Origin of the sequence: Mesorhizobium kowhaii, from assembly GCF_003253745.1 — a bacterium.
GTDB lineage: Bacteria > Pseudomonadota > Alphaproteobacteria > Rhizobiales > Rhizobiaceae > Mesorhizobium > Mesorhizobium kowhaii.
Window position 1 is genome coordinate 1 of record NZ_MZXV01000048.1, and the last position, 56,414, is coordinate 56,414.

53 protein-coding genes (1 of these 53 running past the window's edge) are annotated in these 56,414 nt (G+C 62.3%); 19 read left to right on the forward strand and 34 right to left on the reverse strand.

The window, feature by feature from the left end; translation table 11 throughout:
- Positions 1–486 precede the first annotated feature (486 nt).
- Entirely contained in the window at positions 487–1,824 is a 1,338-nt protein-coding gene (locus tag B5V02_RS21220) for a four-carbon acid sugar kinase family protein (RefSeq protein ID WP_111546064.1), read from the reverse strand.
- A 4-nt stretch (positions 1,825–1,828) separates the two neighbouring features.
- A complete protein-coding gene (gene oiaX, locus B5V02_RS21225; protein ID WP_111546065.1) occupies positions 1,829–3,079 on the reverse strand; it encodes a 3-oxo-isoapionate-4-phosphate decarboxylase OiaX in 1,251 nt (416 codons plus the stop codon).
- Between the two features lie 185 nt (positions 3,080–3,264).
- On the opposite strand from oiaX, the gene B5V02_RS21230 reads away from it, so the two are divergent.
- Complete coding sequence (locus tag B5V02_RS21230) at positions 3,265–3,978, forward strand: transcriptional regulator NanR (protein WP_111546066.1); 714 nt, start codon at positions 3,265–3,267, stop codon at positions 3,976–3,978.
- 2 nt (positions 3,979–3,980) lie between these two features.
- On the opposite strand, the gene apnL is transcribed toward B5V02_RS21230, so the two are convergent.
- From apnL to B5V02_RS21290, 11 genes are all read right to left on the reverse strand, one after another.
- Complete coding sequence (gene apnL, locus B5V02_RS21235) at positions 3,981–5,819, reverse strand: D-apionate lactonase (RefSeq protein WP_111546067.1); 1,839 nt, start codon at positions 5,817–5,819, stop codon at positions 3,981–3,983.
- The gene (locus B5V02_RS21240; protein WP_111546068.1) at positions 5,816–6,850 is read right to left on the reverse strand and encodes a Gfo/Idh/MocA family protein; all 1,035 of its coding nucleotides are present in this window, start codon (positions 6,848–6,850) and stop codon (positions 5,816–5,818) included. The genes apnL and B5V02_RS21240 overlap by 4 nt, the downstream gene beginning before the upstream one ends.
- A gap of 2 nt (positions 6,851–6,852) precedes the next feature.
- Positions 6,853–7,917 (reverse strand): ABC transporter permease, encoded by a 1,065-nt coding sequence (locus B5V02_RS21245; protein WP_111546069.1) that lies wholly within the window; start codon positions 7,915–7,917, stop codon positions 6,853–6,855.
- A complete protein-coding gene (locus tag B5V02_RS21250; protein WP_111546070.1) occupies positions 7,910–9,466 on the reverse strand; it encodes a sugar ABC transporter ATP-binding protein in 1,557 nt (518 codons plus the stop codon). The genes B5V02_RS21245 and B5V02_RS21250 overlap by 8 nt, the downstream gene beginning before the upstream one ends.
- On the reverse strand, positions 9,463–10,107 hold the full coding sequence (locus B5V02_RS21255) for a DUF2291 family protein (RefSeq protein WP_111546071.1): 645 nt from the start codon (positions 10,105–10,107) through the stop codon (positions 9,463–9,465). The genes B5V02_RS21250 and B5V02_RS21255 overlap by 4 nt, the downstream gene beginning before the upstream one ends.
- A 94-nt stretch (positions 10,108–10,201) precedes the next feature.
- Positions 10,202–11,143, reverse strand: a complete 942-nt coding sequence (locus B5V02_RS21260; RefSeq protein WP_111546072.1) for a D-ribose ABC transporter substrate-binding protein — start codon at positions 11,141–11,143, stop codon at positions 10,202–10,204.
- A 335-nt stretch (positions 11,144–11,478) separates the two neighbouring features.
- The gene (locus tag B5V02_RS21265; RefSeq protein WP_111546073.1) at positions 11,479–12,306 is read right to left on the reverse strand and encodes a phosphogluconate dehydrogenase C-terminal domain-containing protein; all 828 of its coding nucleotides are present in this window, start codon (positions 12,304–12,306) and stop codon (positions 11,479–11,481) included.
- Between the two features lie 112 nt (positions 12,307–12,418).
- Positions 12,419–13,444, reverse strand: a complete 1,026-nt coding sequence (locus B5V02_RS21270; protein WP_111546074.1) for an ABC transporter permease — start codon at positions 13,442–13,444, stop codon at positions 12,419–12,421.
- On the reverse strand, positions 13,441–15,924 hold the full coding sequence (locus tag B5V02_RS21275) for an ATP-binding cassette domain-containing protein (protein ID WP_111546075.1): 2,484 nt from the start codon (positions 15,922–15,924) through the stop codon (positions 13,441–13,443). The genes B5V02_RS21270 and B5V02_RS21275 overlap by 4 nt, the downstream gene beginning before the upstream one ends.
- Positions 15,925–15,990: 66 nt before the next feature.
- Positions 15,991–17,013 carry an ABC transporter substrate-binding protein gene (locus B5V02_RS21280; RefSeq protein WP_111546076.1) on the reverse strand — a complete coding sequence of 341 codons (1,023 nt, stop codon included), beginning with the start codon at positions 17,011–17,013 and terminating at the stop codon, positions 15,991–15,993.
- 529 nt (positions 17,014–17,542) lie between these two features.
- Positions 17,543–18,532 (reverse strand): GlxA family transcriptional regulator, encoded by a 990-nt coding sequence (locus B5V02_RS21290; protein ID WP_111546078.1) that lies wholly within the window; start codon positions 18,530–18,532, stop codon positions 17,543–17,545.
- Between the two features lie 868 nt (positions 18,533–19,400).
- Here B5V02_RS21290 and B5V02_RS21300 point away from each other — a divergent pair.
- Together B5V02_RS21300 and B5V02_RS21305 are read left to right on the forward strand one after the other, a co-directional pair.
- Entirely contained in the window at positions 19,401–20,051 is a 651-nt protein-coding gene (locus B5V02_RS21300; protein WP_111546079.1) for a phosphatase PAP2 family protein, read from the forward strand.
- 51 nt (positions 20,052–20,102) lie between these two features.
- Positions 20,103–20,639: a hypothetical protein gene (locus tag B5V02_RS21305; protein WP_111546080.1), complete on the forward strand. Its 537-nt coding sequence runs from the start codon at positions 20,103–20,105 to the stop codon at positions 20,637–20,639.
- A gap of 37 nt (positions 20,640–20,676) precedes the next feature.
- Here the strand turns inward: B5V02_RS21305 and B5V02_RS21310 are convergent, their stop codons facing one another.
- The 10 genes from B5V02_RS21310 to B5V02_RS21355 all read right to left on the reverse strand — a co-directional run bounded on the left by B5V02_RS21310 (position 20,677) and on the right by B5V02_RS21355 (position 28,930).
- Positions 20,677–21,273 (reverse strand): hypothetical protein, encoded by a 597-nt coding sequence (locus tag B5V02_RS21310; protein ID WP_111546081.1) that lies wholly within the window; start codon positions 21,271–21,273, stop codon positions 20,677–20,679.
- Complete coding sequence (locus tag B5V02_RS21315; RefSeq protein WP_111546082.1) at positions 21,270–21,863, reverse strand: L,D-transpeptidase; 594 nt, start codon at positions 21,861–21,863, stop codon at positions 21,270–21,272. The genes B5V02_RS21310 and B5V02_RS21315 overlap by 4 nt, the downstream gene beginning before the upstream one ends.
- Positions 21,844–23,010, reverse strand: a complete 1,167-nt coding sequence (locus B5V02_RS21320; protein WP_111546083.1) for a CpaE/TadZ family protein — start codon at positions 23,008–23,010, stop codon at positions 21,844–21,846. The genes B5V02_RS21315 and B5V02_RS21320 overlap by 20 nt, the downstream gene beginning before the upstream one ends.
- Positions 23,007–23,615, reverse strand: coding sequence for a TadE/TadG family type IV pilus assembly protein (locus B5V02_RS21325; RefSeq protein WP_245446082.1), 609 nt, complete (start codon positions 23,613–23,615; stop codon positions 23,007–23,009). The genes B5V02_RS21320 and B5V02_RS21325 overlap by 4 nt, the downstream gene beginning before the upstream one ends.
- Before the next feature lie 41 nt (positions 23,616–23,656).
- Positions 23,657–24,187, reverse strand: a complete 531-nt coding sequence (locus B5V02_RS21330) for a TadE/TadG family type IV pilus assembly protein (RefSeq protein WP_245446084.1) — start codon at positions 24,185–24,187, stop codon at positions 23,657–23,659.
- A gap of 5 nt (positions 24,188–24,192) precedes the next feature.
- Positions 24,193–25,710: a pilus assembly protein TadG-related protein gene (locus B5V02_RS21335; RefSeq protein WP_111546086.1), complete on the reverse strand. Its 1,518-nt coding sequence runs from the start codon at positions 25,708–25,710 to the stop codon at positions 24,193–24,195.
- Positions 25,711–25,787: 77 nt separating this feature from the next.
- Positions 25,788–26,063: a hypothetical protein gene (locus B5V02_RS21340; protein WP_245446085.1), complete on the reverse strand. Its 276-nt coding sequence runs from the start codon at positions 26,061–26,063 to the stop codon at positions 25,788–25,790.
- Positions 26,064–26,067: 4 nt separating this feature from the next.
- Positions 26,068–27,513: a type II and III secretion system protein family protein gene (locus tag B5V02_RS21345; protein ID WP_111546088.1), complete on the reverse strand. Its 1,446-nt coding sequence runs from the start codon at positions 27,511–27,513 to the stop codon at positions 26,068–26,070.
- 55 nt (positions 27,514–27,568) lie between these two features.
- Positions 27,569–28,627 (reverse strand): Flp pilus assembly protein CpaB, encoded by a 1,059-nt coding sequence (gene cpaB, locus B5V02_RS21350; protein ID WP_111546089.1) that lies wholly within the window; start codon positions 28,625–28,627, stop codon positions 27,569–27,571.
- 90 nt (positions 28,628–28,717) lie between these two features.
- On the reverse strand, positions 28,718–28,930 hold the full coding sequence (locus B5V02_RS21355; protein WP_111546090.1) for a Flp family type IVb pilin: 213 nt from the start codon (positions 28,928–28,930) through the stop codon (positions 28,718–28,720).
- A gap of 503 nt (positions 28,931–29,433) precedes the next feature.
- Here B5V02_RS21355 and B5V02_RS21360 point away from each other — a divergent pair.
- From B5V02_RS21360 to B5V02_RS21385, 6 genes are all read left to right on the forward strand, one after another.
- On the forward strand, positions 29,434–30,816 hold the full coding sequence (locus B5V02_RS21360) for a TadA family conjugal transfer-associated ATPase (RefSeq protein WP_111546091.1): 1,383 nt from the start codon (positions 29,434–29,436) through the stop codon (positions 30,814–30,816).
- Entirely contained in the window at positions 30,816–31,787 is a 972-nt protein-coding gene (locus tag B5V02_RS21365; protein WP_111546092.1) for a type II secretion system F family protein, read from the forward strand. Before B5V02_RS21360 ends, B5V02_RS21365 begins: the two co-directional genes overlap by 1 nt.
- Before the next feature lie 78 nt (positions 31,788–31,865).
- The gene (locus B5V02_RS21370; protein ID WP_425374410.1) at positions 31,866–32,756 is read left to right on the forward strand and encodes a type II secretion system F family protein; all 891 of its coding nucleotides are present in this window, start codon (positions 31,866–31,868) and stop codon (positions 32,754–32,756) included.
- Between the two features lie 55 nt (positions 32,757–32,811).
- On the forward strand, positions 32,812–33,351 hold the full coding sequence (locus tag B5V02_RS21375; protein WP_111546094.1) for a tetratricopeptide repeat protein: 540 nt from the start codon (positions 32,812–32,814) through the stop codon (positions 33,349–33,351).
- Between the two features lies 1 nt (position 33,352).
- On the forward strand, positions 33,353–33,892 hold the full coding sequence (locus B5V02_RS21380) for a prepilin peptidase (RefSeq protein ID WP_111546095.1): 540 nt from the start codon (positions 33,353–33,355) through the stop codon (positions 33,890–33,892).
- Positions 33,893–34,379: 487 nt separating this feature from the next.
- Positions 34,380–34,637, forward strand: coding sequence for an exopolysaccharide production repressor protein (locus tag B5V02_RS21385; protein WP_111546096.1), 258 nt, complete (start codon positions 34,380–34,382; stop codon positions 34,635–34,637).
- A gap of 36 nt (positions 34,638–34,673) precedes the next feature.
- Here B5V02_RS21385 and dhaL (B5V02_RS21390) read toward each other — a convergent pair whose 3' ends face one another.
- From dhaL (B5V02_RS21390) to B5V02_RS21425, 8 genes are all read right to left on the reverse strand, one after another.
- The gene (gene dhaL / locus B5V02_RS21390) at positions 34,674–35,327 is read right to left on the reverse strand and encodes a dihydroxyacetone kinase subunit DhaL (protein WP_111546097.1); all 654 of its coding nucleotides are present in this window, start codon (positions 35,325–35,327) and stop codon (positions 34,674–34,676) included.
- Positions 35,328–35,386: 59 nt separating this feature from the next.
- Positions 35,387–37,483, reverse strand: a complete 2,097-nt coding sequence (locus B5V02_RS21395) for a bifunctional sugar-binding transcriptional regulator/dihydroxyacetone kinase subunit DhaK (protein ID WP_111546098.1) — start codon at positions 37,481–37,483, stop codon at positions 35,387–35,389.
- A 137-nt stretch (positions 37,484–37,620) separates the two neighbouring features.
- Positions 37,621–38,283 (reverse strand): dihydroxyacetone kinase subunit DhaL, encoded by a 663-nt coding sequence (gene dhaL, locus B5V02_RS21400; RefSeq protein ID WP_111546099.1) that lies wholly within the window; start codon positions 38,281–38,283, stop codon positions 37,621–37,623.
- A gap of 11 nt (positions 38,284–38,294) precedes the next feature.
- Positions 38,295–39,287 carry a dihydroxyacetone kinase subunit DhaK gene (locus tag B5V02_RS21405; protein WP_111546100.1) on the reverse strand — a complete coding sequence of 331 codons (993 nt, stop codon included), beginning with the start codon at positions 39,285–39,287 and terminating at the stop codon, positions 38,295–38,297.
- 22 nt (positions 39,288–39,309) lie between these two features.
- Positions 39,310–40,080, reverse strand: a complete 771-nt coding sequence (locus B5V02_RS21410; protein WP_111546101.1) for an SDR family oxidoreductase — start codon at positions 40,078–40,080, stop codon at positions 39,310–39,312.
- A 60-nt stretch (positions 40,081–40,140) separates the two neighbouring features.
- Complete coding sequence (locus B5V02_RS21415; RefSeq protein WP_111546102.1) at positions 40,141–41,127, reverse strand: substrate-binding domain-containing protein; 987 nt, start codon at positions 41,125–41,127, stop codon at positions 40,141–40,143.
- Between the two features lie 84 nt (positions 41,128–41,211).
- Positions 41,212–42,216, reverse strand: a complete 1,005-nt coding sequence (locus tag B5V02_RS21420) for an ABC transporter permease (RefSeq protein ID WP_111546103.1) — start codon at positions 42,214–42,216, stop codon at positions 41,212–41,214.
- A 40-nt stretch (positions 42,217–42,256) separates the two neighbouring features.
- Positions 42,257–43,735, reverse strand: a complete 1,479-nt coding sequence (locus B5V02_RS21425; protein ID WP_111546104.1) for a sugar ABC transporter ATP-binding protein — start codon at positions 43,733–43,735, stop codon at positions 42,257–42,259.
- A gap of 254 nt (positions 43,736–43,989) precedes the next feature.
- On the opposite strand from B5V02_RS21425, the gene derI reads away from it, so the two are divergent.
- Entirely contained in the window at positions 43,990–44,430 is a 441-nt protein-coding gene (gene derI / locus B5V02_RS21430; protein WP_111546105.1) for a D-erythrulose-4-phosphate isomerase, read from the forward strand.
- 70 nt (positions 44,431–44,500) lie between these two features.
- Here the strand turns inward: derI and B5V02_RS21435 are convergent, their stop codons facing one another.
- Positions 44,501–46,114: a GMC family oxidoreductase gene (locus tag B5V02_RS21435; protein WP_245446087.1), complete on the reverse strand. Its 1,614-nt coding sequence runs from the start codon at positions 46,112–46,114 to the stop codon at positions 44,501–44,503.
- A gap of 43 nt (positions 46,115–46,157) precedes the next feature.
- Positions 46,158–46,835, reverse strand: coding sequence for a FadR/GntR family transcriptional regulator (locus tag B5V02_RS21440; RefSeq protein WP_111546106.1), 678 nt, complete (start codon positions 46,833–46,835; stop codon positions 46,158–46,160).
- 203 nt (positions 46,836–47,038) lie between these two features.
- Between B5V02_RS21440 and B5V02_RS21445 the strand changes: the two genes are divergently transcribed.
- The 9 genes from B5V02_RS21445 to B5V02_RS21485 all read left to right on the forward strand — a co-directional run bounded on the left by B5V02_RS21445 (position 47,039) and on the right by B5V02_RS21485 (position 56,131).
- A complete protein-coding gene (locus B5V02_RS21445; protein ID WP_111546107.1) occupies positions 47,039–48,667 on the forward strand; it encodes a GMC family oxidoreductase in 1,629 nt (542 codons plus the stop codon).
- Positions 48,668–48,963: 296 nt separating this feature from the next.
- A complete protein-coding gene (locus B5V02_RS21450) occupies positions 48,964–50,109 on the forward strand; it encodes a cupin domain-containing protein (protein ID WP_245446089.1) in 1,146 nt (381 codons plus the stop codon).
- Between the two features lie 78 nt (positions 50,110–50,187).
- The gene (locus B5V02_RS21455) at positions 50,188–51,321 is read left to right on the forward strand and encodes an LVIVD repeat-containing protein (protein WP_245446091.1); all 1,134 of its coding nucleotides are present in this window, start codon (positions 50,188–50,190) and stop codon (positions 51,319–51,321) included.
- 6 nt (positions 51,322–51,327) lie between these two features.
- On the forward strand, positions 51,328–51,738 hold the full coding sequence (locus B5V02_RS21460) for a RidA family protein (RefSeq protein WP_111546110.1): 411 nt from the start codon (positions 51,328–51,330) through the stop codon (positions 51,736–51,738).
- Positions 51,739–51,764: 26 nt separating this feature from the next.
- Positions 51,765–52,385 (forward strand): glutathione S-transferase family protein, encoded by a 621-nt coding sequence (locus B5V02_RS21465; protein WP_111546111.1) that lies wholly within the window; start codon positions 51,765–51,767, stop codon positions 52,383–52,385.
- Entirely contained in the window at positions 52,385–53,314 is a 930-nt protein-coding gene (gene fhmpcd1, locus B5V02_RS21470) for a 5-formyl-3-hydroxy-2-methylpyridine 4-carboxylate 5-dehydrogenase (protein WP_111546169.1), read from the forward strand. The genes B5V02_RS21465 and fhmpcd1 overlap by 1 nt, the downstream gene beginning before the upstream one ends.
- Positions 53,315–53,441: 127 nt before the next feature.
- Positions 53,442–54,272 carry an ABC transporter ATP-binding protein gene (locus tag B5V02_RS21475; protein WP_111546112.1) on the forward strand — a complete coding sequence of 277 codons (831 nt, stop codon included), beginning with the start codon at positions 53,442–53,444 and terminating at the stop codon, positions 54,270–54,272.
- The gene (locus B5V02_RS21480; protein ID WP_111546113.1) at positions 54,269–55,084 is read left to right on the forward strand and encodes an ABC transporter permease; all 816 of its coding nucleotides are present in this window, start codon (positions 54,269–54,271) and stop codon (positions 55,082–55,084) included. Before B5V02_RS21475 ends, B5V02_RS21480 begins: the two co-directional genes overlap by 4 nt.
- 36 nt (positions 55,085–55,120) lie before the next feature.
- Entirely contained in the window at positions 55,121–56,131 is a 1,011-nt protein-coding gene (locus B5V02_RS21485) for an ABC transporter substrate-binding protein (RefSeq protein WP_111546114.1), read from the forward strand.
- Between the two features lie 38 nt (positions 56,132–56,169).
- Here B5V02_RS21485 and B5V02_RS21490 read toward each other — a convergent pair whose 3' ends face one another.
- A protein-coding gene (locus tag B5V02_RS21490; protein WP_111546115.1) for a hypothetical protein crosses the window boundary here: on the reverse strand, positions 56,170–56,414 show its 3' portion. Its footprint extends 181 nt past the window's final position; only the last 245 of its 426 coding nucleotides appear in the window; its start codon lies off the right edge, out of view; its stop codon occupies positions 56,170–56,172.

The window sequence follows — 56,414 nt, forward strand, 5'->3', positions numbered from 1 at the left end:
GATGATCCTGCAGGGCGCGTTCCAAATGGTCATATAGAGGGAGCCATGCTTCACCATGGTCGCCTCGCGCCACGATGATCTCGGCGACGCGGTCGAGCGCTCGCTCAATCCGCTGCGCCGTGATTGGTCGAGGCGTGGGCGAGTATCGCCTCACAGCTTCGCCTTTCTGCATATCCACGAACTCAGCATTCTTTCTGCGTAGGCGGACTTTGATTGGGAAGGAAGGTATGCCTTTGGCCCGGGCGGCAAACGGCGGCTGCGGGGTGTATTTAGGATGGATCGCTCAACCCCGATGCAGATGCTGTATGTATTGCGGGAGGCATTTCACCTCGACGTCTAACTAAAAGGGAATGTCGCAGGATGGCGCGTTGGGTTTTTCCATGACGGTTCGCGGCGTAGGTCCCTCTCGCCATGACCAGGCCAAGACGCCGCTATGGACGATTTTTTACGAAACGCTGATTCACGACTTCGATGCTCTAGGCAATCCTATAAACCTCCGAGGCCGTCGCGAATGACGCTAAAATAGCGATCCGTTCCGACCTGGCCGCCTTTGAGGGCAACCTCCAGTCCATCGATCATCGCGACGCGCGAATGGGCGACGCATAGCGGTGAGCCGGGCGACGCAGGCAGCGGCATGCGCACCGTCAGCGCGTCGATGCCCATCTGGCCGAGCGCATGGCTTGAGGTGTCGCCGCCGGCGATGACCACGCGCCGCAGCTTCTGTTCGATTGTCAGCGCGCGAAGCAGCTCGCCGAGGCCGCGGCCAAGCTTGTGGCGGGCGCCTTCCTGCCGGTCGATTTCGGCGCCCCTGTCGGCGGTGGGGCCAAGCGCGGTGTAGAGGATGACGCTGCGCCCGGCTTGCAGACTGGTGCGGGCGCTTGCCGCCGCATGCGCGATCGCCTGCTCCGAAGCCTCCGAAACCAGTTCGACAGGATCGACCTCGATGCCGTCGAAACCGTCGGTCAGGGCATGCCGGATCTGACGTTCAGTGGTTGGTGAACAGCTGCCCGACACGACGGCGATCCGGTCGGCGGCGCCCGGCGGTGTGAAGCCTGGTCCAGCTCTGACGATGTCATTCGATGCCCATTCGGCCAGCAACGCATACTCGACCCCGGACGAGCCGACGACGAACGAACCGCCTGGCTTGCGGGCGCGCCAGATCTCTTTGCCGGCGAGAGCCTGCGTTTCCAGATTGTCGACATCAACAAGCAAGATGGCGGTGCCGTTTCCGGTCAGGCGATCGAATGCAGCCGATCGCGACGCAGACTGCAGCGTCGCAAGGTCGACCAACCCGGAGCTCAGCGCTGTCTGCCGCGACAGATGGATCAGCAGGTCGGATTCATCCATCGGCGTCGTCGGGTGACGGCTCATCACCGGATGGCGGTCGATGCGGAAATACTGGTCGCGATAGGCGGCGAACAGATGGCCAAAGGCGGTGTAGCGCCTGAGCTGCGGCGCGCCGACCAGCAGCGGCACGCTGTCCTGCTTGAAGACCTTGCGGCCAATCTCGATTGCCCGGCCGATGCTGCCGATCGTCGGGCTGGAATCGAAGGTTGAACAGACCTTGTAGTGGCAGATATCGGCGTTCAGCGTCTTCAGCCAGGCGAAGGCGTCGCGCAGATGCGTGTCCATCCACTGTGGCGTCTCGCTGCGGCTGGCGCCGGCCAATCCGACCGCCTGGCAATGCTTGAACTGCCCAAGCAGAGCTTCGTCCGGCTGCCTCATGAACAGCACCGTCGGCACGCCGCCGAATTCGAGCGCTTCCATGACGTCGGTCGAACCGGTGAGGTCGTCGCCATAATAGCTGAGCAGCAGGTTCTGCATGGCGTCAGGCCGCCTTGCCGTCGCCGAACTTTTCGATCGATCGTGCCAGTTCGGGATGGTTCAGGGCAAAGTCCGCCAGCGGAATGCCGTCGACGGCCGCTTGCCAGGCTTGCTGCACGGCGCGCACGCCGGCGCCCGGCCCGCCCGGATGGCTGACGATGCCGCCGCCGCAGAGATAGAGCAGATCGACAGTGCGGCCGGTTCGTTCGTAAGTCTCGGGCGCCTGTCCGCCCCACTGGCCGGAGCCGGCGACCGGCAGGGCGCAATCATCGGGCGAGAAGATTGGCGTGGTCACCGCCTTGAAGGATTCGACGAAGGATGCATCCGGCTCCCAATATTTCGAAGCGATGCCGTTGATCTGGAACTGATCGACGCCGAGCAGCCGCCAGAATTGCTGCCAGACCTTGAAGTCCATGCCAAGGCCGGGATGGCGGGTGAGGATGTCCCAGCCATTGCGATGGGCGTGCAGCACCAGGCTGGAGCGCTTTCTTAAGTAGGCCATGCCGCCGAAGCCTACGGAATTGATGTTGACCACCGCGCAATTGCCGTCGGCCTTCGCCACCAGATCGTGGTTGCGCATCATCTCGTCCGGATCGGCGTGCGAGATGCCGAAGGCATACATCACCTTCTTGCCGGTCTTCTGCTCGTGGTCGAGGATGAGCGGCATGATCGCCTTCACCCGCTCGGCCAGCGGCGAATAGGCCGGGCTCATCAGCTTCTCGTCGTCCTTGATGAAATCGACGCCGGCGGCGATCAGTTCGCCGACCATCGCCGCCGTCTCATGCGGCCTCAGCCCCAGCGCCGGCTTGACGATGGTGCCGATGATCGGGCGACCCTCGACGCCGGTCAGCCGGCGGCTGCCGGCGACGCCGAACTGCGGGCCGGGATGGGCGCCGCGATAGTCATCAGGCAGCTTCATGTCGACGACGCGAATGCCCGACAGACCCCTGATCGAATAGGTGCCGCCGATGGCGATGGTCATCAGCGCTGACAGGTCGGTGCCGATGGCATCGAAGGGAAAGGCGATATCGACATCGGCGCGCCTAAACGGCCCGTCGCCGTCCTCGGGAAGCGACGGCCGCTCCGCATCGGGCAGATGCCGGATCGCCAGGACGCGCGCCGCCACCCGGGCCTTCAACTCCTCGGTCTCGCCGGGCAGCGCGACGAAGGTGCCGGTCGACTGGTCGCTGGCGATCTTGGCTGCCAGTGCCTCGATGCTTTCAGACGTTTCGATGCGATAGGTGAGGGTGATCATGATCCGCTGTCTCAAGCCCAGGCGTTCGAAAAAGGTTCACCGATGCTCGAAATCTGGTATAATGAGTACATAAGTATTGCAAGACATATCCGGCTGGAAGTTTTGGGCGAGTCGGCCGACGGCAATTTCCGGGAATTGTGGCGGCAGTGTTAGATAGGGCTGGATCAAGGGAGTGATTCGCGACGATGAACCGTTCGGAACCGATTGTCCGGCGCAAGCTTTCCGACGAGGTCTTCTTGCGGCTGAAGCGCCTGATCACCAGCGGCGAATTGATGCCGGGCGACGATATGCCCTCGGAGCGCGAGCTGATGGAGCGCTTCGAGGTCGGCCGGCCGGCGATCCGCGAGGCGATGCAGGCGCTGAGCAATATGGGCCTCGTCGCCATCTCGCATGGCGAGCGCGCCAAGGTGCTGCAGCTGACCGCCAAGTCGATCATCAAACAGGTCGATGGCGCGGCCAAGATGATCCTGTCGTCATCGAAGGACACGCTGGAGCACCTGAAGACCGCGCGCATCTTCTTCGAGCGCGGTATGGTCAGGGAAGCCGCCGAAAAGGCCACTGCCGAGGATGTGCAGCGGCTCAGAGCCACCGTTGCCGAACAGCGCAGCTTTCGCGGTGACTCGGAAGCCTTCATCTCCGCCGACATGAAGTTCCATACCCAGATCGCGGCGATCTCCGGCAACCCGATCTATGTCGCCGTCAGCGAGGCCATGCTCGGCTGGCTGAAGGAATATCACACCGAAATGCTGATCTGGACTGGCAAGGAAAAGTTCACGCTGACCGAGCATGAAGAGATCATCGGGCGCATCGAGAAGAAGGATGCGGACGGCGCCGAGAAGGCGATGATCAAGCATCTCGAACGCTCGCGCGCCCTCTATGTGATGAATTCCGGCAGCTGATTTCAGTCGATCCGGGCGATTGCGTAAGGCGTCATCACGAGATTGCCTTGGCCAAGGGCTGGAATGTCGACCCGCACATCGTCAGCTGTCAGGTTCGCCAGCCACACGACGGTCTCACCCGAGGCGGAGCGGCCGGCCAGCGCCAGCACCTTGATCTCATCGCTCGTCTTTGCTGCAACGTGTGTAAGGCCCGCCAGTTCGCAAAGCCCCTTGATGGCCTGGAAAATCGGCCGCAGTCCGCCTTCCTCGACCGGTTCGCCCGGTCCCGCCAGCACGCCGAACGGCCCTGTGAAGCTGGAGAGGGTGAGCATCTCCAGACCGGTCGGTGCGACGCGTGCGGCATAGCCGATCGTCCATGCTGCGCCGAACAGGCCGGCATGGCGAGGATCGCTGTCGGCCATGGCGATGCGCTGTCCGTCAGGATTGGCCTTGGTCGCGCCGCCATAGGGGTTCTGGCGCATGGGAATCGTCGACGGGCCGATCCGGTAGGGCTTTGCCCCGTAGATTGCTCGCGTCGATTGGGTGATGAAGGGCAGCGCCTCCAGCGATTGCATGATGCTGAGGTCGTCGGCGGCATGCACGATCGGACAAGTGCAATGGGTGATGAAGTCAAGCCGGTCGGCGGGAACGCGTTTACGGTTGAGCTCGGTGAAATAGCTGAACATGCCGCCACCGAGGCGGATGTCGGGGAAGGCGTGGCGGGCGGCGACATAGACGGCTTCGAGCGGCGGGCATTGCGGCCATGCGCTGCCCGGCGGCGTCGACTGCCGGTCGACCGAAGGCGAAACGGCAATGGCCGAGAGTTTCAGCCCGGCCCGGCGCACCATGCCGGCGACGGCCGAAAGTTCAGCGTCGAGATCGCCCGCTCCGGCAACGACGCATTCAAGCGTCGTCTGGGCCGGGTAGGCTGCCGCGAGCCGGGCATAGGAGCGCAAGGCGTCGAGCCCGTGGCCGCGCGTTGGATCGTATTGGAGGATCAGCTGTTGCGGGCCAAGTGTTGACAGCGTGGAGAGGTTCGCCAGCGCGGCCTCGACATCCTCGGGATAGATGATGACGCCGACATCGGGCAGTCTTGGTCCGGCCTCGCCGAGTTCAACGCGGACCGGTTCGCTGGCCACGGCAGCAGCCGGCGCTTTGCCTTCACCAGTGATGCGCAGGCTGATCGTCTGGCGATTGGGTTCGCCGGCCGGCAGCACATAGGGCCACGGCAGCGCCAACGGCCGCACATAGGTCTTGTAGGAGGCGTCGGACCAGTTGCGCTGGTCTTCCATTTCGAACACGTCGCCTTGCATCCGGCATTCGGCGCTGACGCCGGGCCGCACCTCATGGGTGATGGCGCGCAGATCCTTGAAAGGCTGCCAGGGGTCGATCAGCAGCGGAAGCTTTGTCGCCACCACGCTGCCATCGGTGTGTTCGACCGTCACCGGGCTGCCGGCCAGGCTGGCGATCGGATGCAGGATGCAGAAGCCGCAGCGATTGGTTTCGAAATCGCTTTCGGGCAGCGCGCTGACGTCGAAGACCAGACGGCCATCGGCGGAGCCTTTGATGGCGGCGCAGAAGCCGAGCCGACTTGCGTCCGGCCCGGCGCAGCTTGCCGAATAGCTGACCGAGAATGTGTCCGCGCCTTGGTCGATGACAAGGTCTGTCAGTTCGGGCTCGTAGGTGCCCCAGTCGCGGTCGCGCACGATATAGGCGATGGCGCGCAGCACTTCGGTGCCGCCATGGCGGATGGTGCGCAGATTGCCGTTGACGAAATCGGCGCTGAGCACGCCCGCACTCAGCCTGACCGGCTCAGCTTCGACCGTGTGCGTGCCATAGAGCAGTAAGGCGTCGGCTGTCATTTCAGCAAGGCATCGAGGTGGACAGGTTCGTGGCTCGCGGCGCCCAAATAGGCGGCCTCGACCAGCGCGAACGTCTTGAGGTTGTCGGCGCCCGAGGTCGCGGGCTCGTTGCCCGTGGCAAGGCAGTCAACCCAGTGTTTCTGGATCGCGACCACGCTTTCCTGGATGTTGTGCCAGGGACGCGATGCCCAGGGGAGAAGCGGAGGCGAGACATCGCTGACCACCGTGCCGTTCATGCCGGTTACAGTAAGCTGGTATCCCTGTGCCAGCCGAATCGTCCCATCGCTGCCGTCGATCTCGATCAGCGTCTCCGGGAACGGCTCGGTGGCAAGCCTGCTCGCATAACTACAATCGACCACCGACGTGGCTCCACTGGCATGGTCCATCAGCATGGTCGCCACGTCTTCGCCGGCGATCGCCTGGTTGATGCGCGCCGTCCGCGCGGTGATCGTCGAGACATCGCCCAGCAGGAAGCGGGCGATGTCGAGGATGTGGATGCCAAGGTCCTCGATGATGAAGCGCCTTCCCGTCGCCAGATAGGGCTGCCCGGAAAACACGTCGTAAGCGGAGCGGAAGGAGATGCGTCCGAAGAACGGCGTGCCGATCTCGCCCCTGTCGATCACCGCGCGCACCGCCTGGATCGGCGACTGCCAGCGAAAGTTCTCATGCACCATCAAAGGCACTCCGTCTTCCACGCAGGCCTTCACCATCGCCCTGGCGTCGGCAAGCGTCGGCGCGAACGGCTTTTGGCAGATCGCCGGAACGCGGCGCTGCGCCGCCATCTCGACAAGCGCGCGATGGCTTGGTGCTGTGGTGGCGATGTCGACGAAGTCCAGCGTTTCGCCTTCGAACAAAGCGGCCGCATCGGCATAGCGTTTCGCAATGCCGAACTGGTCGCCGACGATCTGGAGCCGTTCCGGATCGCGATCGCAGATGGCGACGATCGAGGCGCCCGCTATATCGCGCCAGCCATGCATCTGGTTGACGGCAAAGAAGCCGCAGCCGATCAGCGCTCCACGTAGCTCCGCCATGCTCAGCCCGCCTTTGCCATTTGCATCAGCGTCACGCGGCTCTGCAGCCGGCGCTGTGCCTGGTCGACGACGACGGCGACGATGATGACCAGGCCCTTGATCACCATCTGCCAGAACGAACTCACCCCCATCATCACCAACCCGTCCGAGAGAATGCCGATGACGAAGGCGCCGACAATGGTGCCACCGATCGTGCCGCGGCCGCCCGACATCGAGGTGCCGCCAAGCACCGCCGCGGCAATCGCGTTGAGCTCAAAACTTTCGCCAGTTGCCGGATGCGAGGCCATCAGCTCGGACGAGATGATAAGGCCGACGATCGCCGCACAGAAACCGGAGAACATGTAGACGAACATCTTCACCATGTTGACACGCACGCCCGAAATTCGCGATGCCCGTTCATTGCCGCCGACGGCGAAGATGTGACGGCCGAGCGGCGTGTATTTGGCGAGATAGGCGGCTCCCAGTGCAACGACGATTAGGATCCAGATCGCGACCGGCAGGCCGAGCAGCCGGCCGGCACCGAGGAAGCCGAATCCGGTGGTACCGAGTTCCGGCTTGCCGACCAGGTTGGGGAAAGTGCGGCCATCCGACGACAGCAGCGCCAGGCCGCGCGCGACATAGAGTACGCCGAGCGTGGCGATGAACGGCGCGACGTTCAGCCTAGTGATCAGCAATCCGTTGACCGCGCCGATCAGGATGCCGACCGCCAGCGTGATCAGCGCGATCTCGAAGACGTTGAAATAGATGGTGTAGCCGATCTGCAGGTCGATGCCGTTGAGCACGAGATAGCCGGCCACCATGCCGCACAGGCCGACGATCGAGCCGACCGACAGGTCGATGCCGCCGGTGATGATGACGAAGGTCATGCCCATGGCGAGGAAGGCGTTGAGCGCTACATGCTTCGACATCAGGATCAGGTTGGCGCTCGACAGGAAGTTGGGTGCCGCGATCGAGAAGAAGACGAGCACGGCGATCAGCGCGATGAAGGTTCTGAGCTTCATCAGCGTCAACAGCACGGAGCCGCTGGAAGCGGAGGGGGCAGCCGCCTTGGCCGGAATGTCAGTCATGGGCGTTTGTCTCCATATGCGGGGCCGGTCCATGGCCAAGCGCCGAGGCAGCGACGAGCGCCGCCTCCGTCGCCTCGGCGCGATCGAACATGCCGGTCAGTTTTCCGTTGCTCATCACCGCGATCCGGTCGGACAGTGCCATCACCTCGTCGAGATCCGAGGTCGCGAAAAGAATCCCCAACCCGTCGCGGGACAGTCTGCGCATGGTGCGGAAGACGTCGGCCTTGGCGCCGACATCGATGCCGCGGCTTGGCTCATCCATCAGCAGCACCTTCGGCCCGGTTAGCAGCGCCTTGCCGATCACCACCTTCTGCTGGTTGCCGCCGGACAGCGACGAGACTTCCTGGGCTGGGTCGGCGACCTTGATCGCCAGCTCGCGCACCATTTGCGTCACAGCCTGCTTCTCCTCGGTGCCGCTGATATGGAACAGGCGCACGAAACGGGACAGGCTGGCCAGCGTCAGATTGCTGGCAACCGAGAGGATCGAGACCAGCCCCTCGCGCTGGCGGTCTTCGGGGATCAGCGCCAGGCCGCGCCGGATGCGCCGCGTCGTGTCGCGCTCCTTGACCTGTTTGCCGGCGATGAAGATCGCTCCGGTGGCTTGGCCGTGGCGGCCCATGATACAGTCGAACAACTCGCTGCGCCCGGCGCCCATCAGGCCGTAGATGCCCAAAATCTCGCCGGCGCGCAGCGACAGCGAGACATGATCGACCGCCAGCCCGCCGGTGACGCGCGGCAGGCAGATGTCCTCGGCGCGGAAGATCTCTTCGCCTGGAACATGGCCGTCGGCCTTGGCGAAATCCTTGGCGTCGGAGCCGATCATCTGCCGCACGATCCACTGCGTATCGACGTTTTTCATCTCCTCCTGGCCGGTGATCCGTCCGTCGCGCAGCACCGTGATGTAGTCGCCGATACGGATCAGCTCCTCCAGCCGGTGCGAGATGTAGACGATGGCCACGCCGCGCCCCTTGAGGTCGGCGATCACCTTGAACAGGATTTCGACCTCCGCCGCGCTCAGCGCCGAGGTCGGCTCGTCCATGATCAGGATGCGCGCGTCGAGCGAAACCGCCTTGGCGATCTCGACCAGCTGCTGCTGGCCGATGCGCAGATCCTCGACCAGCGTGTCCGGGCGGATACCGGCTTCCAGCCGTTCGAGGAATTGCGCCGCCCGGCGCTCCTGCTCCTTGCGATCGATCTTGCGGAACCGGTTGGTGATCTCGCGGGTGGCGAAAATGTTCTCGGCGACAGTCAAATTGCCGAACAGGTTCAGTTCCTGGAACACCATGCCGATGCCGCGGTTCACCGCATCGCCGGACGAGGCGAACGAAACCCCTTCGCCTTCGAGCAGGATGCGGCCGGCCGTCGGCTGCTCGACGCCGGCGATGATCTTCATCAGCGTCGACTTGCCGGCGCCGTTTTCGCCGACCAGCACGTTGACCGCGCCCTTGCGCACCTCGAAATTGGCGTGCTTGACCGCGACGGTGCCGGCATAGACCTTGGAGACGTCCTCCAGCTTCAGGATGACATCGCGCTCGGCGGCCGCGCTCATGGCTTCGGCCCGATCTCTACCTCCGCCGGCGTCACCAGCGGCAGGTCCTGGCCGCTGCCCAGCGTGTAGGCGCCGAGCACCTTGGCGCCGCGGCCTTCGAGTGCGTCGCGCGGCAGCTTGGACAGCACCGTCTTGTCGGCGTAGCTGTTGAACGCCTTGCCGAACTGGGCGAAGTCGATCTGGTTGGTGAAGTCGTTGAACTGGATGAAGTCGAGGCTGTCGCGCAGTGCGGTGCCGCGCACCGCCGGTCCGATCTGCACCCGTGCATCGGCCTTGCCGTCACCGTCGACATCGACGTCCACGGTCGCCGCGCGCGACTGGGTATTGGCCGCGACGATCTTGCCCTCCAGCCGCACCGCGAAAGTCCACGGCGAGTTCGCCTGCTTGTTCGGATTGCCATATTTGGCGCCGGCAGAAGCGGCATCGGTTTTCGCCAGGGTGTGAACCTCTGGAAACGGTCCTGCTTTCAGCTCGAGATAGGGCACGACCTTTGCCGCCCAGATCCCCTCGACCATCTTGTCCGGATTGAAGGCGGAAGCATTGCCGCCGTCTCCCGATTTCGTCGGCAGAATCTTGCACGCGGTCAGGCTGATGCCGACCATCACGGCAAGGATCGGCCAGTTCGGCTTGTTGTTCAGCATGGCGGCCTGTTGTTCGGCATGGTGGTCGGCCCACGGAAAATGGCGGCGAGGGACGAACCCGAGGTTCGCCCCTCGCTATTCATCTCGCGCGGGCTCAGTTCGTCAGCGCGAACGTTTCCAGCTTGGCGGCATTGTCGCCATTGACCAGCAGGCAGTCCATCAGCTGCTTTTCCTTGGCCGGCGACTTCTTGTTCTTGATGTAGTCATTGGCCTGCTCGACCGCCATTTGCGCCTGCGCAAAGGCCGGCTGCAGGACGGTCGCCTTGATGCCGCCGGAGGTGATGGAGTCGCGTACGTCGTTCGATCCGTCGAAGCCGACGACGATGACGTCCTTGCGGTTCGCCGCGGCAAGCGCCGCATAGGCGCCCATCGCCATCGTGTCGTTGCCGGAGATCACGCCCTTGATGTCGGGATTGGCCTGGAGGATCGATTCCATCTTGGAATAGGCTTCGGTCTGGCTCCAGTTGGCCGACTGCTGCGCGACCAACTTGAGGTCCGGATAGTCGTCGATGACGTCGTGATAGCCCTTGGAGCGGATGCCGGCATTGGTGTCGGATTCCTTGCCGACCAGCTCGACGAAATTGCCCTTCTCGCCCATCAGCTTGACGAACTCCTGCGCGCCGAGCTGGGCTCCCTGGTAGTTGTTGGAGACGATCTGCGCCACGGCGACGCCGGTGGCGTTGATCTCGCGGTCGATCAGGAAGGAGGGCACGCCGGCGTCCTTGGCCTTCTGCACGGCGGCGACGGTGGCGTCGGCGCCGGCATTGTCGAGTATGATCGCCTTGGCGCCACGGCCGATCGCCGTGTCGATCAGTTGCGACTGCTTGTTGGCGTCATCGTCATGGACGAGCACCAGCGCCTCGTAGCCGAGTTCCTTGGCCTTGGCTTCGGCGCCGACGGCTTCGGCCTTGAAGAACGGATTGTCGTGCGAGGGTGTGATGATGGCAATGAGGTCCGCCGCATAGGCAGGTACTGCCGTGCCCAGCGCCAGCATGCCGGCGAAAGCCGCAAGCGTCATTCTGCGTGTGAGTTTCATGAAGTCCTCCCGTTTGAAAAATTGCCTTGATCGACCAAGGCCTCTGTCTGCATCCGAATTCGTCAGCCTGCGCGGGCCGCGGATCGTTTCGGGCTAAAAGCCGTTTGCCGGCTTCCCCTCGACGGATCGTTGCTCCCCAAGCCGTCCTCCACTCGTCCAGGCTTCGACTCCCTGCGAAACCTTATCGATCCGAGCCATGAACAGCTAAGCCAACTGGTATGATGAGTCAATCACAAATTCAGATGATATGTACCTGATGAGCGGCAAAAGCGGAGCGTCGGCAATGGTGCGCCGACGCATCGAAGCGCTCCGGGCCAGCGCCGTGTTGGCCTCTTTCAGGTGATGCGCTGAATGCTGGCGGCGATCTCTTCCGGCTCGAAGACCCGCTTCCAGTCGTCGCGCATCAGCACCGGCTTGCCGAACTCGATGGCCTTGTTGCAGGCGTCGGAGAATACGCCCTTGGTCTCGCCGAAGATGACGGCACCGAGCACATTCATATGGCCGAGCAGGAAGTCGAGCGCCGCTTGCTGGTCGACGCCGCGCGCGACGACTTCGTCGACTGCCTCTTTCATCACGACCAGCAGCGAGGCGCACACCGTTTCAGAAAGGCCGGGCTCGAGCAGCGCCATCTGCTCGACTGTCACGCGATGCGAACGCATCACCGGCGCCCAGATGATTTTTGCGATCGCCTCGCCCTTGGCGTAGTCCTCTTCCGGTCCCTGCATCAGCGCGCTGACCATATGCTGCTTGGCCTTGACGCCGCCGAAATAGTCCTTCTTGGCCGCCATGTCGGTCTCGTCGTTGAAGATCGGCGGATGGCAGGGATGGGTGACGAAATAGGTCAGGTCCGGCCGCTTCGGCAGATGGCCGGCGAACGGGGCGGCGGCGTCGAGCACCACCACCATCGTGCCCGGGGCAAGCTTGCTCTCGATGCTGGTCGCCACCTTGCCGATATGCGTGTCCGGAACGGCCAGGATCACCACATCGGCACCCTTGAGCGCCTCGTCGGCGCTGACCGCGTCAAAGCCCAGGCCCGATTTCAGCCGCTCGCGGCCGGCCTCGCTGACCTCGACATGACGTATCGTGTAGGGCGATCCACGAAAATTGGTCGACAGGCGGTAGCCCATTTTGCCGCCGGCTCCGAACAGCGCAATCGTCGTCATGTATCCGTTACTCCCGATTTCAAACGATGGCCGCGCCGATCGTCATGTTATCAACTGGTATAATCACTCTACCATATCTCGGCAGTTTGAACAGAGCCTTGCTGACGTTGTCTCATGCCGGCCGGTCTCCCGCCGGCACTGCGACGTCGCTGCCGCCGCTTGTCGGCTCGACCGGCGCTCGCCGCGTCATCGCCTGTCGTCCGGCAAGCGCGAGCACGAAGATGACGACGATGCCCTGGACGATGTCTTGGGCGCCGGGAGGCAGGCCAACGATCTGCATCGTGGTGACGATCAGAATCAGCAGGATGCTGGCGAACAGGGTGCCGACAGCGGTTGCCGAGCCTCCGAAGATCAGCGTTCCGCCAAGCACCACCGCGGCGATCGACTGCAACAGGTAGGGCTGGCCCATTTCGAGGAAGGCGCCGCCGATATAGGCGCCGAGCAGCAGCCCGTTGAGCGATGCCAGCACCGACGAGATGATAAACGCCGATGCGATCACCGGGCCGGTCTTGATGGCGGCGAGCCGCGCAGCAGTGCGGTTCTGACCGACCGCCGACAGCAACTGGCCGAACACCGTGTAGCGCAGCACGAAGGAGGTCGCCGCCACGCCGAGGATGGCGATGACGGCCATGATAGGCACGCCGGAAATGCGGCCCGATGCCAGATATTTCAGCGCCGGGCTGACGGTGAAGCCCGAGATCGCCCGATTCGACAGCAGCGTCGCGGTGGCCAGCACATAGCCGGTCGCCAGCGTGGCGATGATGGCCGGGATACCGAGCCCGACGACAAGCAGCGAATTGAGCGCGCCGACGGCAAGGCCGAGCAGGATCGCGGCGGCAACTCCGATGGCGAGGTTGGCATCCTGGCCCTTGATGCTGAGTAGCGCGACGAAGGCACTGAGCGTGATCACCGATGCAACGGAGAGATCGATGTTGCCGCGCCCGGTCGTCACCACGAACATCTGGCCGATGCCGACGATCGTCAGGAAGGACGCCGACAAGACAATGCCTGACAGGCTGGAAAGGCTGAAACGGTTGGTGACGATCGACAGCACCAGCCATAACAGCAGCACCCCGATCGCCGCCCAGATCCAGCGGTTCCTCTGCGCCCAGAGGCTGAAGGCGGCCACGGCGTTCATTGCTCGCTCCTGCGGTCGGCGGTCAGGCTGCGCAGCGTCAGCAGTGCGATCAGGATCAGGCCTTGTGTCGCGGCGTTGAAATCGCTGCTGACGCTGAGCGTGCCGAGCAGCGCGCCGATCAGGGACAGCGTCACCGCGCCGGCGATGGCGCCGACCGGCGAGATGACGCCACCGAGCAGCGAGCAGCCGCCCATCACCACCGCGGCGACGCTGAGCAACGTGAACGAGTTACCGGAATTGATGTCGCTCGCTGTGTTGATCGCCGTCAGCGACAGGCCGGCGGCGGCCGCAAACAGCCCGGCGATGAGATAGCGCACCAGCGCATAGCGCGTCGGCGACCATCCCGAGCGGATCATGGCGACGGGGTTGTTGCCGAAGCCGCGCAGCACCACGCCGAGCGGCAACCGGTCGATGACGAAGACGATCAGCGCGACCGCCGCGATGAGGATGACCGAGGTCGGCACCATGCCGAGCGACCAGTTGAATAGCGCCGACAGCCATTCCGGGCTGGCGCCGCCGGGCGTCGGCTGCAGCGCATAACCCAGCCCGACCCAGATAAAGGAGGCGCCGAGCGTCACGACAATGGCCGGGATCTTGCGCGCCTGGATCACGCCGCCAAGCCCGGCATAGGCGGCGAGCGCCGCCACCAGCGCCAGCGCGCCGAGCCATGGCTGATCGTAGAGCAGCGTGGCGCTGAGCACGCTGACCAGGCTGGCAAAGGCGCCGACGCCGAGGTCGATCTCGCTGCCGCCAACGATGAACATCTGCGCCGCCGTCACCAGCACCAGCGACAGCGCCGGCATCAGCAGCAGGTCGAGGCCGAAGATCGAGGCGACCGCCGGATTGGCCGAGATCATGACGGCCAGCACGGCGGCAAGGCCGATGAACGGCGCCGCGTTCACCAGCTTGCGGCCAAGCCCGGCCGTGGCGGCATCCTTGTGCCCGGCGCCGGCATGGCCGTCCGCCGGCAGCGTGAAAGAGGCTCCGACAACAGCCGATTCCGTGATCGCTTCGCCCGAGAGTTCCCGGACGATACGCCCACCTGCAAAGACCAGAACGCGATCGCAAGCCAGCAGTTCGGCGTCCTCGGTCGTATGCCAGACCAGTGCGCGGCCGCTGCGCGCAATCTCGTCGCACAGCCGATAGAAATCTTGCTTGGTGGCGATGTCGACGCCGCGCGTCGGGTCGTCGAGCAGTATGATCGGGGTGCCGGCGACCAGCGCCCGGGCGACCAGCGCCTTCTGCTGATTGCCGCCGCTGAGCTCGGTGATATTGGAACCGAAGCGCCTGTCGTCCAGCCGCAACCTGCTGGCGGCGCCGGCGGCCGTGTCGCGGTTGGCGCGATCGGAAACCAGGCTGAGCGCCGGGCGGCGGGCCAGCGCGCCGATGCTGATGTTCGCGAGCACGCTCCAGAGCGGGAACACGCCTTCCTTCTGCCGGTCGCCGGCTATGAAGCCTGCCTGCGCATGTCTTGTGACCGCAGCGTTTTGCTTGCGGTCGGGGCTGAAGATCGCATGCAGCAGCTCCTTCTGGCCACTGCCTTCGAGGCCGGCCAGCCCGACGATTTCGCCGCGCACGATGTCGATGTCGCGGCCGAGCTCCGCCGTCAGCGGGCCGGAGAGCCGCACCAGCACGTCCTGGGCGGAAGCGGCGGAGACGGTGTGCTGATGCACCGGATTGGCATCGCCGCCCATCAACTGCACCAGCCTGCCGATCGAAGCGTCCGCGACATGGCCCTGCCATGCGGTGCGTCCGTTGCGCAGCACCACGATCTCGGTGGCGATGTCGATGATCTCCTGCAGCTTGTGGCTGATGAAGATGAAGGCGAGCCCGGCCTTCGCTCGTTGGCGGATGAAGGCGCGCAACTGTTTCGAGCGGTCGAGATCGAGTGATGATGTCGGCTCGTCGAGCACGATCAGCTTGACGCCGGGTGTCGCGGCGGCGCGGGCGATCTCGACCATCTGCCGTTCGGCGATGGAGAGGTGGCCGACCTCGGCGTCGGCATCGATGCCGTTGTTGGGAAAGACAGCGTCGAGCGCCTCGCGGGCTCGGGCCCGGTAGAGCGCCCGCCAGCCGGGCCGGCTTGCTGCGTCGCCGGGGGTTTCCAGAAAGAAGTTCTCGGCGACCGACAGATTGGCGCAGAGCGACAGCTCCTGATGCACCATGCGGATGCCGCGCCGCTGCGCCTCGCCGGTGCCGTAGTCGGCGAACCCGATATCTTCGCCAGCGAAGGAAATCGAGCCGAGCGTCGGCCACATCGCGCCGCACAGGATGCGCATCAGCGTCGATTTTCCAGCGCCATTGCCGCCGACCAGCCCGATCACGCCACCGGTCGCGACGGAGAGGTCGATGCCGGCATTGGCGAGCGTCGGTCCAAAGCTCTTGGTTATCCCGGTGAGCGAGACGACGCTCTGCCGGATGGGAGCGGCAGGCGCCGTGGACGCGGCGCTGTCCTGTTCGGCAACAGCAAGCTGGGACATTCGTCCTCCATTTCTTCGAGATCGGGCGGGCTGCACGCCGCGCCCGATCGAGGGGGAGCTGTCGTGTTACTTGCTCAGCAGGTTCTGCTTCACCCAGTCCAGCGAATAGCTCGGGCTGATGATCTGGCCGCCCGGCAGCTTCGCATAGTCCTTGAGGTTGCCGGCATCGACCGTCGCCACCGGCATGATCATCAGCTTGGGCGCCTTGGCGCCCTTCAGCAGCGACAGGCCGAGCCAGAAGGCAGCGCCGCCGATGCCCGGCGTGGTGTTCATCGACACCGTCTGGTAGCCGTTCTTGGCATTCTCGTCGGCCCACCATTTGACGAAGTCGGTGCCGCCGCCGCCCTCGATGATCGGCATCTTGCCGGTGTAGTCGCCGCCATACTGGACGAAGGCCTGCGCGATGCCGACGTCGTCGCTGCCGCCCTGGCCGAGCACGGCATCGACATGCGGCAGCGAGGGCAGCACATTGGCGATCGCCGCCTGCGCCACTGAGGCGGTCGCCTGGCCATAGACGGTCGCGACCACCTTGATGTCAGGATACTTCGCCAGAACCGACTGCTGCGCATTGAACATGTCATTGTCGGGCGCCGAGCCCTTGACGCCGCGCACCTGCAGGATGTTGCCCTTGCCGCCGAGCATCTTGAAGACGGCCTCGGCCTGGGTGGCCTTGTAGCCCTTGAAGTCGAAATTGAGCTGGTAGTTGCAAGGCGCCGAGGCCACAGAATCGAAAGAGGTGACGATGATGCCGGCCTTGCAGGCTTTTTCGATGATGCCGTTGACCGCGGTTTCCGAGGCGGCGTCGACAGCAAGCACGTCGACCTTTTTGAGGATCAACTCGGCGATCTGGCTGTTCTGCTGCGCGACGGAGCCGTCGCCGTTCATGACGATGTAGTCGGCGATCTGCCCGGCGGCCTTGGCTTCCTTGGCAGAGGCTTCGAACGCTTCCACCATCTGGTGCCGCCAGGTGTTGCCGTAATAGGCGTTGGCGAGTGCGATGACCGGCACGTCCGAGGACGCCATTGCCGGCATCGCAGTAACGCTAGCGAGCGCGGCGCTGGCAAGCGCCGCCATGATTGCAAATCTCATAGTATTTCCTCCCAAAAACACGATCGGCTTGGCCGCCACACGAGCACGGCGTTCCTGATGACGATGACGCCATGTCAGGTACACATTATACAGCATACCAAATAGGCAAGCGCCCGCTATGGCATGGTGAGCCGGGATGCCGGAGCGCCGCTTGTCGTCTACAACCGCCCGAGACGACCATCGTTGCCCGGTTCCTTGGCGCGTGCCCACCTGATCGAGGCAGACTACGAATTGGCATCGTCCGAGATGGTCCTGAGGATCGGCGATGGCCTTCGACTTGCCTGCGCGGCCGTGGGCTCGGTAGCAAGGCAAGGCCTTGCACGAGGCATCGTCGCGCATTGATCGTCCTCTGGGTTTCGATAGGTAAGTCATGATGCGACTCGGCCCCAATCACCGACATTGGGCGGGGAGCCAAGCAGATGACGCGACTTCGGGGTGGCGGCGACCAGCACTGAAGGGATAGCCGAAGATCACGCCCGGCGCTCAGAAAGCTACGCTGACATGCCTGCAGCTGAAAAATATCGGCAAATCAGTTCGAAGCTGCCGATCTGAACTTGCTGGGCGGTTGGCCATAGGTCTGACGGAACAGCCTCGAGAAATGCGAGGCGTTTTCAAACCCGACCTCGATGGCGATCTCGATCATCGGAGCCCTGGTCTGCATCAGGAGGTGCTTCGCCCGCTCCAGACGCACCCTTGTATAAACAAGTGCCGGAGAAGACCTTGTTTTTTCCATGAAGAGGCGCTCGAGTTGCCTTCGGGATATTCCAACCAAGGCCGCCAGCTTGGGAATGGAGATTGTATTCTCAATGTGGTTCTCCATGATGATGAGCGCCGCCTTGAGCCGCGGATCGTGGCTCTCGATGGAAAGCGGTCTGCGCGGCTGGATGTCCGAAGCCGAGCGCGCCTTCTCGATCTGCAGCACTTCGAGTGCGTTTGTCTCGGCCTCCCTGCTGATATGGCGCCTGACGATAGACGCCGCCATATCCGCAGCGCTGCTGCCGCCGGCACATGATCCCCTGGTGCGATCAAGATTGAACAGACGGTCCGCCCTGACCGCGTGATCCGGGAAGCGCTCGCGGAACGCCTGAAAGTGGAGCCAGCTGACGCAAGTCTGATGGTACTTCATCAGGCCGGCCTCGGCCAGGATGAACGTTCCCGTACAGACCCCAATCAACGGGACCTTCGCAGCGGCGGCTCGCTTGAGGTAGCTAACTGTCTCGCTGTCGACCGGGAATTCACTGTTCAGGAGCCCGCCCACGACGACGATATAGTTGAACTCACCCGGGTCCACGAAATCCGATGTCGGCGCGACTTGCACTCCGCAACTGGAGGTGATCAGGTTTCGGGTGCTTGCCAGGAGCTGCCAATCGGCCAAAACCCTGCCGGATTTGTCGGTCTCGTCGCTCGCCAATCTGAGCGTGTCGACGAACAGTGCGAACGCGGAAAGGGTGAAGGAGCGAGCGAGAACAAAGCCGATTTTCAATCGCTCGATCTCCGGAACGTCATTGGCTGATTTCATGATTGTCTCAACCGGTGCCTATTTGATCGGGAACCGCCGCGCCTTCCGAAACCGTTTTCACACTGGCAATGATGCCAGCCGCAGTCGCCCCGCAATAGTCCATGAACGACGTGACCGTCTCAGAACAAGTGCCGTCGCGATCGCCGATCCTAGCCATACGCCTCGCCGATCATACCTGGCGCCTATTTCGCCTCGGGCAGTTCCACCCCGGGTTCCGTCTCGTCCATCATCTGCTTGACGGCATCGGCCGACCTGCTCATCCTCGTTTCGTCGGTGGCCAAACCCGCGAAAGCGTTCCAGCAACTTGGCGAACCTCACCAGTTCCTGCTCATCCCACTGCGCCAGTGACTCAGCGAAAATCCGCCATTTGGTCTGACGCACCGCCGTCACGAGGCGCTCGCCCCTGCAGGCACATTGCAATGTTAACCGTTTGTCAACCATGTCCTTGCCGGCGCATTCGGAAGGTGCTTGGATGAAGCCGCGGGTGGGGATTTTCCAATGACAGACGCGGTCGCGATCAGCCGTCGTCCCCTTGGCATAGAAGGCAAATTGGCGGTTGCCGGTGCAGCCTATGCGGCGTTGGCGGCGGCGTTCTCATGGACGGCGTTCGCATCCCTGCTGGGAAAATACGCGGTCACGCAATTCCTGGCTTTGCCGCCGATGCTGATAGCCGGACTCCTCATGGCATCGGCAATTGCCCGGCCCCTGGCCCCGATTTCTTTTCTTCAGGAAATCATTCGACAGCGAGGCATCGGTGCCGCCTGGGTAGTCGGCGTATTTTGCGTCGGGATCGCCGCGTTCTCGACCTTCAAGTATCAAATCCCGGCATGGGTGCCGTTCTTTGCCGACAAGCCCCTGGCCGATTTCGATGTTGATCCACTTCGGCCAACCGTGGCGACATCTTCATGCCGTCGTGCCCGGCTGGATTGCGTCAGTACTCGGGCTTTGCTACGGACCGCTGTGGTTCGCGCAGTGGTTCGGCTTCGTGCTTTTGGCGGCCTTTTTGCCAAACGACAGATTGCGCATTCGCTATCTGTTTTCATTCGCCGCAACGCTGCTTCTGCTCGGAACCGTCCTGCGTGCGGCAGGCGCTTCGGCTGGCCCAATCTTTTATGACCGGATGTTCGGCGGTGATCGGTTTGCCGACCTAACTGCCGCGCTTGCGTCGATACCGTCGGGAGCAATGACGCTCGGCACATCCGACTATCTCTATGCGTCATACACCGACAATAGCGCGGTGTTCGGCGTGGGAATTTCAGCGATGCCGAGCATCCACGTCGCCATGGCCTTTCTCAATGCCCTGTTCCTCTCCAGCCTAAATCGCCGGCTGGGCATTGTCGGATGGACATACGCTGCCTCAATCCTGTTCGGATCTGTCTATTTCGGCTGGCACTACGCGTTGGACGGCTATGTCTCAATCGTAGGCGTTTTGTTGATTTGGCGGTGGGCGAGCCATCTCGCTCATTCCGACGACGCCGATCAGCGAGCTTTTGCTGCCAGTGGCGGCGAGAGGCGTTAAGCCTTGCGCAATCTTCGCAGTCTATCCTGACTGGTAGATTGTCGAGGGAACATGAAACGCAAGCCGCTTCTGCTTTTTGCCTTCCCGTTTCTCATTCTTGCGATCCTGGCAGGGGAGCGCACGGCAGCCTTCCTGCTGGGAGCCTATCCAGCCAGCCCTACCGCATGGTGGGTATGGCTTGAACTGCGCCCCTTGTCGACGATGTTTTGGCAGCAGGTCAATGCCTATCTGGGTGGCTCGATGGCTGTCGACGCCGCCATCCTTGCCGCGGCATCGATCGTCTGCTGGATAGCGAGCCAGACCCGAAGGTCGGCTTTCTTCTTCCTCACCAACCACGTCGCCCTGCTTTTCGCCGGGCTGATGATCGCGGTCGGCAGCCACTCGGAAACGGCGAGCACGATCGCTGCGTTCACGTCGCCCCGCGGTCTTCCGTTCTCGCTGACGATGGATTTCACCTTGAAGAACAGCCTGGTGCTGCTTCTTGGCACCGCAGCCTGTGTCTACTGCCACATCGCCTTCCTCGCCGAAGCGCGGGCGCGGTCCAAAGCCCGGACCAACCGCATCCTGGCCCAGCAGCGCGATCTCTAAACCCTTCCAGGCTGCCCAGATCTAGACCTTGCCAAGTCTAATTGATCCTCCGGTAATAGACCTTGCCGTCAGGCTGCTGGATGCGCTGGTAGTTGGAGCTTGGGGGAGGGGGCGACGCCGGTGCGGCCCTCTTCCTGGGTGCACGCGGCGCTTCGATGACACTGGGTTCGCTCGCGCTCGCGCCTTCGAGGGCTTCGGGCGCTTCCGCCAGCGTGCTGGTGGTCATCTCCGGCGGCTCCACCGCACCCGGCGTGGCCTCGCCGCCGGCGATCGGCCTAGTCAGTGCCAGCTGGGCAACGTTGCCATTGATCTCGTTGAAACTGCCTTGCAGTTGGCTGTCCAGTTTCTCGAACCGGCTCTGGAAGCCGTTGTTGACCGTGTCGAGCCGTGCCGCGATCCGCTGCTCGAACGCTCCGAGCTGCTCCAGCCGCGCTTCGACGAAACGCAGGTCGCTCATGCCGCGGTAGAGATAGATCGCGGCCGCCATGTTGACCACGGTGAGCAGCAAGGCACCGCTGGCGATGAGAATGCCGATCGTCTTTGCCTTGCTGGGTCTCTCGATGGCAACCGTTTCGCGCTGTTCCTGGTTTCCGATATCGATCGCCGGCATGTCCGGTTCGCTGATCGTCGTCATTGGACCACCACCTTTGCGCCCACCGCGACGCGCTTGAAAAGATCGATCACATCGGTGTTGGTAAGCCGAAAACATCCCGATGTGCCGTCGAAGCCGACACCCGACGGATCGTTGGTGCCGTGTATCCTGTAGAGCGTGTCGCGACCGTCGCGAAGCAGATAGAGCGCCCTTGCGCCGAGGGGGTTGTAGGGGCCGGCGGGCACCATTTTCGGCAGCTCCGGCTGGCGGGCCCGCATTTCCTCTGGCGGGCGCCACTCCGGCCATTCGGTCTTCGCCCCCACCTTGACGACGCCCGTCCAGCCAAACCCGTCCCGTCCGACGCTGATCTGGTAGCGAAGCGCCTGGCCCTGGCGGGTCACCAGGTAAAGCGCTTTCTCGGTCTTGCGGATGATGATCGTTCCTGGCTGCTCGGTGGTTGCGAAGGCAACCGTCTTGCGCAGGCTGGGACCCATCGCCGGCAGCGGCGGCCGATCCGAAAGGCTCGATCTCGCCTGGGCGAAATCCTGGACGGGCATCGCCAACGCCACGCCCAGCAGGCTGGCGCAGGCCAACCCCTGGGCGATCCGGTAGCTAGCGTGCAGCAGCGTCATCGAGCCGCTCTTTGAACATCCGCTTCAGGTCCTTGTTGAAGCGCGCCCGCCCATCGACTTCGGAAGGCAGGATCGCACGATTCAAGGCGTCGGTCAGCAGCGCATTGTCCAGCGCGACCGACTTGATGTGCGGCGCCTTGAAGATCTTCTCGAGCTCGCTGCGCGAGAAGTGGTTGCCGAACCATTTGCGCTTGTGCTTGTTGGCGACGAGCGTGATGTTGACCGCATTGCCGCGCAGCTCGCGGATCTTCTTGTAGAGCCGCTTGCCTTGCCGCAGCGAAGCGACGTTGAGTTCGAAGACGATGAAGATCTCGTCGCTCGTCGACAGCACGGAGTTGTGCCAGGGCGTCTCGATGTTCGGCAGGTCGATGACGATGTCGTCGAAACGGTAGGCGACGAGGTCCAGCAGCCGGAACACGAAATCGCTGCCTTGCGGCTCGAACGGCAGTTGCGGCCTTTCGAAGGCATAGAGGGTAAGGCCGGACGGGCGCGACAGCTTGATGACATCCATCAGTTCGACATCGAGCCGTTCCGGCTGGCCGATGATGCCCGCAAGATCGAACTGGTTGAACAGGTTGAGGTAGGCGCCGCAATTGGCGCTCTGGAAATCGAGATCGACCAGGCAGGTGGAAGCCGCGCGTTCGGTCGATTTCGACGCCAGGTGTTCGGCCGCCGACAGCGCCAGCGTCGTGGCGCCGGCGCCGCCGCTGGCGCTGATGAAGGTGATGATCCGGCTTTTCGTTCCCTGGTTGCCGGTGTCGTGGAAGGTCACCGCGTTGAGCAGTTCCTTGCCGTCGAGCGGCTTGTGCAGCCAGTCCGAGGCGTTCATGCGCACCAGCACGCGCGTCTGTTCCGATGTCAACTCGTCGGAAACCGCGATCAGCGGCACCGCCGCCCACAGCGCGCGCGCCTCGACGATGCCCGGCCTGCCGAGCAACTCGCCATTGCCGAGATCGAGGATGACGATGCCGGGGCGCGTGTCCGCGGGCGGCCCCTTGAGGAAGTCGGCCGTCTCCGAAACCCTGACATCGTAGATTGCCAGCGCATCGAGCCGCGTCGCCACCTCGCGCTTGAAGTTCGGGTCAGACGAGAACAGGGCGACCTGCTTACGCTTGGTCGGTGTAACCTTGGTGTTGATGGCATTCATGGTGCGGTACTCTTCAAATCTTCGCCCGTGACCGTGCTTAGCATGGAGGGCATTGTCATGGTTCCGAATCCGTACAGTCCGCCCAGGAAGAAGAACTGGTAGCTCAGGTTCTGCAGGTTCACGGTGATTGTCGGCACCGGTCCGCCCAATCGTGTCTGGTAGCCGAGGCCTGTGGCAGCATAGGTGATGACAATATTGTCGCGTCGCAGGCCGGGGAAGTAGTGGCACATGCCGGGCCGCGTGGTGGGCCTCTGGGCTGCCGTGATTGTCGGACAGGTGTTGTCGTTGGTGACAGCCGTGTCTCCCCGGAATATGCGGCTGAAATTGGTGGCGTTGAACGTGCCGCCATTGCTGCAGGAGCCTGTGGTTCCGGTGTAAGTGCAGACGAAAGGTCCATACGCGCCGGCGACAACCGGCGCACCGGGTGTTGCGATCGGCGCGGCAGCCGTCAGATTGCTCACGACCGGGTCGGAGATGGATGCCAGGCGCGCACCCATCTGGACTGCCTTGGTCGCGGCATTCCATTTGTAGAGCGCGTAGCCGAAATCGACGAAACCCAGCGTCAGAGCAAACAGCAGCGTGCAAACGATGGCCATTTCCACCATCGCCGTGCCGTCCTCCGATTTTGCGAAGCGCCTGATCATCTTCAGAACCGGATCAACCGCTCCTCATGGAAACCGTTCAAAGTGATCGGACCGATGCCGAGCAACGACAGCATGCCGATGCCGGCATAGGGATAGGTCCCCTCCACCCTGACGATGCAGACCTGTGCGGTGGTGGAGCGGTATTCCGTAACGCCCGCACCATTGACGGCGTCACGGCAGCGAGCGGGGGCGGCGATGGTCACCGTCACATTCGCTTTCAGCCAGTCTTTGACGCGTGCAGTGCCTGTGCCTGCCGCGTTGCCGTACACAGCGATGTTGGTGGCGATGTTGGCGCAGTCGATCGCCGCAAGACCGTTGTCGGTATACATCTGGCTGTTGCAGCGGGCTGCAAAACGGGCGCCGTCCGTAAGCCCGGCCTCCATCAGCAGCTTGTCGTGGATCAGATTGCCAAATTCGAACACGCCCGCCGACAGGGGCACCATCAGCGGCAATATCAGCGCCGTCTCGACAAGCGTGGTGCCACGATGGTCGCGTCGAAATCTGTCGAGGTGACGGAGCAGGGTGCTGATCATCGTCATCACCGGTAAAGTTGGGCTTCGTCGCGCAGGAAATTGTCGAGCGTGCCTCGGCCGCCTTTGCCGGTGATGTCGACCAGCTCGACGTAGATTTCCTTGCCGTCCTTGATCGGCTCGGTGATGAAGAAACTGCCGAAGGCGCGAACCGGAACATCGGTCTGGTTGCCATTGAGGGCGAGTTCCGAGCAATCAAGGATGGCGCCGTAAAGGATGCGTCGATCCGGTATCGATATGGGCGTTTCGCCGCAAAGCGGCGTTCCAGTGTCTCCGGAAGTCGATTTGTCTGCGATCATTCCGTGATCTATCTCATAGCGATAGATTTCATATCGCGTCGCCGCATTGACGCCAGATGCGGTCCAAGGAATATCCGGACCGGAGGGGAACGGTCGTGACACTGGAGGGCTGCTTCCGGGCACAATATGGTTTGCGGCCCAATAAGTGCCAGGGTCCCAAATGCCATCGCCAAGCATGCCGGCATCGGCCGGATGCGCTGGATCGAGCGGAGTGCAAGTTCCGCTAGTGTAACACCCATCGCGAGTGAGGCCGGTGGTCCCTTGAGCCGGTGTATTGAAGGTGACCGACTTCACGGCGCCACTTTTGCAAGTCACGGCGTTGACGCCCATGCGCACGTTCGGTGACGGTGGGTCGGACGGGATATAGGTGGAGGTCAGGCCGAAGCGGGCGTTCAGACCATCAAGGACCGGCCCTGCGTTCTGCCCTGGCTTGGTGTTGACGCCGTTCTGCCCAAAGCATGCCGCCGGCCTCACCTTGGCCATGGCTTGCTCCAGCGCCTTCGCGCCGTTGCCAAGCGGCGAATCCAGGAAGGAGAAATTGCCGGGGCCATAGAACTTGTCGCCTCGTAAGATCAATTGCCGGCGGCGCTGGTCACGGTTGCTCGCGGCCTGTTCGAGCGTCAGGCCACCTGCCGCTTCGGTCTTCTCATACGGATTACAGATAAAGACCGGCGTGTAGTCGCAGACCGATGTGGAGAAACCGGCGACAGCTAGTGCGCCGATTGTCCATGAGTTGTTGGTGCCGCCGGGCAAGAACGAGACAGGAAAGATAGTCGAAAACCCGACAGGCGTGACCCTAATCTCGACAAAGCGAGCCAGTTTGGCGTCCGCAACTTCGTTGGTGATGACATCGGCGGCGGAGATTGCTCGCGCATCGCCAGGAACGCCGTTCAGTGTCGCCGGGATGGATCGAAGATAGCGTCTTGTCACGCCGGCAGCCGCCAAGTTCTGTGGACCGGGTGCCGTCGTGAAGTTGTATTGGTTGAGGACCAGCGTCGCAAGGGCATGGTCACCCCGTGTGATGCTATCGGAACGGCCGTCTAGTTCTGCAGCCGTCGCCAGCGCGAATGAATCGGCGCCTTTCTGCAGGTCGTTTTGCAGATTGTTGACCCGGCTCATGTCGATCACCAGCAACGAAAAGCCGACGATCGCCGGCAACATCACGGCCACTAGAACGAGGGCTATACCCCTTTGATCCCGCCAGAACGCGCGAATGATTCGCAACATGGCCTTACTCTTTGCTCCCCTGACGCCAGGTTCCCTCGTATTACCTGGCGCACTGAAACCGCATCCTTCTGTTCAATTCACTGCGATGTCACGCCTGAGTTGCCGATATTGACCGTGATGGGTGGCGGCGCCGGCGGCGGTGGTGGATGTTTGTAGTTCTCGGCAACAGCGGCGGCACGCGTGCCGTCGCCTTCGATCCTCGTGTTTTTGGAGGCCGGATTGAGCGGGTCGACCGTCTGCAGCAGCGAATTGAATTTCTGTGTGTCGCCGGCGGCCAAGGTTACCGAATCGTAGTTGTTCAAATAGTCTGCGGCGCAGCCTGTCAGCAGGCCGGTGCCCAGCACGAGGATCATGGCGCTATTTCTTGACATAGAGCATCTTGTCCTTCGATTTGAAGTCGAGCATGTGGCCATAGGGGCCGGTGACGCCGTCGCCTGTTTCATATTTGCGGATCATGTCCTTGTTCACCTCGAGCTGGCCCAGCACGAAGAATTCCGGGTCGTTGGCGGGCCGTGTCTTGTCGAACGGCGTCGCCAGTTGCTCGCCGGGCTTCACCGGCCGCACGATGTGCGGCGTGACGATGACCACCAATTCGGTTTCTTCCTTCTGGTTGCTCGAACTGCGAAACAGCGTCCCGATAACCGGCACCTGGCCGAGCCATGGCACCTGGTCCTGGAGCTTGCTGGTCTTGCTCGACAGAAGGCCGCCGACCGCGAAGCTCTGGCCGTCGCGCAATTCGACGACGGTTTCCAGCTTGCGGTTGGTGAAGATCGGGTCGCCGGCGGTGGTGAAGCCGGTCAGGTCGCTGACCTCCGGCGCCAGCCGCATGTGGATCTTGCCGTCGTCGAGTACGACCGGTATGAACACCAGATTGACGCCGAATTGCTTGTACGTGATGAATATCTGGCCATCTTTGTCGAGAGTGCGGATAGGGACTTCGCCGCCGGCGTTGAAGCTGGCTTCCTCGCCGGAAAGCGTGGTGAGGTTGGGGTTCGCGAGCATGCGCACCGCGCCCTTGGACTCCAGCGCCTCGATGATCAGATCGACCTTGATGTTGTTGTCGATAATGCGGGTGATCAGGGCTCCGAAGGGACTGGAGGTCGACAGGAGGCCGCTGATCAGATTGCCTGGCCCGAGCACGACATTGTCCTCGTCGACGGCAGCAACACCAGTACCGGTACGGGTCGTGCCTCTGCTGTTGGTGCTCCTGATCGACACGCCGAGATCGCGGCCGGTGTTGCGCTTGGCTTCCAGCACGCGCACTTCCAAATTGACCTGCTGGCTGTCGTCCACGGTGACGGAATTGATGATGGCGTCGGGACCATATTGCTGCGCAACCGCCATGATCGCCGCCAGCGTGGCGCCGTCCTTGACATGGCCGCCAAGCCTGACCCTGCCGTTGACCGAGCCCACTTCGATGCGCGACTTTGGCGCCACCTGGCGGATCGCCTGCGCCATGTCGCTGACGTCGACGCCGACCTCGATCTGGATGACGCCGAGCGAACGCTTGTCCGTGGAAAACAGATTGACTGTGGTGGTGCCGGCCCCCTTGCCGATGACGTAGAGCGTGCGGTCGGTCATCGGCTGGGCATCGGCGATCTTCTCGTCTCCGACGACGATATCGCCCAGATTGGCGTTCACCTGGATCGTTACCGATTGCGACATCGGCAGGAAGATTTTATGGACGCTGGGGTTCGACACGTCGATGAAACGGTCGGCTGCATTAGCCGCCAGGCTCGACAGCAACAGCGCCGCCAAACACGACAACGCGGCCGCCGCTATCCTCAACCAAGACCCCTGCATCCCCGTCTCCCCAATCGCTGCCGGTGGCAGCCTCATTTCATTAGCCGCACCTTTGTTATTGTTGTCGCGGCACGTCGTATGTCTCGAGCTTCACGCCCCGAAACACGCCGACTGTAGCACGCGCCGGCGGCTCGGGTGTGACATATTTGACTACTTCCTTAACAACTTCGCGGACTTCCGGTGCCGACACTACGGCCGGAGCCGGCTTGACCTTGCTCAGATCGTCGAGCTTGTTTCCCACTCGGTCGACTGCCTTGGCTAAACCTGCGATCTTGTCGTCGGCGCGCTTTCGCTCGTCTTCCGCGCGCTGGCGATCGGCCGCGGTAGCAGCGTCGGCTGCAGCCTGCTTGTCCAGTTCGGCTTGCCTTTTGGCGATGTCAGCCGGCATTTCCCCCGTCAGGTCGGAAAGCGTTACGCGTTCGGTCGTCTCGCCCTTGCTGGCCGCTGCCTGGCGGAGCGCCAGCGACAACTGGCCTGCGCCTGCCGCCAGGGTCAGTTTCTGTGCGTCCTTGGTGCTGACTTCGACCGTCACCGCTTTGACCACGGTCGGGCTGTCCTTGCTTTCGTCGGCGACCTGGTCGACGGCGAGCACCTTCACGCTCTGCAAAAGTACATCGACAAAACTCTGATCCGCACCGTCGGGATTGCGCATGGTGCGCGTCAACAGCACGTCGACCCGGTCGCCCGGGAACACAAATCCGGCAACGCCGAGCACATCATTGACCCTGATGGAAACGGCCTTCAAACCTTCGCCGAGCACCGCCGATAGCGTGGCGCGCTGGCCGGGGCCGGTAATTTTGGTGGCGAGGACAGGTTCGTTGGCGCCGATCGCCTGTAGCGCCTGCTTGGCGTCGCCTGTCAGGAGCTCCTTGGTCGTCTTGAAGGCGCCAGCCGGGACCGCGCCCGCAGGCCATGCGATTTCACGCAATTTGTCGGCGGTTAGCGTATCGCCGAATTTCAGAGCCGTCGCCGCCACCACGACCGTATCGGGCTGGACACCGTTGGCTTCAGCCATGGCGCTGCGCTGGCTGGCCAGCCAGATATTGATGAGAACCACCGCAAGCACGCCGAACACACCGGCGAGTATGATCATGATGAGTGTATTGGCGCGCATAGCCCAAGCCCCAAGCCCCAAGAGCGGGAATTCGCCCGCCGCGATTGGATTCAGGCCCGGATCGAATAGATCCGGGCCTGAAGTATTTGATTAGCTGCCGGCACCGCTGGAGCATGTGCCGATGTTGCTGGCAGCCATGTCGGCGCAAAGGCCGGCGAAACGGCCATTCACCCACAGTCCGATGCCAACGATGATGAGGATTGCCGCGCCAGCGATGATGCCGACGAGGATAGAATATTCGACCATGGCAGCGCCGTTTTCGTCGTCGCGGAACTGCCGGGTCATCGTCATGAGCTTCTTCATGATAATTTCTCCCTTTGGAGGTTGAACCCGACGAGACGAGCCAAGGATGAAATCCATACCCAAGCATCCCCCGTCATCTCGATCCTTGTCCCGCGAAAAAGCAGAGTCAAACGGATTAACAGTTCCTTAACCTTCCAATACCTGACCAGAGGGCGGGTTAGTTTTTACAAGAGCTTGATTCGATTAATTTTTCAACCGCCTTAACCATTCATTCACAATTCGGCCATACATCCAAATTCGGTATCGCTAAATTAGGTACTATGCATAACCCTTTATATATAAGGACTTACGGAGGGGCGTGGCTCATTACGACCGGTCATATCCCGTGAGGTGACAGGCCTATTTCCGGCGCCTGGCGTGTCGTCAAATAAAATCGATTTTTTTGGGCCTCTGTCCTTAACTATGTCATAAGTATTGTTCATTCGGTGTAGCGTTCGGCGCTTGTGCCTTCCGTGGTTAACGCTTAGTTTCCAGTCAGGGGAATTTCCGGGGGCTTTCGCGAGATGTTAGGCCGCTTCATAAAGGGACCGAGTGAAACGCGGGCGCAGCAGGAGCCGGCGCCCGTCGCGGTGATACCGAATGTTCCGTCTCCGGCGACGGAAGTCGCTGAGGGCGGCGACGATTTCCTGAGCCTCAAGGTCGAGCTTCACCGCCATCTGATCGACCGCTTCAACCTCGCCGTCCTCGAAACAGCGTCCAAGGACGAAATCCTGAATGAGATCCGGCCGATCGTGCGCGAGTTCGTGCGCAGCCGAAACGTGCCACTGAATGCGCGCGAGCTCGATCAACTGACAAGCGACACTGCCGATGAAATGCTCGGGCTAGGCCCGATCGAGCCGCTGCTCAAGGATGATTCCATCGCTGACATTCTGATAAATACCCATAATCGGGTATTTATCGAGCGGCGTGGCGTGATCGAGGAAACCGCAATACGGTTCCGCGACGAGGCACACCTGCTGCGTATCATAAACAAGATTGTCTCTGCCATTGGCCGCCGTGTCGACGAATCCGCGCCGATGGTCGATGCCCGACTGGCAGATGGTTCGCGCGTCAACATCGCGGTGCGGCCGATCTCGGTCGATGGCCCGCTGGTGTCGATCCGCAAATTCTCGAAGAACCCTTATTCGCTCGAGCGCCTGATCGCGTTCAATTCGATCCGCCCGCCGATGGTAGATCTGTTGCGGATTGCCGTGCAGGCGCGCAAATCGATCCTGGTTTCGGGAGGCACCGGCAGCGGCAAGACGACCTTGCTCAACGCCCTGTCAAGCTACATCCCCTCGAAAGAACGCCTGATCACCATCGAGGATGCGGCGGAATTGCAACTGCAGCAGCCGCATGTCGGGCGGCTGGAGACGCGTCCGCCCAATGTCGAAGGGAAAGGCGAGGTTCGCCAGCGCGAACTGCTGAAGAACGCGCTGCGCATGCGGCCCGATCGCATTATCGTCGGCGAGGTGCGCGGCGAGGAAGCCTTCGACATGCTGCAGGCGATGAACACCGGCCACGAAGGCTCGATGACCACCATCCACGCCAACACGCCGCGCGACGCGATCTCGCGCCTCGAGCAGATGGTTGGCATGGCCGGCATGCCGATGACCCACGAGTCCATTCGGGCGCAAATAGCCTCGGCCATCGACATCATCGTGCAGACGCAGCGCCTTTCCGACGGCGGCAGGCGCGTGACATCCATATCGGAACTGACCGGCATGGAAGGCAATGTCGTCCAGCTCCAGGAAATCTACCACTTCGTTCGCCGGGATTCGACCGCGGACGGCCAAATCATCGGCGACTTTCGCGCCACCGGCGTCCGTCCGCGCTTTGCTCAGGAAGTGGCGGCACTCGGCCACCAATTCGCCAAGGATGCCTTCAATCCGCAGGTTCCGCTCTGATGCCCACTGGTCAGACGCTGCTCTACTTCATCTATGTGCTTGCAGCCGCGTCGATGATCCTTGCCGGCGAATCCCTGTATATGTCTTACGCCGCGCGGCGCGTTCGAGCCGGTACGATCAACCGACGTCTCGCGCGCCTGGCAGAGGAGGCACCTGCCGAAAAGACCCTGCAAGGCTTGCTGCGTGAACGCGGGCTGACAGATTCAGGCGATTACATCTTCGGCATGGTCAGTTTGAACCGGCTCTACACACAATCCGGCATCACCGGTAATCCGCTGGCTTTCGCAGCAATGTTCCTCCTCGCCGGGCTGGTTCTGGCGTTGGTGCTGCCATTGCTTCTTGGCTTTTCCACTGTCGTGGCGCTGATCACCTTTCTGCTTGTGGGGTTTGCGCTGCCGCTCCTCGTTCTTCGGCGCGCACGCAACAAGCGTATCTTGAAATTCGCTGCCCAACTTCCCGACGCGCTCGACATGATCGTGCGCTCGTTGCGTGCAGGTCACCCGACGACAGTGGCTATCTCGCTTGTGGCGCGTGAAATGCCTGACCCGCTGGGCACCGAATTCGGCATTGTCTCCGACGAAATCACCTTCGGCCTCAGTCTTGAAAACGCCGTGCGGAAACTTTCGCAACGCGTGGGGTTTGAAGGTCTCCATCTGCTTTCGGTGTCGCTCTCCATCCAGGCCAAGACAGGCGGAAACCTCACAGAGATCCTGTCGAACCTCTCATCTGTACTGCGCGAGAGGGAGAAATTGCGGATGAAAATCAGGGCACTGTCGGCCGAGGGCAGGATGTCGGCATGGATCATTTCGCTGTTTCCGCTGGTCATGCTTGCCCTGCTGATGGTTATCGCGCCGAGCTACTATGGGGATATCTGGAACAGTCCCCTCCTCATGCCGGCGTTCCTGATCTTCGGACTCTGGGCGCTGCTCGGTGACTTCATCATGTATCGAATGGTCAATTTTGATTTCTGACAGGAGCGTGACATAAACCTGTTTTCAAATACCCAGGATCTGGGCCTTCTGGTTTCCATCGCTGTCTTCCTGGCGGCGATGGCGCTGTTCCTGTTCGGCGCGCTGATTTTTCGGCCTGCCTTGCAGACGCGGAAACTGGTCACGCAAACCCTGCTGTCTGAAGGGATCGCCAACCGTCGGTCGTTGGTCGGCCAGGAACACCTCGCCAAGATATCGGCGCAACGACCGGTCGATGCCTACTTCCGATCGGTCGAGAAAGAGCGAGGCGAACCTAACGCCCTCGAAGCCAAGCTCTTTCGTGCCGGGTTCTACCAGGCGAGCGCGCCCCTTTTCTATACCCTGTCCCGAATAGGGGCTGTCACCGTCGGCTTTCTGGGAGTGTATACCGGCCTGCTTGCCGTGGTCCCGCCGCAAATTCCGGGGATTCTTGTATTCGCGGCCTCCGCGCTGTTTGGCCTCGCTTGTCTGGTCATTCCGAGTGTCGCGCTGGATCGTTTCGAGAATGCCAAGAAGGAAACCTATCGCCGGGGTTTTCCCGACTTCATGGACATGATGATCACCTGCGCCGATGCCGGCATGAGCCTGGAGGCCGCCGTGGAACGGGTGAGCCAGGAACTGGCTGGCACGCACAAATGGCTGGGGATACAGCTTGCGATCATGAATCTGCAGTTGCGTGCCGGCAAGCCGTTGCGTGAGGCCCTCCGGGATCTATCCGAGCGTCTGGGCCTCGACGAGGCGAGGGCACTTTCGGTATTGTTCCGCCAATCGGAAGAACTCGGCACCAGCCTGACGGATGCCCTGCGAGTCTACAGCGACGAGATGCGCGGCAAGAGAATTCTCAGGGCAGAGGAAAAGGGCAACGCGCTTCCGGTCAAGATGATGATCCCGCTCGGGGTCTGCGTCTTTCCGGTGGTCTTGATGATTGTCCTGTTGCCGATCATTATCCGGATGAAAGGTGTTTTCTTCTAGTTACATGTATGCTTTGGTCCTAATGTGAGTCGGGGACGACCTCGAGGGGAACTATATGAAACGGGTTATCGCTGCCGCAGCCTGCCTGTTTACGGTAGTGCTTGCCGGCTGCCAGACGGACGCCACCGACGGTGTCGTCCGCACCAACGAGCCGTCGAAGGGTGATGTGACGTCCTTTGGCGATGCTTTCGACGGGCTAAAGACGGTCAGCGATGTCGAATATCACGCCTCGGACCAGGCCGTGGCCGAAGCCAAGAACCAGTTCCGCGCGGAAAACTACGGCAATGCCGGCGCGCTGTTCTTCAAGGCGACGCAACTGTCGCCCAATGACGGTAACGCCTGGATGGGCCTGGCTGCCTGCAGCGACCGCATCCATCGCTTCGATCTCGCCGACCGGGCCTATGCCCGAGCCCTCAAGCTGGTTGGCCCGACGGCCGAATATTACAACAATGTCGGCTATTCCTACCTGCTGCGCGGCAAGCTGCAGGACGCACGCAGCAATTTCCTCAAGGCCTATGAACTGGCGCCCAAGGATCCGACTGTCGCCAACAATCTGAAGTTGCTGTCATCCAGCGTGCAGAACATCGAGCGCTAGCATGTTGCTGGTCGAATCGCTGCTGCTGAAAGCGCTCGCGATGCCGCTGCTGGCGAGAATAGGCTGGCTCGACTTCACCACCCAGAAGATCGCCAACCGCGATGTGCTGCTGCTGCTCTGCCTGGGGGCGGGGGGCCTGCTGCTGCTGTCGCTCCAATCCGGATCGTGGTGGGAGATGGGGCTGAGCGGCCTTGCAGCGCTTTTGCTGTTCGTTGCGCTGTTCCCGTTCTGGGCACTGCGCAAGGTCGGCGCCGGCGATGTCAAGCTGATGGCGGTGGTGCCCTTCCTGATCGGCGGCAGCGATCTCGCGGTGTTTTCAGTGCTGCTTCTGGTTTTCACCCTCGCCACCGCGGTGATCGTGAAAAACCCGTTCATGCTGCCTGCGGGCGCTTTTCGGCTCGTTGTCCAGCATTTGGACCGCAAGGGCGTGGTGCCATTCGGAGTGCCAATCTCGATAGCCGCGATCTGTACGATAGCGTTCCTGATCTACAGAAGTGTGGTGCTGGCGAGCAGTTCTGGAGTCCTGGATCAGCTTAACTGAACCTCGACAGTCCGTTCCACCGTCGGAAGCGCGGGCTACAGCGATGTATTACACCAACTCGCCCAGCGATCTGAAGTGCGGAAAAACGCGCCTTCATCAATTCGGCTATACCGGGGATAGCCGGCAAAATGGCCGTATACCTCTATATTAGCTTGTGCTAACGTACTGAGGTCGCAGCCCCAAAACACCCCAAGAACCCCCGGGTGCTGCGATTACCGGGCGCCGGCAAACATGCGCACATTAGACTCTCCAGTCTGCCGGCGCTCGGTCTCCTCGGGCGACGACGCGGGCGTTGCAGCAACGCTTTGCGCCGAGGGTCTCATTTGCAATTCAAACAGACAAAGAGTCGTTATAGGCGTGCTGCCGAGGCATATTAGTTCATGCTTGCATTGATCTCCAAAAACTGAAACTGTTCATACGGGGTAGAAATCGTGCAATGGGACGGAAGACAACCGGGTCGATGCTTCCCGGAATCTTTCGAGGGCGAATGTATTTTCCACAGTTTCTGGTGGGAGCAACGGCGGCGTTGGCGCTGATCTTTGGCTGGATCTACAGCGTCACGGGCTCGTTTTGGGCCTCGTTGGGGTGGACAGTCATCAGCGCTGTAGTGCTGCAGGTGGGATATTTCGCCTGCGTGCTCATCATGATTTTCCGCCACGTCGATGAAGCAACCGATGCCGATCAGGCGGTTCAGAAGAAACCCAATGGAGCGTTTCCCGCCAAACGCGACGGCATCTTCTTCTAGCCCGCCGTTCCGGCAATCGGAGGGCGCCGGCGCGGGTTACTTCGCGGCGTCTTCACCAAAAGTGTCTTTCATCGCGCGCAGGATGATGACGGCCGAGGCCGCTCCCGGGTCCATGTGCCCCAGGGATCGCTCGCCTAGCCGTGCCGCCCTTCCGCGGGCCGCGACCATGGATCGTGTCGAATTTGCGCCGGCTTCCGCGGCCTCCAGGATGCTTTTCCACATGTCCCGGCTTCCGGCAGCGCGGGCACATGCACTGACCGCTGCTTCCGTTGCCGGGATCCAGGCATCCAGCATCGTCTTGTCGCCGCGCTGCCCTTTGCCGCGCTCCTTGATGCCGGTCGTCATTGCCTCGACGATCGCCGCCTGGCCGGCAGCTGAAAGGCGTTCATCCTGTTTGAGGGCTTGTGCTGCTCTTCGGAACGCTGTCGCATAGAGCGGCCCGGTGGAGGCGCCGACGGCATCGAGAAAGGCCGACGCGGCAGCGGTGAAAACGTCCGACGCAAGCATGTGGTCGAGGTCGAGCTTGGCGAGCTCCGCGTTCACCGCCATGAAGCCGAGCGACATGGTGATGCCATGGTCGGCATCGCCGATGGCGCCATCGAGATCCGAGAGGTGATCCTTTCCCGCCTCGATAGCAATGGAGATGCGATAAAACATCCTGCTCAGGCGTCGCGCCGCATTGTCCGACATCGTGTTCCTCCCAGTTCAAGCAGGATGCGACCCATCGTCGATCGGCGCATACTCGTGTCTCAGCCGACCCGCAGGACAGCCGTATCGCAAGGATGATGCAACAGTTCCGTCAACTCGTTGTCGAGGTGCAAGACCGTTATCGACGCACCGACCATGTCGAGCGATGTGCAATAATGCCCCACCCAGTTCGCCTCTATCGTGATGTCCTTGGCGCTCAATCGCTGCGCGACGCGCCTGAACAGGATGTAAAGTTCCATCAGCGGCGTGGCGCCGAATGAATTGATCAGCACCGCGACACGGTCGCCCGCTGCCGGCTTCATCTCCGAAAAGATGCGGTCCATGATCCGGTCGGTGATCGCGTCGGCGCTCATCATCCTTTCGCGGATGACGCCGGGCTCGCCATGGATGCCCATGCCGATCTCGATGTCATCGGGGCCGATCTCGAAATTGTGGCGGCGGGTCTGCGGAAGCGAGCAGGGCTCCAGCGCAACGCCCATGGTGAAAGTCCGTGCGTTGGCCTTGCGCGTCACGGCCTCGCAGGCGTCGAGCGACAAGCCGCGGTCGCAGGCGGCACCGGCGATCTTGAACATGAAGAAGTTGCCGGCAACGCCGCGGCGACCCTCCCTGTCCTCGAGCGGCGACGAGGCGATGTCGTCCGTCGTCACCACCGTGCGAACCTCGATGTTGTGTTCCGCCGCTATCTCGGCCGCCATTTCGAAGTTCATCACGTCGCCGGCATAGTTGCCGTAGACGAACAGCACGCCTTGCCCGCCCGACGCGGCATTGGCGCACTGGAAGATCGTGCCGGGAGGCGGTGACGAAAAGATGTTGCCGACGGCCACGGCATCGGCCAACCCCTTGCCGACATAGCCGAGAAAGCAGGGCTCGTGCCCCGTGCCGCCGCCGATCACCAGCCCCACTTTCCCAGGCCTCGGCCCAGTGCGGGCAACGAGAGCACGATGCGAACCCTTGATCGGCTCGATGTAGGCGGCGTGTGCCTTCACCACGCCGTCAAGCATTTCCTCCACGACATCGTCGGGGTCGTTGAGGAACTTCTTGATATGGGTGCGGAAGTTGCTGGGCAAAGCCACGGTGTTGTCGAGCCTCGGGCGTTGCGAGAGCTTCTGGTCGAGCTCCGTCACGCCGTCGGCATTCAGGATGCCGCGGCCGGTGGCAGCGTCGGTGATGAGCACGTTGACGTAGCCGCCGCGCAGCGCGGCAAGGATTGCCGGCACCTTGTCGAAACCGCCGGCGACCGCGATGCGCAGGCCGATGGCCTTCAGCCTGTCGAGCGATATCCCGATCGTTCGGTCGTCGAGCGGGCCGGCCACCGGATTGCCCTGTCCGTCGATGAAGCGGCCGGCAACGACACCCACGGCATCCTTGGCGAGGTACTGTTGAAGTGAGACCGATTCAAAGAAGCCGCTGGTGTGGATCGTTGAGTTTGGACGCAGCGAAGAGATGCCGAAAAGCGCCTTGTTGGCTTTGGCAAGCGCGGCGAACTGGCTTTCGATCAGCGTCTCGCGCAACAGCATGTCGCGCACCTCGGCCGTCGAAACGACCGCTGGTGCGGTGATGTTGATCAGCTTGCCATCCACGGCGCTGGCGATGGCGGCCGCGCAGAGTTCCGGCGTATAGGCAAAACTCGCACGAGTGCCTCCGGTCGCCTGAACGACAGTGACATCCTGGAGGCCGGGCACGGAGGCCTGCTCCCCGATTGCCAACACGGTTCTTCCCCAGGCAACGGCCAGCGTGTCACCGGATTTCAAAAGCTTGGCAAGTGCCTGCGCCGCAGCCCCGCCAAGACGATCGATCAGCGGGCGCGCATTGTCGTCGCTTGGCACGACCAGACAGTCATGCAACCCGAAGTGACGCTTGAGTTCCTGCGCGATCGAGAGCGAGCTCAGCCTCGACGGCTCGAGGGAAATGTTGACGATCCCGCGGGCGCGGGCATCGGCCAGATAACTGTTCACCGTCGCCCGCGAAATGCCCATGATGTCGGCGATATCGCCTTGCGTCATGCGATCTTCGTAGTAGAGCCAGCAGGCCCAGACATAGGGGTCGTCACCGTAGCGCAACGGGATGGGTTCGGTGCCAGCTTCGGCTCCCGCCCGCACCGTCCCGTTCTTCCGCGCCGATGGTGCCTTGACGATCATGCTGCCTGGTTTCCCCGAATCCAAAATCGATCGCCAAGATGAGCGCAAACGGGCGAACTCTCAATCTTGCTCCGGATCATGCTCCCGGCTGGAAGATCAGCCGGGAGCCATTGCTCGGGAGGAGCATACTTTACAATTCAACGCACCGCGGCCGCGGACAGCTGCAGTTTCTGCTTGGCACCGAGCGCCAGGGCTTTCAGGATCAACGCGCAGGATGTGGCGCCGGCATCAAGGACGCCGAGCGAGCGTTCACCCAGGCGGCTGGCCCGGCCGATCTTCGCCACAAGGTCCTTCGTGCCGTCGCGGCCCTTTTCGGCCGCGACAACCAGGGCATCCAGCGCGTCGGGGAATGGCTTTCCGCCAGCGTTGGCGCTGTCGAAGGCGTCGATGGCCGGGACGAGCGTATCGAGAAGCGTCTTGTCGCCAACCTTGGCCGATCCGATGGCCTGGATGCCGTCGAGACCATTGGTGAGCATGGTGCTGAAAGTCTTGGCATCGATTGACGATGAGTTTTCGATCGTCTCGGCGAATTGCGTGAACATGACGCCATAGAGCGGACCCATGGAACCACCGATCTCGGTCATCAGCACGGTGCCTAGCGTATCGAAGGCTGCGGCCAGCGACATGTCGTTGCCCCTGATCCTTTCCGCGGCCATGCCGAAGCCCTTGGCCATGTTGACGCCGTGGTCGCCGTCACCGATCTTGCCGTCGATCTCGCTCAGATAGGCCCGGTTTTCGATGATCCGGTCCGCCACCGAAAGAACGATGTCGCCAGCGGAAGCATTGTCAAAGTGCTGCATTTGCCTGTCTCCTAGAACCTTGCGGGACAATCGACATCCACATCCAGCAGCCTTTTCAATTCGGCGTCGAGCGCCATGACCGTGAGTGTGGCGCCGACCATTTCCAGCGAGGTGAAATAGTTGCCGATATAGGTCTTGTGGATGCTCAGCCCGCGTCCGGCGATCTCCTGTTCGATCGTGTCGTTGAGGATGTAGAGTTCGTTGACCGGTGTTGCGCCGAGGCCGGACACGAGGACCGCAACTTCCGTTCCGGCTGCTAGGTCATGATCATCGAGGACGATCTTGACCATCTCTCGCGCTATCTCGGCAGCGGGTTTCAGCGGTTCGACCCTGACACCCGGTTCACCGTGATGACCGATGCCGACTTCCATCGTGCCCGGCTCGATCGAGAAGTTGGGGTGCCCCACGGCGGGCAGCGTGCAAGGGCCAAGGCCAACGCCAATTGAGCGGCAGTTGTCGATCGCCGTTTGCGCTATCGCCCGCACGTCGGCGAGACCAGCACCTTCCGCGGCCTTGGCGCCGGCGCATTTCCACATGAAGATCTCGCCGGCAACGCCTCGGCGCTTGTCGCGCTCATCGGGCCCCGCCGAGCACACATCGTCATTGGCAACGACGGTTGCGATCTCGATGCCCTCCTTGGCCGCGAGCTTGATGGCCATCTTCACATTCATGTTGTCGCCGGCGTAGTTGCCATAGAGGCAGACGACACCCTTGCCGCCATCTGCCTCCCGCGCGGCGTCGAAGAAGCTCTTTGCCGTCGGCGACGAAAACAGTTCGCCGACCGCAACCGCATCCAGCATGTTGCGTCCCGTATAGCCGATGAAGGCCGGCTCGTGGCCGGACCCGCCGCCGGTGATCACGCCGACCTTGCCGCTGACCGGCGCATGGCGGGCGACGATGACACGGGGATTGCTGCCAAGCCTGACGATGTCGGCATGCGCCTTGACGAAGCCCTTGACCGTATCCTCGACGACCTCGTCGGGATTGTTGATAAACCGCTGCATTGTTGCTCCAATCATGCGCCGCTCAGATTATGGTGTAGCCGCCGTCGACCAGAAGGTCGGCGCCGTTGATCATGTCGGCGCCGTTCGATGCCAGAAACAACGCTGCGGCGGCTATTTCCTCCGGGAAGGCAAAGCGGCCGGTCGGGATGCGCTGCTTCAACGCCTCGCCGCGCGGCCCGTCCCATGCCTTTCGGCCAAGCTCGGTCAGCACCACTGTCGGCGAAATCGTATTGACCGTGATGCCATGCTTGCCCCATTCGGCCGCAAGCGTCTTGGACAGGCCGATGACACCGAATTTCGAGGCGCAGTAGGCGACGTGCTGGTCGATCGCGACGGTGCCGGCTTGCGAAGCCATGTTGATGATCTTGCCGCCCTTGCCGGCTTTGATCAGGACGCGTCCGGCGGCCTGGGAGACCAGGAACGTTCCCTTGAGATTGATGGCGATGGTCTTGTCCCAGGCATCGAGGCTGAGCTCCTCGGCCGGAGCAAGGATGGCGACGCCGGCGCTGTTGACGACGATATCGATGTGGCCGAAAGCCGCTTCCGCCGCGGCAAACACGGCCTCCACGGATTGCGGATCGGACACGTCGCAGACGAAGAACTTCGCGCCGTTGCCGAGTTCGTCGGCTTTCGATCGCGCAACCGATTCATTGATATCGATCACTCCGACGGCAGCACCCTTCAAGGCAAATGCCGATGCAATGGCACTGCCGATGCCGGAGGCACCGCCGGTGATCAGGGCGACTTTGCCGCCAAGTGAAAAATTGAGATCGACCTGTATTGAATCAGTCATGGTTGTCTTCCCGGCCTGTTCGAAAGTGGGGTGCGCAAGAGAGCACACCCCACGGCTGAATTACTTGCGTGTCGCAAGAAGCTTGTCGACGTTTTCCGCCGTCACCGGCGTCCACGGCACATTGTAGATCTTCTCCTTGCCGTCCTTCCACGGCATGTCCTTGTAGGTTACCCAGATGTCGGACTGGGGCTTGTAGTCACCCTTCTTGGCATTGAAGATGGCAAGATCGAGCGCCCCTTGTGCCTGGGCACGTGCGTCCTGAAGGATCGACGTCATCTCGCCGTTCTTGACGGCGTGAAGCGCATCGGTGATCCCGTCGATGCCGGCAATCGAGAAGCTCTTCACGTCAAGGCCGGCAGCCTTGATCGCCTCGATGGCGCCGAGAGCCATTTCGTCGTTCTGGCCAATCACGCCATTGATCTGCTTGGGGTGAGCGGTGAGCCAGTTTTCCATCAGCGTCTGGGCTTCAGCGCGCGACCAGTTCGCCGTCTGATCTTCGAGGATCTTGACATCCGGGCACTCGGCAAGCGCCTTCTTGTTGCCTTCGAGACGAGAAATCTGCGCCGACTGACCGACCGGCCCCTCGAGAATGACGACGTTGCCCTTGCAGCCGATCTTGTCGAGCACGGTCTTGGCTTCCATGTAGCCCGAGATCGTGTCGTCGGAGCCGACATAGGAGGCCAGGAGATCGGAATTGACGCGGGTGTTGGAGCCGACAACCGGGATGCCGGCATCGGCGGCCGTCTGTACGGCAGCCGCGCCTGCATCGACGTCGATCGGCGCGAAGATGATCGCGTTGTACTTCTGCGTGGCCATCGTCTTGAACTGGTCCTGCTGGACCAGGGCATCATAGCGGCCGTCGAAGACCGTCAGTTCGACTTCACCGCTCTTGACGGCAGGGTGGTCCTGGAGCGCTGCCGCCCAGATCTGCATGAACTCCGCATTCAACCCGTAAGGTGCTGCGCCGATCTTGATCTTCTCCTGCGCCATGGCCGACGAGGCCAGCAGCGCGGTCGCGGACGCGAGCGCTATCATCAATGTTTTCATTTCGTACCTCCACTTTAAGTGAGCGACCGACATGGTTCGCCTATCAACGGACACGCGGTGTGCAGGTCCGATCCGGAAGGGGGCTTAGGCCCCGTAGTTTCGCTTCTGATCAAGCATCACGGCGCCAACGATCAGGGCGCCCTTGAGAACTTGCTGGTAGTAGGATTGGATACCCATCAGATCGAGGCCGTTGTTCATGACGCCGATGATCAGCGCGCCAATCAGCGTGCCGGTCACCCGGCCCACCCCTCCCGAAAGACTGGTTCCCCCGATCACCACCGCAGCGATCGCGTCCAGCTCATAGGCGATGCCGGCCTGGGGCAGTGCGGAGCCAGTGCGGGCGCTGAGCAGCATTCCGGCAAGGCCGGCAAGACCGCCGGAGACGACATAGACGACGAACTGTATACGGGTAATGTTGATGCCCGAGGTCCTGGCAGCGTGGGGGTTGCCGCCGACGGCATAGATGTAGCGGCCGAAACGGGTCCGGTTGAGGATCCACCAGGAGACGGCAAACACGACAGCCAGAATGACGACCGGGGCCGGTATGCCAAGGACGTCGCCTGTGCCGATCCAGCGAAACGCCGGCGTCAGCGCGGGAACAGGTCGGCCTCCGCCATAGATGAGGGTCAGTCCGCGCGCTGCCGACAGCATGCCCAGCGTCGCCACGAAGGCCGGCACCGAAAAGCGCGACACGATCACACCGGAAACGGCGCCGCAGGCAACGCCGACCAAAAGGCCGATGCCGAGGCCGACGACGACTGGATAGGGTGCTCCGGAAATCCCGGCGGTCGCGGATGTGGTCACGAAGCTGGCGCTGACGAGGCCGGCAAGCGCGACGACGGAGCCGACCGAGAGGTCAATGCCGCGGGTCAGGATGACGAAGGTCATGCCGATGGCGAGGACACCATTGATCGACGTTTGCAGCAGCACGTTCGAGATGTTGCCGGCTGTCAAAAAGAACTCGTTGGAGACCGACAGGACCGCAACCAGGATCAGGAAGGCAAAGAAGATACCGTATTCCTGAATCAGCAGCCGGCGCTGCTCCGAACCGAGCCAGCCTTTCGCGTTCTTGTTGTTTCCAACCGACATCCCTGACTCCTCTGTCGCCGGACGAACACCCTGTCCCTGTTCAGGTTGATAGGTGGACGAGTGATTGGGCATCCGTTTCCTCCCGGCTGTAGATCCCGGCGCTCTTGCCAGCGCGCATCACCATGATGCGGTCCGACATGCCGAGAACTTCGTCGATTTCCGATGAGATCATCACGACCGTGCCGCCGGCGGCGGCGAAGTCACTGATGATCCGATAGATTTCACGCTTGGCCCCGACGTCGACACCGCGGGTCGGCTCGTCCAGAAGCAGGACCTTCGGGTTGCGAAGGAACCATTTTGCGAGCACCACCTTCTGCTGATTGCCGCCTGAAAGGCCGGAAACCGGCATCGTGTCGCGCGCTGCCTTGATCTGGAACTTTTCCCGCATGTCGCGGCTTGCTTGCGCCTCCCGCGGCCGATCCATGGCGAAGGCGGGGCTCATTTCCGGCAGGCTCGCCATGCAGATGTTGGCGCGTACGGAATCGGAGAGATTGAGGCCGGTCAGCTTGCGATCCTCGGTGACCAGCGCCAGCCCAAGCGCCATGGCATCGGCCGACCTGGAAATGCTGACCTCGGCACCGTCGAGCTTGATGCTTCCTGCCGAAGGCTTGTCGAGCCCGAAGAGGCAGTTGAAGATCTCCGTCCGGCCGGCCCCCATCAGGCCGTAAATGCCGAAGATCTCACCCTTTCGTGCGCAGAAGGAGATATCCTCGATCTTGTTCGGACACGTAAGCGCGGTAACCTCGAGAACGGTTTCCAAGGTGGGCGTGTTGGTCTTGATGTATTCCTCGGACAGTTCACGGCCGACGATCATGCGGATCAGGTTGGGCCGGTCGATGTCTGCGAGTGCTCCGCTGCCGACATAGGCGCCGTCACGGAAGACCGTGTAGGAATCGGCGATCTGGAAGATCTCCGACAGCCGGTGAGAAACATAAACGATGCCGCGGCCCTGGGCCTGCAGGCGGCGAATCGCGGCAAAGAGGTGCTGCGCCTCCCGCTCGCCGATCGCCGATGTCGGCTCATCCATGAAGATGACCTCGGCGTCGTGACTGAGTGCCTTGGCGATCTCGACGAGCTGCATCTGTGCGACGGAGAGGTTCATCATGTATTGTGTGGCTCGAATATCGAATTCGAGATCGTCCAGCAGCTTTTGCGCGGACCGGTTCATCGCGCGAAAATCGATGCCTCCGAACCGCGCGGAAGGCTCGCGGCCGAGATAGATGTTCTCCGCAACCGTCATGTGAGGGACAGGGCTGAGTTCCTGTTCGATAATGGCAATGCCCGAGGCCAATGCGTCGGCCGGGCTTGCGAACTCCACGTCCTTGCCGCGGCGGCGGATTGAGCCGGCGTCGCGCTTGAAGATGCCCATCAGTATCTTGAGAAAGGTCGACTTGCCGGCGCCGTTGCCGCCGCAGAGTGCGTGAACCGTGCCGGCGCGAAGTTGAAAGCGGCCCTCGCGCAAGGCTGCGACGCCACCAAAGGACTTCTTCAGCCCTTCCACCTCGAGCAAAAATTCCACGTCGTTTCTCCTCCCAAGGCGCTCGACACCCCTCCTTGGCGCGAGCCGATCGACACGAATGATCTTTGTTCTTGGCGTCGATTTTTACAATAGTCGATTAGCACTCGACAAATGTCAAGCATTCGATGAAACTATGAACGCCAACCGTTGGCCGCGGATCGAATGCACCCGCGGACGCCCAGGGCCCAGGCGCCAGACGGCGCATTGGCGGCATGGTGCGGAGGGCCAACTCAAAATCGAAAGGAAGGAAGCCTATGAAGATCGCTATCGGCGCCGACAGTGCGGGAAAGCCGCTTCTGGATGTGATTGCAGCGCATCTGGCCGGAAAGACCGGCATCACGCTAACGGATTTCAGTCAGCCGGGCTTTTACGCCGACATATCGCAGACGGTTGCTCGAAAGGTGGTTGAAGGCGAATTCGATCGCGGGTTGCTGTTTTGCGGAACCGGCATCGGCGTTTCGATTTCCGCCAACAAGGTGCCGGGGATACGCGCCGCACTGACCCACGATACTTACTCGGCCGAGCGGGCCGCCAAGTCCAACAATGCTCAGATCATCACGATGGGCGCGCGTATGATAGGCCCGGAACTGGCGAAGGCGATTGTCGACAAGTATCTGGCGTCAAACTTCGATCCCACCGGGCCCTCAGCGGAGAACGTCAAGGCCGTCGATCGTCTTGACCAGATCAAGCGCTAGAGCAATTCCAGGAAAATTGGGAACCGGTTTTCCCGGGAAAAGCGTGTAGCGCTTTCCCTAGGGAATTGCGTCAAAACAAAGAGCTAGAGTGGTTCAGCGTTCCGTGAAACGGTGAACCGCGCTGGAGACTGCCTGGCGTCGTCAGGATTTCCGGTGCGCCGCCCAACGCCGTCCAGGTTTCCGCAATGGCGACGATTGCGGCGTTGATCGGTCCGCTCGGGATCGTCGGCATCATCGAGGCGTCGACGACAAAGACGTTGTCGAAGCCGTTCAACCGCAAGTCGGGGTCGACGACGGCCCCGGCATCACTACCCATCCGGCATGTGCCAGCCGGATGATGATGGGTGGAGGCAGCCCTGGCGATGAAGGCATCGAGCTCGTCGTCGGACTGAGCCGATGCACCAGGCAGGACTTCCGCATCTCGCCATTCGTCCAGAGCCGCATGATGGCCGACCTTGCGCGCCCTCTTCAAGGCCATCCTGAAGACCGTGCGGTCGTGTTCGGTTTCGAGATAATGCGGATCGATGACCGGCGCATCGTTACGGCCGGGCCCGCCCGGTGCGATGCGCCCGCGGCTTGTCGGATGGGTGACGCCGCACAGGATGGTAAAGGCGGAGCCGTAGGGCGGGGCATTCAGGCCCTCGGCCGCCGACGGCGCGATGACGCAGGCGAGCACCATGTCGGGACTTCCCGTGGAACGGGTCGGGTCGTCACCATGCAGGTACATCAGCGATTCGGAGTGCTGCAGGCGGGACGGCGGCACCGGCTTTTTCGTGCTGTAGACATTTCCAAGAGCCAGCAGATGGTCCTGCAGGTTGCGGCCGACATCGCGTCGGTCGGCAAGGCAGCGTATCCCCGCCTGCTTCAGGGTATCCGGACACCCAATGCCCGACCGCATGAGGATGAGCGGCGTGGACACGGCGCCGGCGCAAAGAACAATCCGGTCGGCGGACAGCGTTCTGGTCTCGCCCTCGCACACCACGGTCACTCCCGTGACCTTGTGGCCGTTCAGCACGAGATGCTCGACCTCGTGGCCGGCGAGCAAGCTCAGGTTCGGCCGCGCCATGACCTGCGGCGACAGATAGGCGTCGGCGACGCTCACGCGCTTGCCGTCGCGTATGTTGAGTGAATTGGGGCTGGTGCCGACCAGTTCTCCGCTGTTGTGGTCGCGCAGCGTCGGGGCGCCCATGGCGCGCCCGGCGGCGATGTAAGCACGCACGACCGGACTGACCTCGGCGTCCGGCAGATACACGTCCAGCGGGCCGCTCCTGCCGCGTGTCGGCCCGTCGAAGGCTGTGAAGGCTTCGCTGCGGATGAAGCCCGGCAACAATCCCTGATAGGACCAGCGCTCGCCGCCGGCTTGCGCCCAGGGTTCGAAATCGTCGGGATGGCCGCGCACATAGGCCATTGCATGCAGGCAGCTAGAGCCACCGACGATCTTGCCGCGTGGCCATTCGTGGACGCGGTTGGCGGTAAAAGGCTGCGGCACGGTCCGGTAGGCCCAGTCGTAGGCGCGGCCCTGGAGCATCGTCCATTTCAGCGGGTCGGCGATATCGGGATCAGCCGGCATCGTCCCGGCCTCGATCAGGCCGACCTGGCACGACCGGTCTTCACTGAGCCGGCTGGCAACAACCGAGCCGGCGGATCCGGCGCCGATCACCAGCACGTCGAAATGATGTTTCAATTTGAAAGTCCCCGCACGGGCTCAAAGTCGAGAGGTGACACGATCACGCGGCAAAGGCGCCGGCATTCGACCGTTCCATGATCTGCCTCTGCACGGACAGCAGGTGCGCGCGCATTGCGGCCTCCGCCGCTTCGGGATCGCGCTGCGAGATCGCTTCGGCGATCAGACGATGCTCGCCGTCGCGCTGGGCGATCCGCTTGGGGCAGGTGGGGGCGGCGGTGCGCGCAACCTTCACCCGCGCATCGACCCCGACCTGACGCAACATCTTGTAGAATTCTGCCGCGAGATGGTTGCGGGCAGCAGCGACGATCGCGAGATGGAAGGCGAAGTCGACCTCACCTGATGGAGCATTCTCCGGCGTGGTTGCCGCGTCCATGATCCGCGCCGTCTCGAAGGAGGAGGCGCGCAGCGACGCCAACCGGGCAAGGCCCGGCTCCATGATCAGGCGCAATTCCAGAACCTCGATTGGGTTGGTTACCCTGACCAGTTCCTCCCCGTATCTTGGAAGGGCGGTCGGCGCCCGCCTGGCGCGCGCCGGTTTGAGATCGCCAGAATGACGCAGCACTTCAAGCGCCTTACGAAGCTGATGGCGCTTGACGCTCAGGTGTCCTGCAAGATCGCGCTCGGACGGAAGTTTGCCGCCGCCCTGTTGCAACTGGCGGACTGCGGCAATGATGTCGTCGAGATCCGATGGTCCGGCCTGTGGCTCGAATGCGTTCAAAACCAAATCTCCTGTCCGATCGGCAGGCGCCGACTCAACGTCCGGTTATCATCATATTGTGACACGAAACCTGATGGAAACGGCACTCAACCAATTCAACCAATCTACATCCACGTGCGATGGTTGACAACACCAGTTGCGCGATGGTTGACTGACTTCGTTGACGGCTGCCATCGCGGCTGTCCTTCTCCCGAGGATCATGCATGCCGGCTGGCGATACCTTTGACTACGTCATTGTCGGCGCGGGTTCGGCCGGCTGCGTGCTGGCAAACCGGCTGAGTGAGGACCCGGCGGTTTCGGTGCTTCTGCTGGAGGCGGGGGATTGGGACCGCGATCCGATGATTCACATCCCGCTCGGCTGGGGCAAGATCCTGACCGAGCGCCGCCACGACTGGATGTATTTCTGCGAGCCTGAGGCCAATGTCGGCGGGCGCAAGGTCGAGTGCGCGCGCGGCAAGGTCATCGGCGGCTCTTCGTCCACCAATGCCATGGCCTATGTGCGCGGCAATCGCGGCGATTATGATCGCTGGGCGGCAAGCGGGCTGACCGACTGGTCGTTCGACAAGGTGCTGCCTTATTTCAAGAAGCAGGAGCGCTGGGAAAAGGGCGCAAGCCAGTATCGCGGCGGCAGCGGGCCGCTGAACACCCAGTTCTGCCGCTACAAGGATGAACTGATCGATGCCTTCGCCACCGCCAGCCTTGATGCCGGATATCCGCAGACCGACGACTACAACGGCGCCGTACAGGAAGGTTTTGGCCGCCTGCAGATGACAATCGAAAACGGCCGACGCTGCTCGACCGCGTCCGCCTATCTGCGGCCAGCCATGCGCCGCGGCAATGTCAAGGTGCTGACCGGCGCGATGGCGACGAAGATCCTGCTGAAGGATGGGCGCGCAACGGGCATTGCCTATACTAGAGGCGGGGCGGCGCATGAAGTTCTCGCGCGGCGCGAGGTTCTGCTTGCCGGCGGCGTCATCAACACGCCGCAGCTCATGATGCTGTCGGGGATCGGTGACAGCACCGAACTTGCGGCACATGGCATCGAGACGAAGGTCGATCGTCCGCAGGTCGGCAAGAATTTGCAGGACCACGTTTCGGTCATCGTGATGTATCGGCGCAAGCAGCCAGGACCATTTCTCAGGATGATGCGGGCCGATCGCATCGGCCTGGATTTCGTCAAGACCTATCTAACGGGCAAGGGCTTTTCGGCAGATGTGCCTGGCGGCGTCGTCGCATTCCTCAAAAGCGATGCGAGCCGGCCGTTGCCGGATGTACAGCTGCTTTTCACCGCCGCGCCGCTTGGGGCATGGCCTTACATGTCGCCGTTCAAGGCGCCGTTTGCCGACGGCTTCGCGACGCGTATCGTCGCCGTGCAGCCGGAGAGCCGCGGCAGCGTCAACCTGGCGTCGAGCGATCCGTTCGCCGCTCCGCTGATCCATCAGAACTTCCTGTCTTCGCAGCGCGACTGGCAGTCGCTTCGCGCCGGCTTTCGGGTTGCGCGCAACCTTGCCAGCCAGCCATCCATGGCTCCGTTCGTGGGCGCGGAATTCTTCCCCGGCCCGAAATGCGAGAGCGACGACGAGATCGACGAGCATATCCGCAAGACATCGATCACCGTACACCATCCGGCCGGCACCTGCCGCATGGGTGTCGATGCGGAGTCTGTGGTCGATCCGGAATTGCGGGTGCGCGGCGTTGCCGGACTTCGTGCCGTTGACGCCTCCGTGATGCCGGATCTCGTCTGCGGCAACATCAATGCGGCGGTCATCATGATCGCCGAAAAGGCCGCGGATCTGATCCGCAGCCGCGCTCAGCAGAGCGCGGCCGCCTGACAGCGGCGGCTGGAATCCAACCAATATCTTTTGGTTGAAGCTAAAATATGCATTGGTTGAGCTGCCGCGCGATCTCGCACGGCCGTGGCAGTTCGGGTGTGACCTGCAGATCTGAGCATATTTTGTGCTATTTTTGGGCCATTTCTGCCTATTTTCAGGCATTTGCCGTTCGAAAATGCAACTCAACCAAAAACTTTCAAATTTTGCAGTTTGGGGATTGTCGAGCAAAACCAATGCGAATACGGTTGAGTTGGTTAGAAGCATTTTCTTCGTGACGAGAGGTGTCCGATATGTCCATGGCGCAACCAGCTAACGATACGCTCACCAACAAGAAAGCGGCCCTCAAGGGCCTCTATGACGCCCTCTACGAAAAGAACATGTTTCCGTTCTGGGCGACGTCGGAAGGCGTCGACCATGACGAGATCAAACAGCTGATGGCGACGTCGAAGGCCATTCCTTTCGTGTGGTCCTATTCGGACATCGAGCCGCTGCTGCAGCGCGCCGCCGAACTGGTGACCATGGACGACAGCGAGCGCCGTTCGCTGATCCTGGTCAATCCTGGCCTTGCGCCCAAGCGCGCATCCGTCAGCACGATGTACACCGCCTACCGCCTGAACGATCCGGACGAGATCATGCCGCCGCACAAGCACTCGCCGAGCGCGATCCGCTTCGGCCTGACTGGCAAGGGCAACTTCACCGGCGTCGAGGGCGAGGATGTGGTCTTCGGCCCGGGCGACATGGTGCTGACGCCCAACGACGCCTGGCACAATCACGGCACGGTCGGCGGCGAGCAGGCGGTCAACCTGTCGGTGCTCGACCTGCCGCTGGTCGAGACGCTGCACGCCGTCCATTTCGACCACAAATACACCGAGATGGTCGACGGCAAGGAAGTCGAGAAGAAGGTGCAGACCGCGCGCTATCCGAGCGACTACTCACAGCGCATCTATGGCGAGGGTGGCCTGATGCCGCGTTTCGTCGACCATAAGCGCGGCGGCGGCCTGTCGTCGCCGATGTATGTCTATCGCTGGGAGAAGATGGAAGCGGTCCTCGACGCCCACAAGGATTGGGATGGCGACCCTCACGAAGGCATCGTCGTCGATTACGTCGATCCGAGCACTGGCGGGCCGGTCTTCCGCACCATCAATTTCTACGCTCAGATGCTACGCCCTGGCGAGAAGACCTTGCCGCAACGTGAAACCGCCAGCCTGCTGCTGGCGCCGTTCCGCGGCAGCGGTCATTCGATCATCGATGGCAAGCGTTACGACTGGAACCAGTTCGACACGATCGCCATACCCGGCGGATCATGGGTCGAACATGTCAACGGCTCCTCCAGCGAGCCGGTGATCTTCTTCGGCGCAACCGATGCGCCGACGCAGAAGGCGCTGCTCCTCTACAAGCGCTGGGGCCGCAACCAGGCCGGCGATCTGCTTCGCCTCGCCTGATCCTGGTCCTGCGGCAAGAGATGTCGTGCCGGCAATGGCGGCGCGACATCGAAAATGGCGTTTCAGCAGCAAAGGCGTATGCATTTGGTTTCGGCGTTCAACACCAAGCAGATCGGTCATATCGACTGTCCGGGCGGCGGTCAGGTCTGGGTCGACGGCAACATCCTCTATATCGGCCACATGCGTCCGCCGAGCGGCACGACGCTGGTCGATATTTCCGACCCGCGCAATCCGCGCAAGATAGCCACGATCGATGTCCCGCCGGGCTGGCACTCGCACAAGGTGCGCGCCAAGGACGGGCTGATGATCATCAACCACGAGCGCTTCGGCAAAGAAGGTCCGGCCGACTTCGGCGGCGGGCTGGCGCTCTACGACACGACGCGACCGGCAGAACCGAAACTCATCTCGAAGTGGATGACGGGCGGCCATGGCGTGCATCGCTATGATTATGACGGCCGCTACGCCTATATCTCGCCGACCGCCGACGGCTATGTCGGCAACATCGTGATGATCCTCGACCTGATCGATCCGGTGAACCCGATCGAGGTCGGGCGCTGGTGGATACCCGGCCAGTGGACCGGCGGCGGCGAAGAGTACCCATGGCATGACTATGTCACGCCGCGCTGCCACCATCCGCTGCGCATGGGCGACAGGCTCTATGTCAGCTACTGGCATCACGGCCTGTTCATCCTCGACATTTCGGACATCACCAGGCCGAAGCTGGTCTCGCACGTCAATTCGAGCCCGAGCTTCCCGCATCCCACGCACACATGTCTGCCCATTCCGCAGTTGCTCAAGGGTCGCAACATCATGGTGGTGGCGGACGAGGATGTCGCCAAACTCCGACCTTCGGCACCGGCCTTTACCTGGATCTACGATATCACCGACGAGACGAACCCGTTGCCGATCTCGACGTTCCAGGTGCCAGGGCTCGACCCTGACGGCGCGCCGCAACCGCCGATGACGGGCTGCCATCAGCCTTCCGAACGGTTCAATGGAACCGTCATTCCCTTCGCGTGGTTCGCGCAGGGGCTGCGGCTGGTCGACATCGCTGATCCGTTCGCGCCAAAGGAAGTCGGCCATTTCATGCCCGACGCGCCGGAAGGCGCCGAGCGCTCCTCGTCCAACGACGTGACCATCGACGACCGCGGCATCGTCTACCTGATCGATCGCATCCGTGGCGTCGACATCATCGAAACCAGCGTTCTCTAGGGGGATATGTTGAGCGACAGCACGCGAAAATCCGCCAGCCACTACGCCATCGGCAACAAGAATCCGAACCTGCCGTTTCACCCGGCGGTGCGTGCCGGTGATTTCATCTTCGTCTCGGGCCAGGTGCCGAAGGACGAGAACAACAACATGATCAGCGGCACGATCGAGGAAGAGACGCTGGCCACGCTCAAAACCATCGCGCGCGTCATCGCGCATGAAGGCGCGACGCTGTCCGATGTCGTGCGGATCACCACCTATCTCGAGGATACGCGCGATTTCGGCCGCTACAACAAGGCCTTCCTCGAAGGAATTGGCGACGCAGTGCTGGCGCGCACGACCGTCGAAGCCAAGGCCGTCATCAACACCAAGATCGAAATGGACGCCATCGTCTACAAGCCGCTGCCGGCCGGCAAGTAGGCCTTGGACACAATCGAGGAGACGACATGTACAAGCTCTTAGGCCGCCAGACATCAGGCAACGTCCAGAAGGTGCTCTTCATGCTCGAGGAGCTTGGCGCCGCGTATAAGCGCGAGGACTACGGCCGCCAGTTCGAGAACACGCAGACGGCGGAATACAAGGCGCTCAACCCGACCTCCAAGGTCCCGACGCTGGTCGACGGCGGCACCGTGATCTGGGAGTCCAACACCATCCTGCGCTATCTCGCGGCATCCGGCGGCGAGCATTTGACTGGCGCCACGCCGGCGGAAAAGACCGAGGTTGAGCGCTGGATGGACTTCCTGCTGGCGGCGGTCAATCCCGGCTATCTGGCAGCCTTCAAGGGCGCCAAGCTGACACCCGAGGAACAGACCGCCGAGTACAAGGAACAGGTGAAGGACCTTGTGGCGCAGCTCAAGATCGTCGACGGCCATCTGGCCGGCAAGGATTTCCTGGCGCTTGGCAAGCTGACCCTAGCCGACATCGCCTGCGCGCCGATCCTGAAGCGCTGCGTCGACTTCAAGATCGACCGGCCGTCGCTGCCCAATCTGGAGCGCTGGGTGGCCGCGATCGCCGCTCGGCCGGCCTTCAAGGCTGCAATCGCCGCTGCCCCGGCAAAGGCCGCATGATGATCAAGCGCGCCGCCCTCATCGGATTGGGAACGATGGGTCCCGGCATCGCCGCGCGGCTTTCGCGCGGCGGGCTCGATGTCACGGCGTATGATGTTTCGCAGGCGGCTGTCGAGCGTGCCCGCGGCATGCTTGATCTTGCCGGCGGCGTGCTCGACCGTCTCGACATCACGTCGCCCGGGACAGGCGCCGGGACCGTGCGTTTCGTCGAGACGATCGCCGAGGCCGTCGATGGCGCCGAGCTGGTCATCGAGAATGTGCCGGAGAACATCGACATTAAGGCGCGGACCTATCGCGACATCGATCCGCTGATCGGTCCGTCCGTCATCGTCGCGTCCGACACATCGGGCATCCCGATCACCAAGCTGCAGGCGCACATCTCGCATCCCGAGCGGATGGTCGGCATGCACTGGTCGAACCCACCGCACATCATACCGATGATCGAGGTGATCGGCGGTGAACAGACCGCGCCTGAAACCGTGGCGACGATCCGCGATCTCATTCGCTCGCTCGGCCTGCTGCCGGTGGTGGTGAAAAAGGATGTGCCAGGCTTCGTCGAGAACCGCGTCCTCTATGCGTTGCTGCGCGAGGCCGTCGACCTCGTCGAGCGCGGCGTCATCGAGCCGGAAGACCTCGACACCTGCGTGTCGTGGGGCATCGGCTACAAGATCGCCGTCATCGGCCCGATGGCGCTGCTCGATATGGCGGGCCTCGATATCTACAAGTCGGTCTCGTCCTTCCTGAACGCCGATCTCTCCAATCGCGACGATGTCGCGCCAATGGTGATGGAGAAGACCGCTGCGTCGAAGTTCGGCATCAAATCGGGCGAGGGCATGTTCTCCTACACACCCGAGCAGGCAAAGGCGCTGCAAGGTGAGCGGGCGCGCAAGCTCGTCGCGGTACGGCGCATCCTGGAAGGCCGGGAGTAGCCAATGTCACACAGTGCGCACGAGGCTGGCCGGGTTGGGGAGTGCCGGTTGGTCCGTTGTGCCAAGCGTGCCTTCGCGGGCCACACGTTGAGGGTGCGGCCGACGACAACGCGCGGGGCGACAAGCCATGCGCATTGAAACCATTCGAGCAGCCGGCGACAGGCCAGCCCATATCCGCCACGACGATCTGATCTCCGCCAAAGGCGTTTCGGTGGTCATCGCCCGGCAACTGATCCTCCAGAACATCGATCTCTCGGTGCCAAAGGGGTCGTTTGTCTCGCTTATCGGCCCTTCCGGTTGTGGCAAGAGCACCTTGCTCAAGGTGCTGGCCGGGCTGGTGCAGCCGAGCCAGGGCAGCGTTTCGATCGCCGGGCTGGCGCCCGCCGAGGCGGCGCGCAAGCGGATGATCGGCCTCGTCTTTCAGGACGCCAATCTGCTGCCGTGGAAGAACGCCGTCGACAATGCCTCGATGCTGCTGGGTATCGCTGACAGATCGCTGTCGCGCTCAGACCTGCGGGCGCGCGGGCAGGAGATGCTGGACCTGGTGGGATTGGGCGATTCCGCCCACAAGCGCCCAAACGAACTGTCGGGTGGCATGCGGCAGCGGGTCGCCATCGCACGGGCCCTGGCGCTCGATCCGGCGGTGCTGCTGATGGACGAGCCGTTCGGCGCGCTTGACGCCATCACCCGCGACGCGATGGGGCAGTCGCTGCTGGAGATCTGGCAGCGCACCGGCAAGACCATCGTGCTCGTCACCCATTCCATCGACGAGGCCATTCACCTGTCCCGCCATGTTCATGTGCTGGGGATCAAGCCGGGGCGGATAACCGAGAGCCTCGACATTGCACTGCCTTATCCACGCGACCTGTCGGTCACCGAAGATCCGGAGTTCGTCAGGTTGGTGGTTCAGTTGCGGACGATGCTGCGCTCCAGCCATCAACCGGGGGGTGTATCTTGAGTGAGCAACCCATCATCGATCTTTCCGAGCCGCGGCTCGTCTCGAACTGGAGCGCGGCGACGGGCAGTTGGCTTCCGGCGGTCATCCTCCTGCTGGCGACAATCGCGGTGTGGGAAGCCGCCGTGCGGATATTTTCCATATCCGCCTTCGTCGTTCCCGCCCCATCCGAAATCGCGCAATCGCTGGTCGCGCAATGGGGCACGCTGATGCAGGCGACCCTGGTGACGGCAGGCGAGATCCTGTTCGGCTTCCTGGTCTCGGTCGTGGTCGGCATTGCCATTGCGCTGGTCATTGTCCGCTTCGACTGGTTGGGGCGCGCGCTGTACCCACTGGTGGTGCTGTTCCAGAACGTGCCCAAGGTGGCGCTTGCACCGATCTTCATCCTCTGGTTCGGCTATGGGCTCGCGCCCAAGATCGGCCTGATCCTGGTCATCGCGTTCTTCCCGGTGACATTGTCGATGCTGGCGGGCATGCAGTCGGTCGACCGCTCGCTGCTGTCGCTGATGAATTCGGTCGGTGCCAGCCCGACGCAGATCCTGCTCAGGATCCGCGTTCCGCACTCGCTGCCGAACCTGATGGCCGGAACTAAGATCGCCGCCACTTTGAGTGTGATCGGCGCCATCGTTGGCGAATTTGCCGGGGCATCGGACGGCCTCGGCTACGTCATCCAGTTCGCTTCGACGCAGCTCGACACCGCGCTGGTCTTTGCGGCGCTGCTGCTCGTTTCCGTGCTCGGCATCGCCTTCTACTACGCAGCCGAAATTCTCGAACGCATCGCGGTGCCGTGGGCACCCAAATTCAGCCAGGCCTAGGCCTTCGAACAACCAAAATCATACAAGGGAACAACAATGCTGAGACGCTCACTTATCAAGGCCGCTACCCTCGCGGCGTTTGTCGGTGCTATCGGCTTCTCCAACGCGGCTCTGGCGGCCGACAAGGTCAACGTCCAGCTCGACTGGGTGGTGCGCGGCAATCACGCCATGTTCTTCGTCGGCAAGGAAAAGGGCTTTTTCGCCAAGAACGACATCGATGTGGCCGAGATCCGCAAGGGCTCCGGTTCGCCCGACGCAATGCGGCTGGTGGGCAATGAGAACGCGGATTTCGGGTTCGGCGATCTTCCCACGCTCGCCGTGGCACGCTCGCAGAATGTTCCGGTCGTGGCGCTGGCGGCCGTCAATCAGCAGTCGCCGCTGGGAATCATTTCGCTGGCCAAGACGGTGAAGCTGGCAAAGCCGTCCGATCTCAAGGGACTGACCATCGGCATTCATCCCGCCGGCTCCACTTACATCTTCTTCAAGGGCTTCCTGGCTGCCAACGGCCTGACCGAGAAGGACATGACGCTGAACAGCGTCTCGCCGCCCTATGAAAGCTACCTGCTCCTCGGCCGGGTCCAGACGGTCGTCGGTTATGTCGACGCGGAGGTTCCCGAACTGGAGGCCAAAGCCGGAGGCCCCGGCTCGCTCAGCATCATGATGGGGGCGGACTACGGCTGGAGGGCCTATGGCTCGGGACTGTTCACCTCGCAGGCGATGATCAAGGACAAGCCGGACGTCGTGCGCCGCTTCGTCAAGGCCTACAGGGAGGCCTTCGACTATGTCGCGGCTCATCCGGACGAGGCTGCCGAGATCACCGCCAAGGCAGCGCCCGGCTATGCGGAAAAGAAGGATGTGCTGCTGGCGCAGATCAACGCCGACATCGCCTCGACGTTCAACAGCCCCGACACCAAGGAACACGGCCTCGGCTGGATGACGAAGACGCAGTGGGAGGAAACCTTGAAGACGCTGACTGATCAGGGTGTGCTCAAGGCGGCGTTGTCGGCGGACGATGTCTTCACCGACGCATTCCTGGCAAAAGAATAAGGGGCGCGCGGTGTTCGAACGGACAGCTCGATGAGCGCCTACCGACAGACCAGACTGTCCTGCGCCATGGCGCAGGACACGGCACGCCCGCCTTTCGCCGCGTCGGCGCGGTCCAGCGTGATCTGCACCCGGGTGGCATATGCGCGGCCCGACCGGCCGCACCAAAGCCGCTCGACGGGCAGGTTCTCGCGCTTGTCGTTGAGGATCGTGAACGTGCCGGTCTTCGGATCGAACCAGAGTTCGACGCGGGCGCTTCTGCCGGGTTCGACCGTTGCGATCCCCG

What these genes read in the sequence shown, in the direction of transcription:
- B5V02_RS21220 (WP_111546064.1), bottom strand. Translation starts at nt 1,824, where the DNA reads ATGCAGAACCTGCTGCTCAGCTATTATGGCGACGACCTCACCGGTTCG.
- oiaX (WP_111546065.1), bottom strand. Translation starts at nt 3,079, where the DNA reads ATGATCACCCTCACCTATCGCATCGAAACGTCTGAAAGCATCGAGGCA.
- B5V02_RS21230 (WP_111546066.1), top strand. Translation starts at nt 3,265, where the DNA reads ATGAACCGTTCGGAACCGATTGTCCGGCGCAAGCTTTCCGACGAGGTC.
- apnL (WP_111546067.1), bottom strand. Translation starts at nt 5,819, where the DNA reads ATGACAGCCGACGCCTTACTGCTCTATGGCACGCACACGGTCGAAGCT.
- B5V02_RS21240 (WP_111546068.1), bottom strand. Translation starts at nt 6,850, where the DNA reads ATGGCGGAGCTACGTGGAGCGCTGATCGGCTGCGGCTTCTTTGCCGTC.
- B5V02_RS21245 (WP_111546069.1), bottom strand. Translation starts at nt 7,917, where the DNA reads ATGACTGACATTCCGGCCAAGGCGGCTGCCCCCTCCGCTTCCAGCGGC.
- B5V02_RS21250 (WP_111546070.1), bottom strand. Translation starts at nt 9,466, where the DNA reads ATGAGCGCGGCCGCCGAGCGCGATGTCATCCTGAAGCTGGAGGACGTC.
- B5V02_RS21255 (WP_111546071.1), bottom strand. Translation starts at nt 10,107, where the DNA reads ATGCTGAACAACAAGCCGAACTGGCCGATCCTTGCCGTGATGGTCGGC.
- B5V02_RS21260 (WP_111546072.1), bottom strand. Translation starts at nt 11,143, where the DNA reads ATGAAACTCACACGCAGAATGACGCTTGCGGCTTTCGCCGGCATGCTG.
- B5V02_RS21265 (WP_111546073.1), bottom strand. Translation starts at nt 12,306, where the DNA reads ATGACGACGATTGCGCTGTTCGGAGCCGGCGGCAAAATGGGCTACCGC.
- B5V02_RS21270 (WP_111546074.1), bottom strand. Translation starts at nt 13,444, where the DNA reads ATGAACGCCGTGGCCGCCTTCAGCCTCTGGGCGCAGAGGAACCGCTGG.
- B5V02_RS21275 (WP_111546075.1), bottom strand. Translation starts at nt 15,924, where the DNA reads ATGTCCCAGCTTGCTGTTGCCGAACAGGACAGCGCCGCGTCCACGGCG.
- B5V02_RS21280 (WP_111546076.1), bottom strand. Translation starts at nt 17,013, where the DNA reads ATGAGATTTGCAATCATGGCGGCGCTTGCCAGCGCCGCGCTCGCTAGC.
- B5V02_RS21290 (WP_111546078.1), bottom strand. Translation starts at nt 18,532, where the DNA reads ATGAAATCAGCCAATGACGTTCCGGAGATCGAGCGATTGAAAATCGGC.
- B5V02_RS21300 (WP_111546079.1), top strand. Translation starts at nt 19,401, where the DNA reads ATGTTGATCCACTTCGGCCAACCGTGGCGACATCTTCATGCCGTCGTG.
- B5V02_RS21305 (WP_111546080.1), top strand. Translation starts at nt 20,103, where the DNA reads ATGAAACGCAAGCCGCTTCTGCTTTTTGCCTTCCCGTTTCTCATTCTT.
- B5V02_RS21310 (WP_111546081.1), bottom strand. Translation starts at nt 21,273, where the DNA reads ATGACGACGATCAGCGAACCGGACATGCCGGCGATCGATATCGGAAAC.
- B5V02_RS21315 (WP_111546082.1), bottom strand. Translation starts at nt 21,863, where the DNA reads ATGACGCTGCTGCACGCTAGCTACCGGATCGCCCAGGGGTTGGCCTGC.
- B5V02_RS21320 (WP_111546083.1), bottom strand. Translation starts at nt 23,010, where the DNA reads ATGAATGCCATCAACACCAAGGTTACACCGACCAAGCGTAAGCAGGTC.
- B5V02_RS21325 (WP_245446082.1), bottom strand. Translation starts at nt 23,615, where the DNA reads ATGGTGGAAATGGCCATCGTTTGCACGCTGCTGTTTGCTCTGACGCTG.
- B5V02_RS21330 (WP_245446084.1), bottom strand. Translation starts at nt 24,187, where the DNA reads ATGATCAGCACCCTGCTCCGTCACCTCGACAGATTTCGACGCGACCAT.
- B5V02_RS21335 (WP_111546086.1), bottom strand. Translation starts at nt 25,710, where the DNA reads ATGTTGCGAATCATTCGCGCGTTCTGGCGGGATCAAAGGGGTATAGCC.
- B5V02_RS21340 (WP_245446085.1), bottom strand. Translation starts at nt 26,063, where the DNA reads ATGATCCTCGTGCTGGGCACCGGCCTGCTGACAGGCTGCGCCGCAGAC.
- B5V02_RS21345 (WP_111546088.1), bottom strand. Translation starts at nt 27,513, where the DNA reads ATGCAGGGGTCTTGGTTGAGGATAGCGGCGGCCGCGTTGTCGTGTTTG.
- cpaB (WP_111546089.1), bottom strand. Translation starts at nt 28,627, where the DNA reads ATGCGCGCCAATACACTCATCATGATCATACTCGCCGGTGTGTTCGGC.
- B5V02_RS21355 (WP_111546090.1), bottom strand. Translation starts at nt 28,930, where the DNA reads ATGAAGAAGCTCATGACGATGACCCGGCAGTTCCGCGACGACGAAAAC.
- B5V02_RS21360 (WP_111546091.1), top strand. Translation starts at nt 29,434, where the DNA reads ATGTTAGGCCGCTTCATAAAGGGACCGAGTGAAACGCGGGCGCAGCAG.
- B5V02_RS21365 (WP_111546092.1), top strand. Translation starts at nt 30,816, where the DNA reads ATGCCCACTGGTCAGACGCTGCTCTACTTCATCTATGTGCTTGCAGCC.
- B5V02_RS21370 (WP_425374410.1), top strand. Translation starts at nt 31,866, where the DNA reads ATGGCGCTGTTCCTGTTCGGCGCGCTGATTTTTCGGCCTGCCTTGCAG.
- B5V02_RS21375 (WP_111546094.1), top strand. Translation starts at nt 32,812, where the DNA reads ATGAAACGGGTTATCGCTGCCGCAGCCTGCCTGTTTACGGTAGTGCTT.
- B5V02_RS21380 (WP_111546095.1), top strand. Translation starts at nt 33,353, where the DNA reads ATGTTGCTGGTCGAATCGCTGCTGCTGAAAGCGCTCGCGATGCCGCTG.
- B5V02_RS21385 (WP_111546096.1), top strand. Translation starts at nt 34,380, where the DNA reads ATGTATTTTCCACAGTTTCTGGTGGGAGCAACGGCGGCGTTGGCGCTG.
- dhaL (WP_111546097.1), bottom strand. Translation starts at nt 35,327, where the DNA reads ATGTCGGACAATGCGGCGCGACGCCTGAGCAGGATGTTTTATCGCATC.
- B5V02_RS21395 (WP_111546098.1), bottom strand. Translation starts at nt 37,483, where the DNA reads ATGATCGTCAAGGCACCATCGGCGCGGAAGAACGGGACGGTGCGGGCG.
- dhaL (WP_111546099.1), bottom strand. Translation starts at nt 38,283, where the DNA reads ATGCAGCACTTTGACAATGCTTCCGCTGGCGACATCGTTCTTTCGGTG.
- B5V02_RS21405 (WP_111546100.1), bottom strand. Translation starts at nt 39,287, where the DNA reads ATGCAGCGGTTTATCAACAATCCCGACGAGGTCGTCGAGGATACGGTC.
- B5V02_RS21410 (WP_111546101.1), bottom strand. Translation starts at nt 40,080, where the DNA reads ATGACTGATTCAATACAGGTCGATCTCAATTTTTCACTTGGCGGCAAA.
- B5V02_RS21415 (WP_111546102.1), bottom strand. Translation starts at nt 41,127, where the DNA reads ATGAAAACATTGATGATAGCGCTCGCGTCCGCGACCGCGCTGCTGGCC.
- B5V02_RS21420 (WP_111546103.1), bottom strand. Translation starts at nt 42,216, where the DNA reads ATGTCGGTTGGAAACAACAAGAACGCGAAAGGCTGGCTCGGTTCGGAG.
- derI (WP_111546105.1), top strand. Translation starts at nt 43,990, where the DNA reads ATGAAGATCGCTATCGGCGCCGACAGTGCGGGAAAGCCGCTTCTGGAT.
- B5V02_RS21445 (WP_111546107.1), top strand. Translation starts at nt 47,039, where the DNA reads ATGCCGGCTGGCGATACCTTTGACTACGTCATTGTCGGCGCGGGTTCG.
- B5V02_RS21450 (WP_245446089.1), top strand. Translation starts at nt 48,964, where the DNA reads ATGGCGCAACCAGCTAACGATACGCTCACCAACAAGAAAGCGGCCCTC.
- B5V02_RS21455 (WP_245446091.1), top strand. Translation starts at nt 50,188, where the DNA reads ATGCATTTGGTTTCGGCGTTCAACACCAAGCAGATCGGTCATATCGAC.
- B5V02_RS21460 (WP_111546110.1), top strand. Translation starts at nt 51,328, where the DNA reads ATGTTGAGCGACAGCACGCGAAAATCCGCCAGCCACTACGCCATCGGC.
- B5V02_RS21465 (WP_111546111.1), top strand. Translation starts at nt 51,765, where the DNA reads ATGTACAAGCTCTTAGGCCGCCAGACATCAGGCAACGTCCAGAAGGTG.
- fhmpcd1 (WP_111546169.1), top strand. Translation starts at nt 52,385, where the DNA reads ATGATCAAGCGCGCCGCCCTCATCGGATTGGGAACGATGGGTCCCGGC.
- B5V02_RS21475 (WP_111546112.1), top strand. Translation starts at nt 53,442, where the DNA reads ATGCGCATTGAAACCATTCGAGCAGCCGGCGACAGGCCAGCCCATATC.
- B5V02_RS21485 (WP_111546114.1), top strand. Translation starts at nt 55,121, where the DNA reads ATGCTGAGACGCTCACTTATCAAGGCCGCTACCCTCGCGGCGTTTGTC.